This window comes from Acetobacter musti (assembly GCF_011516835.1).
GTDB lineage: Bacteria > Pseudomonadota > Alphaproteobacteria > Acetobacterales > Acetobacteraceae > Acetobacter > Acetobacter musti.
Map to the genome: position 1 here is coordinate 1 of NZ_WOTB01000018.1, position 57671 is coordinate 57671.

A 57671-nucleotide genomic window follows, 5' to 3' on the forward strand; every position below is an offset into this window, starting at 1 on the left:
CGCCTATCACTGTATCCTTCATCTGCCGTCCTTTCGCGCAGTCGTTTCTTCCAACGACCATTCTGGCACATTGCGATGCCGTGCGGGGAGGACGGCAACCACCCCATCTCAGAGCATTGTAAGCAGCTCGAAGTTTAGCCTCTTCTTCGTTGAAGCAACGCTCGAGGCGACTACGGAGAACGCAGCTCGTAAAGGCTTCAGGAATAAGATAGTACCACTCTTTAGACTCAACCTCGTACCACTGCCGGTTTATGGGATCTCTTCTTTCCAGTTTTCCACTTCCCTGCGCTATGCGCTGGTTTTCACGTGCCCAGAAAGAAATTGCCGCTGACGAGTAGTACCCTTTGACTGGGTCGAGTTCTTTTCCAGACGAAGACGCTTTCACAGCCTGAGAGATTTCATTCCATGCCTCCTCGGCACCAACATTGCCTTTTACAAGTGCTGGGTAGTGTTCATTCAGATTTTCTGGCCACACTGCCACCCAACGCTCGTCAGCAATATTCCACATCTCTATGTTGCCTGTTTCAGCATTAAGACGCGTATGACCTTTCAGCCATTCAATGCGTTCAATCGTAGAAAAGTAATCGGGATCGCTGATTTGTGTCATTTCAGTCTCCTTGTTGGTCTACGGTGACGCTAGCCGCGTGACATCGAGAAAATCCAGAAAAATTAAAGAACAAAATAAAAACCCATGCTTCTATGTCGACGGGATTTACAGTGAGAAATAGTCATGGAGCATTACGGATTACTATGGAGCGTTTCCGTATGTGATTTGAAGCCTTAAATCACTTTATCGTGATACCGTTTTGTGAAAGCCCAGCATTGCCGACCGCTCTCTGCCACGACTCTGGATAACGACTCTCACGCTCCAATTACCTGGTGAGCATCCGCGTACGTATGCTGCCATCGGATGACGAACGACATCTATGACAGGACTGGTGCCCCAATGATTCACGACATCATCTGCAGGCATTGGTTCTGGATGAAAGTGGGGCCGTTGTTCAATGGAGCCAAGAGCTTCGACGTGTCACCACGAGACTACGCGATCACGAGACTGGTCGGTTGACTGGAGTGGGCATGTTGGCGACCGCATATAATGCGACTGCGAGTATCGCATTACACGTCGTAGAGCAGAATCTCCATCTTCGTCACCATAGGTGTCACTTCCCTTGCGCTAGGGCCTGTTAGCACTTGATCCAGTCTGCGGCTGCAGCGATGTGTATGACGGCCAGGAACGACGCTGCGGTTTTCTCGTATCTGGTTGCGACAGCACGCCACTCCTTGAGACGGGCCCAGAGGTTCTCGACCAGGTGCCGACACCGATAGACCCATCTGGGGCAGGCAACCGGCGCATCGCGTCGTTTTGCGGGAATGGCCGGTCGGGCTCCCATGTCCCAGATACGTTCACGGAAGGCGTCCGAGGCATAGCCCTTGTCCGCCACCACCCACAAAGGAATGGCGGGAAGGCTATCGAGCATATCTGGAGCCAGCGGCAGTTCATGGGCCTGGCCGGGCGCTAGGGCAAAACCAACAGCCTTTCCATGCCCGTCTGCTATCACGCAGACTTTCGTGCCATAGCCGCCGCGAGAGCGGCCAAGTGCTTCACGATGGTCCCGCTCTTCAAAAGAGCCCCCTTTTTTGGGGCTCCCGCCGCCTTGTGGTGAGCTCTGATATTCGTGCCATCCAGAAAAGTCATGCCGAGTGCTACTCCCTGTTGTTCCTGAACCAGTGCGAGCAGGCGTTCCCACACACCCAGCTTCGCCCAGCGGATGAAAAGCTGGGCCGCTCGCCACCACGGCCCCAGTTCAGCGGGGATGCTCCGCCATTTCGCGCCATTCTCATGACGCCAGAAAATTGCTGCTATCGTACGCCGCAGATCATGGGGCGGCGTCTTGCCCCTTGGGCGAACCGCCTCAATCAGAGGTTCCCAGATCGCCCATGTCTCGTCCGTAAAGGTGCCTGTTCTGTCTCCTTCTTCCATCCCTACAATATGGGAAGAAATTCAAGATCTAACAGGCCCTAATGCTCCACTCGTGATTTTCTAGATCCTTATCTCGGAAGCTCTATGACCGTTCGAAACGGTCAATCTCGAAAGGCCTAATTTTGGCTCTGTCCAACTTTCCATGACACGCTGGATTTGCCACGCAAACGCTGGAGAGCATTCAGAAAAATAGCTGAGATATCAACGGATATAGGCTCGGGGTATATTACGGGGTATCATAAAGATAAATCTTTCAATAAATTATATTAAAACATAATAGTAGATGTATAATGTGGTTGACACCTTCTCCGCCAGCGGACAAAATCTAGACTACTGTATATACAGCGATTTTTTAATAAGAATCGCAGTCGCCTGCGGTCTTCTGCATAGATTTTAGTCACTGTCAATAGCCAGCAACAATAACAACAAAATTATCTTGTTTAGTAGGCATCTTCCCAAGTCACCTCGGTTGCCAGATATTCAAATATGACAGATTTTATACGAATTCTGTCGCCATCTTCTCTAACTGCGTAGCGATAAATCCCCGGCTGCACGACGACCCATATGCCGGCCATATCGTCTCCTCTGGTTAAACGTGTCATCATGCGACTCCCCACTTCTGGCCAAAGTGAAAAGGAAGAATGACCCTCCTCGGTCTCGAATTCCTTTTGTTGTTCGGATGACATCAGACTCAGAGGAACCGTCTGAATTTCTGCCGGCTCATGATTCAAAGTGTGGCCAGCTTCAAATAAGGCATGACCACGAGCGTTTTTGACGACAATCCTATTTACCCTCTCCCTGTCTGGCTCCCAAATCAGTTCCGTAATGCCGTCGTCTGTCACATGCTTAGTTTGAGATTGGTCAATCCTCGCACGAAGAGCAGGACTCCGTCCCATTGCTCGTGATGCGCTGGAATTGATCTGATTATCTGGATCGGTAGTCCCAGATAACACGCTGCTCAGAAATGCAACAGTATATTCCCCATCACGCGAAAACGAATTGTTGCAATCGAAGCATATTTCGATCACTGGAAAATCTTCAGGCAATGGATGACTTAAAAAACTTTTAGTAGGAATATGATCTCTTGTTGTTTTTAAATCAGCAAGATTTCGACCGCAGTGCATACACCATGGCAGCTTCAGACGTTCATCAATGAATTCTTCCACATACTTCATATCGTTAGCTGTCCTTAATTTTAGTTCTTATCGTGATCTGTCAGCACGCGATGCCATGTGTTGTCTGCGGTGCAAATCCAGAACGAATTTTTTGCCATATCGAAGTCGTTAGAACCCGGTCCAGTTGAACCGTTCGTGCAGTTGCTTCCTGATCCTGCGAAGCCTCCTGAACCGTCTTCGCTTCCTGCATCGTCTGTCAGACCATAATCAAACTTAACAGAACCCGTGATGATCTGATTTCCGCGAACAACGAAATTCCCGTCCTGATTGTTGCCACCTAATGCGCCCTGGGCGTTACGTCCGACTGTTAATGTATTCTGGACCCAGGCGTTCCCGCCTCCATTTCCCTGACTGACATCAAGATTCCCGGATTTTATATAGTCATTTCCCTGATTTAGATTCAGATCACCCTTGTCTATGGTCTGACTTCCGTCGGTCATCTCCACATCACTGTTTTCAGTGACTTTTCCATCGACATCTATGGTCACCGGGTCACAGCAAGACATGTCGATCTGCATCGGAAAGCGCTGATATGACGGCGTGCAGGGGAAAAACGGATCAGAGAGACATGTCGCCGTCGATGCTTTGGGCAACCTGTCGGCCCTAAATGTAACACCAGTTGCGGGACAGGTCTGCAGTACAGACACGGCTCTTCCTGTCGGGAACGACCAGGAAGTGACAGGCTGCTCCATTGAAGTCGCATTGGCTGATCAGGATTGCAGCAGGCAGAAAAGAAGATTTTCTGCTGTTTTTCCTTCGGTGGGTTGCTGAACGATCCCTTCTTTGACAACTCTTCTGAAAACTTAACTCACATTTATGGATGGTCTTCAGAAACAGTACGAAGACTGCATCTTCTTGCCTCCCCATGTCTCGCGCTGAAGAATGTCGCTCCCGGCTTCTGTCCATGACATGCGGCAGCGGGGCTTTTCCGACCGTTCACTCACTTGGCGGCCACATTACTCCTGTTTCGCCAGGTGAGACCGGACCGTCAGGATTTTTTCCATTACGATATAAAATGCACCGGATATGAAGAACACTAAAAGTGGCCTCAAAAAATATGCCGGTATCATATAATAAAGCAAAACGCCGACAGCGGTCGATACCAGCGCGCACATATTGAAACCATGACTGAACCAGTAAGGACCATTTCGATCGAAGAGATCATTCACATTGAGGCGCCCATGGCGAAGCCAGATCACATCGGCAATGATGATTCCGGTAATGGGCGCGAACATACTGCCTATGGCATCAACATATCCGACAAGATTATTGACTACGTCCTGAGACGCTGAGAGGGCTATACCAAGAAGACTGATGACAGCTGTCGCAGTTGTTCTTTTCACGGCAGGAAAAATATTCTCGAGGGAAAGGCCGCCCGTATAGATATTAAGTGAGTTTATCGAGATATTATCGAACAGCAATAAAATGAATATCAGTAAAAGAGACAGATGATCAGGGTAATATGTGCTGAGGATTGTAAATACGTTACCATTTGTACCGCCAACTGACGCTGCGGCATAAGCGCCAAATAGTGTGGCGATCCCCGTGCCACAGACTGATGCAAGACCGACCCCCCAGTAAGTAGTGCGTCTGTTCCTGGAGTAACGACAGAAATCGGCAGCATCGGTGATCATACTTAACCATGATGAGCACCCCGTATTAAACCAGATCGCGATAATGACCCACGACCATGCATGTGTTCCCTGATAGTGCCAGACTGCGAGGGGCCGAAACGATGGATCTGCATGATGCGTCAGAAGCACCATAAAATAGGTGATAATAAAGAGTTTGACTGGCAGGACCAGTCTGGACATCTTTTTGAGCCAGTCATAACCCAGCACTGCGAAAATGATCTGGAGAAATCCAAACAGAATTCCGATCAGAGGCAGAGACAGATCCAGACCGGTGACCTGAAAAAGCAATGCATGAACTGCGATTGTTCCGATAATCGTATTCAGGGCAAAGAAATAAACTGAGCAGACAGCACGGGCGGCTGAAGGAATCAGCTGCGCTCCCCTTATGCCGTACGACATCCGGGCCGCCACCTGTCCCGGAATGCCATAATCCACGCCAATCCGCGTAATCATCGTATAAGGAATCAGAGCGGACAGAGTACCAAGACCAACGGCAAGACAGGCCGCCTGAAAGGACAGCCCCATCGCAACGGCTGCCCCGCCATGCAGCATGACACTGGGATTGAGAAGAAAATTAACAAAAACGCAAAACTGATCAATAAATCCGACGTTTTTCTGGTCAGCCGGGATCGGTTCAATGCCGGCATGTTCGATATGGGCAGACGGCAGGTGATAGCCGTGCGCGTGAGAGGCCCGGGCATCATCGTGGAAAGAGTTATCTGCCGTGACCAGCGCATCATTCTCCATGACGCAGGTCCATCGTTCTTGCGCAGTAATGAAGCGCACCGTCCTGCACGATCAGGAAACGGGCCAGTTCATCGCCGTTATTTATGTGACCATGCAGACTGCCGGGGGGCGTAACAAGCGTTGCCCATGGCGACCACGGGACCGGCACACCATCAATTTCCGTGCTGCATTCATGACCTGCGATAACGAGCGTCACAGCTGTGGCATTGTGGCGATGAGAGCGCTGCCTTTCACCCGGAAAAAGTGTATTGAGCGAGAGGGTCAGCGCAGGCGTTACAGCATGGAGATGCTCTTCCGGGACTGAACTGAAAAGCAGAGCCCTGCCCGATGTTCCGGGCGATCGTGGAGCCGCCAGCACGATACTGAGTTCTTCCTCTGTTACGGTGGCGGGATAGAATACCGGCAGAAAACGCGGATCACGATGATTTTCCGAAACTGCCAGACAGCGGTTCAGGGGTGAACGGCTGACACACCACAAAACCATTTCACGATCGTAAGCCTCGAAGCCTGTAATATCGCAGGCGACGAGAATGTCCCCGGTTTTCAGGGTGAATTCCTCTCCCGTAGAAAGGGTTGATTTCCCGGCCCCTTTTATAACGTAGACGATATACTGGTCCGCATCGTCACAGGACAGGCTTTCATCCGTGAAAACCACCGCATAACGAGCGAGAATAAACGGAGAGGTCGCCGGAAAAGCACATCCGAGCGCGGCTGAACTGTCACAGTTGATGAAACGACTTGCTGTGCCGTCGGAGGACCGGGCGGAGAGAGCCTCATGCGCTTCTTTTGTGAAATCTGACGCGGGAACCGCCGGAAGTTCTGTGTCGAAGCCATTCCCGGAATTATAGAAGCGGGCGCGTGCTTCAGCGTGATTGCCAGGATTTGCTATTTTATGCACGGGCATCCGTTCCATGGAGATCGGCGGGGCGACAGGCAACGGAGCACTCCTTGTCTGATGGGACGGACGGGTCCGCCATCGTGAGAGAGGATCAGCTATATGAGTGTATTCACCTCATATAGATTTGCATACGAAATATTTTATGGCAACGTGGGGAACAGACAGGAGCCAGACGTTCTGCTCCCGGTACACCGACAATAATTTCCCGGATGCGCTCTCTGCGAATCATGTGAGACAGATCTGAGCATGTGCTCAGCTCAGCGGGGCAAATGACGCTGCTTCGATGAATCATGCAGATATCCGCAGCCAGAACTTTATAACGATATCAGAATACACTATGCACCGCCCACATTGTATGCAATGTTGATCATAATAAATACAATGATGAGGTTTGCTGCGTTATGGATCTGAAGCTAGCGGGTAAGTCAGCGTTGATTACCGGCGCCTCCAAAGGGATTGGCCTGTCGGTCGCACAGGTTCTCGCTGCCGAAGGATGCAGTCGCCTGCATCTGGCTGCACGGAATGAAGCCGCCATGATGAAAGCGAAACAGGAGCTGGAAGCCACCTGGGATGTCGATGTGCACGTGCATGCCATGGATCTCGGAACGCCTGGCAACATGGACGTTCTGGCGGAGGCGGCCGGACCGGTGGATATTCTTATCAATAACGCGGGTGATGTGCCGGCCGGTCCGATTGATACACTGACGGAAGCGGACTGGCGTCGTGGCTTCGATCTGAAAGTTTTCGGGTATATCATGCTGTCGCGGCTTTATTACGCCAGCATGAAGGCGGCGTCGGGCGGTGTCATTGTCAATATCATCGGCAATTCCGGAGAGAACTGGGACGCGGCCTATATCGCGGGGAGCACGGCTAATGCGTCGCTGATGGCGTTCACGAAGGCGCTTGGCGGTCGCAGTCTGAATGACGGTATCCGGGTGGTCGGAATCAATCCCGGTCCTGTTGACACCGACAGAATGCTGAAAATCATGCGTAGAAAGGCTGTTGATATTCTGGGGGACGAAAGCCGGTGGGAAGAACTTTATTCTCACTATCCCGCAGGCCGTGCGGCAACGCCTGAAGAAGTGGCCGATCTGACCGCATTCCTGGCGTCACCCCTCTCCGGATATACGACGGGCGCTGTTGTGACCCTGGATGGCGGTATCGCCGCCCGGGGATCGGTTATCTGAAGTCGGTGACATCGGGGCGCATGATGCGCCCATCCGGAGGATATTATGTCCATAGAGGACAGAAACCGTTATTTCGACGAACTGTTTTCCACGCCCGGTCTTTTATGGCTGGGCCAGAACACGAATCACATTCCTCCGCACCCGTCGGTCGTGGCGGCTATGAAAGCCTCGATCGACGCGGGAGAGTTTTCCGCTTATGCGCCGCCACTTGGATTTGAGGCTCTCCGGGCAGCTATTGTCGAAGATCTCGGTGTGCCTGGCGTATCGGCGCTGGTGACAGAGGGGGGCGTTTCAGCCCTGGCGATGGTCTGCAGAGCGCACTGCCGACCGGGCACCAATATGGTAACCACTGATCCGACCTGGAAATGGCCCTGCCTGTTTGCACAGCAGGCCGGCGCCGAGGTTCGCCAGATTCCGATTTATGACCCGGCCTGTCATTATAAACTGACGGCGGATCAGCTGGCCGGAACGGTCGATCAGAATACAGCCATGATTTACCTCGTGGACCCGAACAATCCTCTGGGTGTTACGTATACACGTGACGAGATCGCCGCCTTTATCACGATTGCCGAATCTGTCGGGGCCGTGTTCGTGCATGACTGCACTTATCGTGATTTTGCCATGTCACATACACCCGCTCTGACCGTTTCTGTGAAAAATGTCATCGTCACAAGCAGTTTCTCGAAATGGCTTGGACTTGCGGGATTACGTGTCGGCGCTCTTGTTGCTGAGCCACAACTGATGGCCGAATGCGCGACCTGTGCGCCCGGTGTTCTTGGAACGAGTGTCATCGCCCAGCGTGCGGCGCAGGCCGGACTGGCGGTCAAGCCGGACTGGATGAAAACCGTGCTGACGATCTGCCGCACCAACCAGGAGCATATCAGAACAGCCGTTGAACAGATTCCGGGCATGCATCTCCCGGTTTATCCCTCACACGGCAACTTTCTTGTAATCGAGACCATTGATGCCGGCGTCTCTCCGGAAGCTCTGGTGGAGTGCTACCGGCAGAAAGGCATTATGATCCGCCAGGGCACCTATCACAGCGCAGCGTTCGGGCACCGTTTTATCAAGGTCAGCATCTCCGTGCCTGAAGACCAGGTCATCCGTTTCTGCGATCTGCTTCCGGAAATGGTATGTCTCGCCAGAGAGATGGGGCCTGTATCGGCCGCGCAGTTCTGATCTTTTCTGATCACAGGAATTAACAGTGCCTTCGGACAATCTTTCCCCTGATACAACCGGCCTGAGGAACGCCCTGGCGGCAGGAGAGCTTTCTGTATCTGAGGTCATTGAGGCGGCACTGGCGCGGGCCGGAATTCAGGACCACAGCAATATTCTTGTTTCGGTTGATGCTGATTCAGCGCGACGGTCCGCCGCTCATGCGGACAACATAATACGCAGCCAGAAGAATAGTCTTCCTTTGCTGGGCGTCCCGTTTGTCGTCAAGGACAATATAGACTGCCTCGGCTGGAGCACAACCTGCTGCACCGACAGTATGCGTGGGTTCATGCCGACACGCACCGCCCCTGTTGTCCGGAAGCTTCTGGAAGCAGGTGCGATCCTGATCGGCAAGGCCGGTCTGCATGAGCTTGCTTCGGGGGTAACGTCTGTTTATCCGGACGCGCACGCCCGGAGTATTGTTAATCCCTGTGCCCCTTCCCTGATGGCGGGAGGCTCGTCATCGGGGACTGCTGCTGCGATCGCCGGCGGCATCGTTCCCTTTGGTCTGGGGACGGACACAGGTGGTTCATTGCGAATCCCTGCTGCCTGCTGCGGCGTCTATGGATTCAGGCCGAGCTGCCATGTTCCGTCAGGTTCGATCCGCTACAGCAGAGAGGGACTGTTTCCGGTCAGCCCCCGTCATGACACGCCGGGGCCAATGGCGCGGTCGGTCCGGGATCTGGTGCTGCTGGATCGTATTCTTGCCGGTCTGCCGGCTGAACCGCTGAAACCGGAGACCGGCTCTTTACGGATCGGACTGCCCGAACCGTTCTGGCGGGGTGTCGAACCGGAGATTGCCTGCGTCATTGAAAAGCTCATCACAGCACTGGAAGCACGGGGACACCGGTTCGTCCCTGTGCGTTTGCCGGAACTTTTCGCACTGAACAGGCGCGTGTCACCGGTGATCAATATTTATGATCCCGTATGGGCCATCAGGACGTATTTTGCGGAAAATGGCTGTGATGCTCCCTCGCTGGAGAAGCTTTACGATGAGATTGCCGATCCCTGCGCCAGAGCTCTTTTTGCCGATACGCTCATAAGCCATGCAGATGACCGTTACCGGGCGGCCCTGCAGGTCCATAGCCCGGCGATGACGCAGCTTTTTGCGGAGGAAATGGACGACGTGTGTGCGGACATCCTGCTCTATCCGACGATTGCGCTGAAACCCTGGGCTGTAAATGAATATATGCCGGATGAAACAGAGCTTGCCGGCGAGAAGCTGCGCCTGTTTGAGGCGTATATTCGCAACACTACACCGGTTAGTTCCGCAGGAATGCCGGCCGTGACGCTGCCACTCAGAACCGAAGACAATGTGCCGGTCGGTGTGGAACTCTGCGCCCGGATCGGTGATGACGCCCGGCTGCTTCAGATCGCACTGACTGTCGAGGCGGCGCTTCATCAGGGTTCCGCGAGCGGGCAGACCGAAAAAGACTGAACGACTGCTTCAAGAAGACTTATAGTGAAATATTATGATAAATTATAAAGAAATTTTATATTGGTCTTTTTCAGAAAGCTTCAGAAGACACCGCCTTTTTGAAAAAAGGCGGTGTCCAAAAACTTTTATTGTTTTTATTAGAGATTTATCGCTCAGTGGTTTTTGAGGCTGGCAGATGAGCAGGACGCACAAAACATAACATCATCAGTTTATTATGAACGATTTTATCCCTTTGAAGCTTTTGAAACCGTTTCTAAGCGATATCACCGGGGCTGTGGCAGGATAAACAATATCCATTGTGCGGGTGAATGGGAGATCATACCATCCGGCACCCGGCTGAAATACGTAAAACGACCAGATCATCTTCCTGACGATTACACTTTCTTTCAACAGTTGTGATGTTCGTGTCTATCTTCTTCAGTGTCCAGGTCAGTGAGTTTTAGCATAGCTTATTTCCGCCTCCGGTGTGTCAGTAATCTGGTCTTTGACAGATGCGTATCCCTGATCTGCCTGCCATATGATTCTCAAATAACCAGCGCACACTGACTGCGCCCGCGCAGAAGTCGATCGCTGACGCATTCTGTTGCTGATTACTCCGCGCGGGATATTGACGACAGCGTATGTCTCAGATGGTCAGTGCCCCTTATTGTGTATTATCATCCGTATTGTGTAACGATCATCCAGCCGGGGCCGCCATCGCCGCCATTCTGATAGGGCTGGCCCGGAGCAACACACGCCCCTGAGCCACCGGCTCCTGACGAACCGCCTTTTCCCGTCAGTCCGGAGCCGGACTCCCAGCCCCCGGCAAAACCAAGAGCACTGCCGCCCTTACCTCCGAAACCGAAAAAATAATTCGATGACATTCCTGTCGCGTGACCGCTGCTGCCACCTTCACCGTCCGAAATAATCGTTACGCCGACGCCTGCCTGGGTGACGATCTGCGCCGATCCGCCGTTCCCCGCGCCGGCGATGATTGCCGGACCACCAGCGAGAATCGATATTCCGCCTATTCCTCCACCCAGTGTCAGAAAGCTGCCAATGGATGAATTGCCACCGTTATTTCCGCTCATGGCACCGGAGGCGGCCTGACCACCCCGGCCACCACAGCCAAGCACAACCGGCAGAGATGTCCCGACTGTGGCCGGATAAACGATGATGCGCGCGTAAGCACCTGCGCCGCCACCGCCGCCGATGCCTGCAACAGTGGACCCTGCCGTTGCCGCCCCGCCGCCGCCGCCGCCGCCCGCGCAAAGCTCGATGACAGCGATCTTGCAGCGAGAGTCAAAGGTGATCGAGGTGCTTTTGCTGCCGCCGGTCGTCGCGGCCGGCCCTGAGTCACTGTACTGAGAGAGGAGGTTTCCCGCGGACCATCCGGTCACAAAAGCGGTTGTTGCAAGCCGCGTACTGCTGTCGGTGGACGGGGGCGTCGGAGCCTGCGGCGTTCCGGTAAAAACCGGTGATGCCAATGGTGCGAGAGCCGGAATCGGGGGATAGAAAAGGCTCTGGTTATTCAGAGAAATCATAGCCTGAGTGATCGCCGTCGCGCCGGCCGGAACGGTGATGCACCATAAGGGTACCGCACCGGAAGCAGGCGCGGTCGCTGAAATGGCCAGCGTAGCAACGGCGGCACGCAGTGTCGGCTGACTTGCTCCGTCATTCGACACACCCGACAATGTTCTGGTTGCATCCGTGGCGTCTGCGTAGCGGAGCAAGGCAGCACCGGTATCGCTGAGCGACAACGTGGCGGAAATATAAAGAACTCTGGCAGATGCCGAGGTCGCTATTGTGAAGGATGTAGCGGCGGCGGCATACTGGCGCATGACGGGAGCGGTGCTGGTTCCAAGCGTACCATAGGCGGTTGGATCAGTCTGAGCGGCGGCAACGATCTGGCCTGCGGCAACGCTCACCACCATGTCCTGGCCGGTACAGGTGGCTGCCAGTCCGCTCGCATATGGTCCTGTTGAGCCCATTGTCAGACTGAGAGTGTTGCCGATGGCCAGTTCCGTATTACGCTGTGCAATCAGCGTGTCCGTATCCGCAACGACTTGTCCTGGGTAGACGATAACCCGATCCATATCTGCCTCTTATGCCACGTTGCCTGGTTCATATGCAGGCAGAGACGAAAAGTATTTATCAATCGACGAAGCGGTAATTAATGTCTTTCCGCCAAGCTTTACGGCTGATATCTGTCCCTCAGACAGAAGCTTATAGCAATACGTTCGGCCAATACCGTAATTGTCACATACTGCTTTTACCGTCATATATCTGGCTGTACTCTTGTTTTTCGCTGCCATCAGTCAGTCCCCGGCTGGAACACCGTCACACATGACGGATCGAATGTGATTAAATATGTCCCCTTCCGGTATGTGCAGAAAAATTCCGCACGGATACATGAGACCGGATACGTGCCCGGAACCAGGAGTGGCAGCGGCGCATATAAGACACCGCAGGACAGTTCTCCTGGTCCCGTTTTTCGTTCAGGCCTGATGAGTTCTGATAACTGGCTGTTTATTATTCACGGACCCGACATAGACTGATGCCACGCGGGCATTCAGTTTCCTGAAAACCGGCCGGAATGTTCAGTATCGGGTCTTCAGCCTTACTATCCGCGCGCCCGACGGGCGAGATGCAAAAGAAGGGTGTTTGTATACCCGGCAAATAAAGGTGCGGTGGCTTTTCGGGGCTTTGCCCCGAACCCCACAAAGGGACGCGGTCCCTTTGATCCCGGTTTGTTAAGTGCGCAGCACATCTGCGCGTGACGACTTCTTCCGGGTGCAGGGCATAGCCCAGATCTGCACAATACATAAATGTCAAAAGCAGAGAATGCGACATCGTTCCGATATGGACAGGCCATAACAATCTTCTGGCAGGCAAGGCGATCCGCGCCGCCTATTCTGACAACGCTTGCGGTAACAACGGGATTACACAGACGGATGGCCGATATGCTTGCCCGAAGCCGTTACTTTCCGGAGCACGATCATGAAGTCCCTGTTTCACCGTGATATGACCCGCTGCAGATACAGCACCCGCATCGGATAAAATCCTGGCAGAATCAGACAATTTCGCAGCTGCGTCACACGATATGACCGCCGGCTGATCTCCCCCGCAGAATGCAGCCATTTCGGAATGATCGCCCTTTTGAAAAATCAGATTACGGCTGTTTACCTCTGCCATGAACATCCACGATTTTACCGTCTACCCACACGCGGGTGACAGAATGCAGACCTGCATGACAAACGATTTTCTGGACAGCATTCGCTGCGCAATCCGGCCCTTCCGGAAATGACATGCCGATATCCATCCGCAGTTCGAGAGCATCCAGTTTCATACCGGGACGCAGCAGGCCAGTCGGAACACCGAGAGCTTCCGCACCTCCGCGCGTTGCCAGCCAGAACGCTTCGGCGAAGTCTATCTCAAGCCCCGGAGAACCACGTTTTCCGGGGGCGGTGTCCGGATTGACGCCGCTTGTCAGCATCCGGGCCGCGATGACGGCCTGACGGGCATTTTCGAAGATCGATGGTGAATAACCGCCGGAGATATCCGTACCCAGGCCGCACGCCGTCCCCTCATCGATAAGGTGACGCACGGGAAGCACCGCACCGGCGAAAAATGCATTCGAAATCGGACAATGCGCAATGGCAGACTGGCGCTTTCGAATCCGCTCCCGGTCGTCGGCATTCGTAAAGCCGGCATGGGCCAGCACCGTATGCTGACGCAGCAGTCCGAATGTGTCGAGCGCCTCGACATCAGTGCATCCGAAACGGGTTCTGACGCATTCATGCTCCCAGTCACTCTCAGACGCATGGGTCTGAACACGCACCCCTGTCTCACGCGCGAGTTCACCCAGTCCCCGCAGCAGCGCATCGGAACAGGCCGGAATGAAGCGTGGCGTAATGACGGGCTGCACGAGACCGGTTTCATTTCCGGGCAATTTTCTCACGGCCTCGATAAATCGCCGTGTCGCGTCAATGGCTGCTTCGGGACTGGCATGCCGGTATGTTTCCGGACACAGCGCGGCATTGTCCATGGCGACAAGACCGACGAAACCGCGCTGGCCATATTTCAGGCAGGATCGTGCCAGTGCGAGGCTTGCATCTTCGTGAATGGTCGTGAAATAGAGCGCTGTCGTGGTGCCCTGAGCCAGCAGCGCCGGAACCAGGTCATCGTAAACTGCTTCAGCAAAAGCAATGTCTTCGTAACGTGCTTCCAGAGGAAACGTATATTCTCCAAGCCATCGCTCCAGCGGGAGATCGAGCGCGGTTCCGATCTGGGGCCATTGCGGCGCGTGAATATGGAGATCGACAAGACCGGGAATCAGGAGCGATCGTGCATCGAGTTTTCTGACATCGGGAGAGCGAAGAAGCATGTCGAACTGCGGCGTGCCCCTGCCGGCCCGTTCAATGATGGTCCCGCTCTGATCGATCAGCAGAGCGGCCTCTTCCAGATCCGTTTTACCCGGAGCCGGGGCATCCAGCATTCTGCCAGCAATAACTGCCCGGCTCATTTCATTTCTCCTGAACAGACCGAGATTACAGCATAGGTCACATCATTCTCCGGCGATTATATGGATGCAAAGCCGGATCAGGAGATCGGTCTCATTCTTTCCGATTTCTGCATTTTCCATGAATCCTGTTTCACTTCCACCGTCATTTCCAGCTGTCTTTCCGAATGGCAATCCGGCTTCTGTGCGCCAACGGTGTCGTCTATGACCCGGAGCGCTCAGGATGATTTGCCATAACCAATGATCGCCTTGATCTCGAGGAAATCGGCGAGGCCGAAATCGCTGCATTCCCGGCCATTTCCGGATTGTCCATACCCGCCGAACGGCGCTGCGACGGTCCATGCGGCGCCGTTGATGTTGACGTTTCCGGCGCGCAGTTTCCGGGCTATGGCACGGGCGTGTTCGAGGCTTCCGGACTGCACATAGGCCGCAAGGCCGTAAGGCGTGTCGTTTGCAAGCGTAACGGCGCGGGCTTCATCGTCGTAGGCGAGGATCGACAGCACCGGTCCGAAAATCTCCTCACGGGCAATGGTCATATCGGAGGTGACGTTTCCGAAAACGGTAGGCTTTACATAATATCCGGTCGTCAGCCCGTCTGGTTTTCCGGGACCGCCTGCGGCGAGCGTCGCGCCTTCAGCGATGCCTTTTTCGATCAGTTCCTGGATACGGCCATATTGTGTGGCGCTCACAACCGGACCGAGCTGTGTTGCCTCGTCTTCTGGTGGGCCGAGCCTGAAGACGTTTGCCGTCGCTGCGGCAATCGTCATTGCCTCAGCCATCCGGGCACGGGGGACGAGCATCCGGGTCGGGGCATCGCAGGACTGACCGGAATTGCTGAAGCAGCCTTTCACACCACGAGTGACAGCATCGGAGAAATCAGCATCGGCCAGGATAATGTTGGGTGATTTTCCGCCAAGTTCCTGAAGAACCCGCTTGATACTGTCCGCCGCCAGGCGTGCGACGGCGGCTCCGGCACGGGTCGAGCCTGTGATGGACACGACATCGACATCAGGGTGCCGTGCGATGGCTTCGCCAACTTCGGGGCCGTCGCCATTCACCATGTTGTAAACTCCGGGCGGCAGGCCGGCTTCATCCATGATCTCGCTGAAGATGAGCGCGCTGAGAGGCGCCACTTCGCTGGGTTTAAGCACCATGGTACAGCCGGCGGCGAGGGCTGGTGCCACCTTGCAGACAATCTGGTTCATCGGCCAGTTCCAGGGCGTGATCAGCCCTGCAACGCCGGCAGCCTCGCGGGTGATGAGGATATCTCCTCTGGATTCCTCAAACGGGAAACGTTTCAGGGCTGCGATCATTTCCTCAAAATGCGCCAGGCCGGCCCAGGTCTGACTGTCGCGCGCACGGACGATGGGCGATCCCATTTCACGGGAGATGGCCTGCGCCATGTCTTCCGACCGGCGACGATAAATGGTGAGGATTTTTTCCAGCACAGCCAGCCGCTGCTCACGCGACGTTGCTGACCAGACGGGAAAAGCCCCGCGCGCGGCGGCCACGGCGCGATCCATATCCCGCGCGGTTCCCATGGCGATTGTGGCGCATGGTTTTTCAGTAGCCGGATCGATGACGTCCAGAGTCCGCGAGCCGAGAGGCGCTGTCCAGCCGCCATTGATATAGAACTGCAATGCATGTGACATGAGAGGCATTTTTCCGCTCCGCTGATACGCCATCGACCGATGCTGTCTGGTTTGTGATAATCAGGCAAAACAGATGAGATGCAAACGATGACAGCTCTGATTGTCACTCAGGGAACCCTCTGGCTCGTTCTGGCGGCCGTCGCGGCAATCGTGCTGCTGCTGCTCCGGCGGCTGCGCGGGCTTTACCGGCGTGTCGCGCCTCTGGGGGCACTTGTTCCGACCGTACCGTCCGTTATGCGACTGCCGCGAACCGGTTTCGTGACGATCGCCGGAACCGACCTTACCGCAGGCGGTGAGCGTGACGACGGGCGACGTCAGCTTCTGCTGTTTGTCTCCGGATCATGTCCCGTTTCAAAAAAGATGGTTCCGGTTACGGTGAATTTCTGTGAACGGGAGAATCTCGATCTGATCTTTATGGGGGATGAGACCGTGGAAGAGCAGCGTGCGGCCGCACAGGCGCTGCGGATCGATGGCTCACGGTTTGTCAGCGATACAGAGACCGGGCGTCTTTTCGGCGTGGACCGGGTGCCGTTTGCCGTGCTGCTGGGACGTGACGGCGATGTGGAAGCGCGCGGGCTGGTGAACAGCCGCGAGCATCTGGAAAGTCTGCTGACAGCGACGGAAACCGGTTATGCATCCATCCAGTCTTTCCTTGCGGCTCATCCTCACGCGCTTCCCTCCTGAGACCGGGGAGCGTCGCGCGTTATTTTCCGGACCGGGGACAGAGCGCAAGGGCGCGCTGCAGAATCATGGCGCGTGTTTCCATGAAATTCGTCGTTTCGATCGGATTGGCCCGCAGGTTATGAACTTCCTCTGCGGAATATGGCTGCGTTCCGGCCGGGGTGCTCGTGCCCCCCATGCGGAACAGGACAAAATTCAGGACATCCGCAAGGTCCTGATCGCCGCGGATCAGTGACATGGACACGCCGGGAACGCGCCCCAGATAAGCGCGACCTTCCGCCGAGCAGGTGAAAACACCGACCCTGTCCCGCAGTTGCGGGACGAATGTGCGGGCGGCAATTCCCTCAATCCCATGGCAGCCGCCGCAATGTGTCAGGTAATTCGTCGTCGCCCGGTCGAATGTCGCGGCCGGAGAGTGCGAGGCTGTTCCGGTCATCACCAGAAATGCCGCTGACATGCTTTTCAGGACATGCCAGCGCAGTGAGGCGAAACGTCCTGTCCGGTTCTTACGGGACAGGGTGAGCCGCATTCAGGGCATTCCGCTCCGCCAGTATTTCGGCGTTTTTCTTTGGCGCCTTACGCGCCGCGGCGAGATCAGCCGCGTTGAAAACCGGGGCTGGCTTCGTGTCGCCGAGGGACGCGACATAGGTCAGGATCGCGGCGAGGTCATCGTCAGACTGCGCTTTCAGGGACGGCATGAAACCTGCGTAAGATGCCCCGCCAGCGGTTATGGGACCGTGCAGTCCGCTCAGAACCACATCCGTCAGATAGGTTTTTCCTTCAGCCGATGAGGCGATTTTGTCCACCCGGCCTTTCAGGGTCGGGAACTGCCCGGCCATGCCCGCGCCTTCCGCCTGATGACAGACCGAGCAGTTCGCTTTGTACAGAGCCAGTCCGTCGGCGGCCCTGGCGGCGGATATCGTATAAAACGGCGCAGTCCCGGCGAGAGCGGCAAGAAGGAAAGAAACTTTCCTGATCATGAGGCATTCCCAACAATTACAGATGTCGAACAGTTATAGATTAACGCACCGGTACCAAAGCACCAGATGATGTCATTATTGGCCTGGGGCCGGTAGCTCGGCTGATCTCCCTCGGTTCCGAGACAGGGGGGCTGGCTGCAGGCGTCCTGACCGCAGCAGTCGCGGTAGGCCACAAGGTAAGAACGACCATCGGCGGGATTGAAGCAGGTACCGATCCACGAGGTCGGAGAAGGGCTGGTTCCCGGCGGGCAGCTGTGCACACCGCCCCCGCAGGCGGCGCAGAGAAATCCGTCGATTGCGCAGTATCGCCAGTAATTACAGGTGGTCGGGTCCGTCGTCTGCGCGCTGGCGGCGAATGGTGTCGGTGCCTTTGGCCTGCCCTCTGGCTTTGCGGCCGGTGCGGCATCCGCGCGGGTGACCGGGAGCGTGGGGATCATGCTTCCGAGCGTGAGCCAGGCGCCTGCGCGGCCGGCGAAACTGCGCCGCGAGGAGTGACTTGCCATACGGCGTGTCAGCCGCTCGGTCAGACGGTCAATCAGACCAGGCGCCCGCTCTCCCGGATGGCCTGCCGCGCGCCGGTCTGCCGGTTCGGGCCTGTCAGACTGCGACATGAAGAGTCTCCTCCGTTCGGGCCGGTTCCGCGACATGCGGCAGAGTGGCAATCAGAGTTTCAATTTCCGCGCGCGTTCCGGCCACGTCCCGGGCAAGGATCGTGCCCTGCGGGTCCAGCACGACCAGTGTGGGGAGACGGTCTGGCTGCATCAGCAGGAGAAGCTCGACGCTGGTCACAAGCGGCACGCTCCCCGGATCGGTTCGCTGTGCCATGGCCATAAGCGCGGCGACGTCCCCCTCTCCCGCGAGCACGAGATCGGCGCCCCGTTCCGCTGCCAGAGTTCTGACGATCGGAAAGGCCCGCTTACAGACCGGACAATCGGCGGAAACAAACATCAGTACGGTGTACCGGCCCGAGACGCTGGCACCACCGACCAGGAACGAGGTTCCGTCCTGACGACGGGTGGTGAGACGCGGCAGGGCCTGCCCCGCTCTGAGCCCGGAAAGCACGGGCTGCACGCCTGCCGGCGCGAGCCGTTCGTGAAGCACGCCGATCTGGCGCGCAAGAACGAAAACAGCGGCGGCCAGGCCGAGTGCGCAGACCGTCAGCAGGATTGTTGAGACCGTCAGGGCTGTCAGCATCAGATGCGCGCCTGGGGTGCTGAAAGATGCCCCGCTGCCAGAATCAGAAAGAGCAGCGCGGCTCCGGAAAATACGCCTTCCACCCGGATCAGCGCTGACGATGCCTCTCCGCCCAGGCCCGTGAGGACCATCAGTATTGCCAGCACGATGTTACGTGAAACGGCATGCCAGGAGACGCGCGTGACGACACCCGGGATGCAGCCGCAGGCCAGATCGGTCCGGCCGCGAAGCACGTTGATCGCCATTGCGGCAGCAAAAAACAAAAGCAGGGCAGCGGAGGCGATGCCTGCGGCAAGCGGTGCGACGCCTGAGAGCAGCCAGCCACCGCAGAGAAGCTCCGTTCCGGTCAGCAGCCGGGCAGCGGGAAACGCGGCGTCGAGCGGCAGCAGGCGGTAGGCGGCGATATCCGAGGCTGACCGCTCAGTATCGGAGAGACGCGCGATGCCACTGCCGAAAAAGAGAGCGCCTGTGCCGCCCCGCAGTATTGTTCCGGTCATTTCGACACAGGAAGAGACAAGCGGGCTCATTCGCCGAGAGCCACCGTATAATACAGATCGTCGCCAAGGTGATGGATCTGGCGCAGGAGTTTTCCCGTGGTGGCGTTCCATACATAGAACGTACCATCTTTGTCGCCTGTGAACAGCAACGGGCTGGCGTCCTGCGTCACACCGACCATCATACTCGGCTGGCGCAGCGGAATACGGCGAATGAGTTTATGTGTGCTGACATCGAGCTCCCATACTTCCGTGCCGGCCTGTTTGTGGGTCCAGAACGTGCCCTGATGCATCAGGACAAAGAGATGGCCTGTTGCGTAATGCAGGGCGGACAGATGCCAGCCGCCCGGACGCCAGGCTTTTACGAACGGAGCATCGCCGGCGGGCGGCCGTTCCAGTCCGGCGGCTTCCTGGAGGGACCAGGCCGGTTCGATTTTTGTGCCGGCGGACAGGCTGGCCGGATAGACCAGCCCGGTATAGGAAATGAACCAGGTTTTCCCGTCCGGACGCCGTGTCGGACTATGCTCGAACACCGCATCTTTTTCCGGATCGAAAAATGGCGCGGTGTGGCTTACCGTCGCGTGGTCTCCGGCGAGCGAGACGTTGGCGAGGCTGCCATCTGCGCAGACTGACGTGAACCCGGAATTGCCCCAGGGATAAATCAGGGCGCAGCCGGGAATATCGACAGTCTGCGTGACCTTGTGGGCAGCAGTATCAACGACATAAACCGCGCTGGTCGGAACCATCGAGAAGACATAGACATGTTTCCCGTCATTGCTGACAGCGAGGTCGTTCTGCTTCGGTGTGACGAGAGCCCGGCCGGGCAGCACCTGATCATTCGTGATTGTCAGGGTCTGCGGATCATAGGCCGGCAGAAGATCAAGCCGGTCACCGCGATTGCCACGCGACCACACGGTTTCCGCAACGTAAAACGCCTTGCCACCGGGATCCTGCACGACATTGGCGTTATAGGCCGCCTGCACCATGCCAAGGAGCTTGCCGGCGTCGGCGTCCACGACATACACGCGGCCGTCTCTGGCATGCTGACCGGCTTCGTCATGGACCAGGACACGGTGGGGCGTGACCGGAGAAAGACGAACGATGTCGCTTTCTTCTTCCTGCAGCACCGGTTCTTCGGCAACCGCCCGCCCGGCAGCAATGCCACCCAGCAGTCCTGCTGCAAGCACCACTGTTACGAAGCGAAAACGGTGCGGACAGCTCATAGACCGTGCTCCTGGGCAGATTTACCAGAAGACCGCGCCGGCCTGTCGTATTCTGCGAAAATCACCGGCATCATCGAATCTCCTGACGTCACCTACTCTGGCCTGTTTTAAACCATCCCGCCAGCGTTATGACCATGAGCGCGGCGAGACCGGCAAGCAGTTCCTGGCGTGTGCCGGGCTGCAGGAGCATGGAGCCCAGAACACCCAGCAGAAGCATAAGTGCCAGCCAGCCCTGCCATGCGGCGGGACAGTTCAGTTTCAGACGGGTGCAGACAATCATGACATTATAGCAGATGATGAACGCCCCCGTCATAGACACAAGAAATGAAAAAACAACTCCGGGTGCCAGCACCGCGGAAGCTGACACGGCAAGGGTCGCCATGGCGCAGGCCAGAATGGCCCTGCGTGGCGGACTGGCCTCTGTCTTCCTGGATGCGAGCAGAGCAGGCGCATCGCCATGACGGGCCATGCCGGACAACACACGCGAAGCGGCGTAGATGCCGGAGTTCAGCGTTGAGAGAATGGCGGTGAGGATGACGATGGTCATGACTGCCGTCGCGCCGGGCACCCCGTAGCGGTTCAGAACAAACAGAAAAGGCGACTGGCCGGGCATAATCTCTGACCAGGGCACCAGACTGACGATCATCCCGACTGACATGACATAGAACACCAGAAGCCTGACCGCGACGGTCCGCATGATCCGGACGATATTGCCGTCAGGGTCCTCGGATTCGAGCGCGGCTATGGTGGCGATTTCAGTTCCGGTCATCGAGAAGACGACGGTCGGCACGGCTGCCAGAAACGCCAGGCCGCCATGTGGCGCGAGACCGCCATGACCGGTAAGATTCTCCGCGACCGGCACGCCGCCATGGATCAGCAATGCTGCGCAGATGATGATGAACACGATGACAGCGACGACCTTGACCATGGCGAACCAGGTTTCGAATTCGCCGTAGCTGCGAATCGACATGAGGTTGACGCCTGTCATGATTGCGAGAATCAGAAATTCGGTGACGGCGTAAGGCAGCGGGATATACGGCTGCAGCAGCGATGCGGACCCGATCACCTCGACGCCGAGCGTCGTGACCCAGACGACCCAGTAGATCCAGCCGGCGACAAAACCGGCAAGCGGACCGAGGCCGTTGCGGATCTGAAACACGAACGAACCGAGGCCGGGCGCTTTGCGGGCCAGATCCCGAAGCATCAGATTGACGAGCATGACGAGCACGCCGCCGAGCCCGTAGGACAGAACAACGACGGGTCCCGCGGTGAGGATGGCGCCGGACGAGCCGATAAACAGCCCTGCCCCCATGACGCCGCCCAGGGAAATCATGGTGATATGGCGCCGGGAGAGTCCGGCGCCGGCGACCGGTGAGAGAGGCTGGTTCCGCTCCGGAAGAGCGACAGACGCGCGCTTCACAGGGTGCCCGGTCCGGGCGTTGCGGAGACGAACGGAAACGTACGGCGCTCCAGAAGTTCGGTGACGGCGCGATGGGCCTGTTCGAAGGCGGCATCCGTGTGCGGACTCGCGCCGGCATCCGAACAGGCGATGGCTATCCTGCCGAAAGGCTGCCGGGCCGTCACGCAGGGACGGGCGGATGTTTCGGTGAACACCCAGTCAGGCGGATCGTACAGGCTGTTATAGGTATAGGCATAACCATGTGGCCAGCGATTCACGGTGATGGCGGCGATATCGGTTTTTTCGTCAAATCCGGCCGGACCCAGTATCCGCTGAAGCTGATTGCGGATTTCCCGTTCAAACTGCTCATACGTCGTGGCGAGCAGCAGACTTCGCCCGGCCCGATGCTGATCGCGTTTCGACAGACCGGGCATTCCGAATGTCTTTATCATGCGCACGACGATCGCGCGGTCCGGGTCCGTGGATGCATGCAGGCCACCGAGCGATGCCGTTTCCGCCAGATCGATTTCCTCAAAATACATTCCAGGACACGTAATTTCCGACACACCAAGTTTCCGGAAAGCCTTCCAGTTCCGCAGGACGACATTGGCGTAGACGATCGGTCCTTTTACACCGTAAGCCAGAGCTTCCTTCTGCGGAGCCGGCAGTTCGGGGATCACGTACGGGATCACCATATTCCAGCACGCCATCACCACCTGCCGTCCCCGCACGCGACGGAATTCTTTCGGTGATGCATCTCCGGCGGCGGACAGAAAAACGGAGACTGTCCCGGCAGTATCGGGTGTGCCGTCATGCGCGACATGCAGAGCCATTGTGCTCAGCCTGATCCGGACGTTCTGGCCGGGCAGGTCGAGAGCGTCATACCGGAATTCCGCAGTCCCCATTTCGTCCTGAGTCCGCGCTCTTGTCACACCGGGAATGAGATGCGCCACCAGAAGACGGGCCAATGTTGCGTTTCCGTCGGGAAAATGGACGGTTTCTTCTGATTGCTTTTGCCGGCCGTGCTGTCCGCCCTGGAGGTCGGAGAGCAGGCCGTCGGGAATTTCACCCAGACCAAGGCCCGAGAAGCCGGGATATCCCATCACCCAGGCAAAGAGTGCGGGCAGTGCGTCACCGCCGACACAGAACACGCCTGCCCCGGCTTTACTGAAAATATTTACGGCATCAGGATCGACGTTTGCGATACGCCGCAGATAATCAGGATACGAGGTTGTAGCGAGAATTTTCTTCTTCGCCGCACTGTCGTGGCCCGCCAGGTAGTCCGGCTGATGTTCCGCTGTGATACGGATCAGGTCCGCACGGGCTCTCGCGGTCAGGGGTGATGTGGAAAGCGAAGACCGGGAAATATAGCGCCACCCGTCCCCCGTGGCATCGGGCGCCTCACGCAGGAGACCATCCTGTCCCCATATCTCGTGGTTAAGAAACAGAGAGGATTTCAGACCCAGTTTTTCATAGAGACCTGAAAGCGGACTGTTTTCCCGTCGATATGCAGCGAGATCGACGCCGATATCGGCGAGAACCATCGCGGCCCACTGATTGTATCGCTGCGGAGATTCGATTTCGAGCGTGCCGCCGTTAAGAACCAGTTCCTGTCCGTCGACCTCGAAGGCGTTGCGTTTCGCATGGCCTCCGAAATCGTCGTGGTTCTCGACGATGAGAATTGTGCTGTCTGCGCCAGCGTATTTTCTGAAAAAATGTGCGGCGGCAAGGCCGCTCAGGCCACCGCCGACAACAACGAGATCATAGATCTCCCCTGTTTCCCCGATCCTGTGTGCAGGGATTGCCCCGTCCCGAAGCGCGTGAGCGGCTTCAAAGGAGCCCGGATGACTGCCACGCAGTCCCGTGCGCCATGGGGGTGGTACGTCATGTTCGTCGGCTGCCACGGCTCTGGCCGGCATGGATGAACAGCCCGCAACCGCAGATGAGACCAGAACACCGCTGACAAAATCACGACGGGATATTGCCGGCGCTGCCCCCGGAAGCTGATTCACCGTCTCCCGGCTCCGGCGATTCATCCGGGCCGGAACTCCATGCGACCGGTCATTTCAGTAAAAGAACTCCAGGGCGTCCCGGATCTGCGGCTGAGGGACTGAGGCCATTGCGCGGCACTCCCGGGGCTGCCGACAACCGGACGGGGCTTTTACCACCCCGGCGACCCTGATGCGGTCGGTCAGGAACGGATGCCCGGCTCGCTGCCCGAGCTGAGACCGGCGGATGCGGCGACTTCACACCACTACAGGCTCGTGTACGGAGGACGGCTGTTTTCATTGTGATAATGATATGAAGCCGGACACGACACAGCAACAGATTTGTTGAAAGAAGACGGGGCCGGGAATGCGGACGCACTGCGCGGAATGATGCCCGGTCAGATTTCGTCGCCGCGATATTTCTGTCTCCGCAGGCACTTCTGGGCAAGCGGTGTCATCCGATGTAAATTGCAGCAGGAAAGCCTGTGATGGAGAGCAGAATGGCTGACGGACGGCTTGTTATCGGAACCAGACGGTATTCTTCCTGGTCTCTGCGCGGCTGGCTGTGCGTCAGGCTGGCCGGGCTCGATGTTGTCGAAGAGGTCATCCCTCTGGCGCAGCCCGATACGGCGACGCGGATCGCCGCGCTCTCCCCCAGCGGAAAGGTACCCTTTCTTGAGCACTGGAATGTCCGGGTGTGGGACAGTCTCGCGATCGCGGAATACTGCGCCGAGATCGAGCCATCTCTCTGGCCTTCCGATCCTGTCGCACGGGGATTTGCGCGGTCGGTTTCAGCCGAGATGCATGCGGGTTTTCAGGGATTGCGGGCATCCATGCCAATGAATCTGGGACGGCATGACCGGCCGCTCGCGAACGGGGTGTCTGACGCCGCCGCAGCCGACATTGCCCGGATCGATGCACTCTGGACGGAGGCGCGCGACAGTTTCGGAGACCATGGCGCGTATCTGTTCGGTACGCAGTTCGGCAACGCAGACGCGATGTTCGCACCGGTTGTCACCCGCTTTCTGAGCTATGGCGTGGCGCTCTCACCCGTAGCCCGCCGTTACGCCGAGGCCGTACGCAGGCATCCGCTGGTCGCCGAATGGTATAACGAAGCGGCAGCGGAGCTGGAAACATGGCTCTCGGACCGCTATGAGTCGGTTGACTGACACCTCTTCAGGACCCGCTGTCACCATTCTGCCGCCCAGGGAGCGTTTTGCCGCCGGTGAGGCCGGCGCCATTGCCCTGCTGGTGCAGCGTCTGGCCACGACGGATGAGATTGTCATCGGCGCCCCGACGCACGCTCCGCCCTTTCCCGGCGTGTGCTTTCTGCCTGTGCGGGACGGAAGCTTTCTGACCGCCCGATGGTCACGGAACGCTTTCTGGCCGCCGTTCGGGCTGCGCTCCGGGCCACAACGCTACGCTGCGGCAATCGCCCGTATGCTCGGGAGCCTCGGTCCGTCAGTTGTGGAAATCCATAACAGGCCGGAACTGGCGTGGTCGCTCCGGACATGGTTTCCTCATATTCCGATGCGGCTTGTCCTGCACAATGATCCGCAAAATATGCGCTGCGCGAAAACCCCGTCTCAGCGGGACGCACTGGCACGCAGACTGGCGGTTGTCAGTGTCTCGGACTGGATACGCGACCGTTATTGCGAGGGAACGAATCTGAACCCAGCGCAATTGTGCGTTCTTCCGAACTGTCTCGATCTTTCCACCCTTCCCCCTGCCCGCTCCGTGGCGGAACGTGAGCAGACCATTCTCTTCGCGGGACGTGTTGTGGCTGATAAAGGGGCTGACGCCTTTGTGGCCGCGTGCGCTGAGGTGCTGTCCGAACTGCCGGGATGGCGGGCGGAGATGATCGGAGCGGACCGTTTCGGCCCCGGTTCACCGGATACCCCGTTTCTCTCGACTCTTCGCCCGCGTGCGTATGCCGCTGGCATCGCCATGACGGGGTATCTGCCCCATGAGGCGGTCATCGGCGCGATGAGCCGGGCGGCTGTTACGGTTGTACCCAGTCGCTGGCCCGAACCGTTTGGCCTGACGGCTCTGGAGGCCATGGCCTGCGGCTCAGCGCTGATCGCCTCACCCCGGGGTGCGCTTGCCGCGCTGGCCGGCGATGCGGCGCTCTTCGCGGACCCGGACCGGCCCGGTGATCTCGCCCGCGCGATCCGACGGATGGCGACCGATTTCCGTCTGCGCGAACGTCTGACCGGACTTGGCTACAGACGAGCCCGGACGTTTGACCTTCAGTCTGCGCGGGACAGACGAAAGAGCGCTCCGGCATTCTGACAGACGTCTGCTCCTGTCCGGATCACATCTTTATCAGCCAGCCCGGAATTCCTTTTATGAATGGCCGCAGGGCAGGACGGGAAACAATTTTCCCTACGCTGTGCATCAACAAACTGTCACCGAAAAGCAACAGGCGCAGCACACTGATGCGTAAACGTAATTTTCGTGTTGCGTAATGAGTGGCGCTTCTGTTCGTTAGCAGAATATCGTTTCTAAGACGCCATCCGGAGGCACCATCTTATCATGACGTCCCGTCGCAGACTTTTTACTGCAACAATCCTCGCAGTTCCGATGCTGGGTGCCTCTGTTGCAGGACAGGCCGCCTCGACAGAAAAACCGACCACCCATCATGGACGGACACATAAATCCACAACACCTGCCAAAACACCGGTCTCCCGTCAGGGCGCGGCGACAGCTAAACGGGCTGCCGTGCCGGCCCGGTCTCTGCCCCGTCCCTCGCAGTATGCCTCCGATGCGAATGAGGCCGTGATTGTCACGGGAACGCACAGTGCGAACCGGCGGGCCCGCCAGAGCATCAGCCCGGTAACGGTTGTCACGTCCGCGGTTCTGCAGCGTTCGGGAATGGTCAATCTCGCCGACGCCCTGACGCGCACTTATGCGTCGATCAACGTGGAAACCATGGGAGCCGACGCGGCGGCGCTTGTTTCATCGATTCATATGCGTGGTCTCACATCTAACCAGGTCCTCGTGCTGGTCGATGGTAAGCGCCGGCATACCACGGCCAACATTACGGCCGATGCCGGCCCGAACTTCGGCGCGACCGGCGTCGATCTGAACATGCTGCCGGCAAACATGATCGACCATATCGAGGTGCTGGAAGATGGCGCCGCTGCGATGTATGGCTCGGACGCGATTGCCGGTGTGGTTAATATTATCACCAAAAAGACCAATCATGGGCTGAATGTCAGCGCGCAGACCGGCGCGAACGCCTATAATGGCGATGGCTGGCAGTATCAGTTCAATGCTGATGGCGGCATGAAACTTGGTGATGACGGCTATCTGCATCTGTACGGTCAGATGTATCATACAGATCATTTCGTACCTAAGAATGTTCGCGATCACCGTCTGATCGGAAGCCAGCCTTCCTATGCGGATGCGGCAACATATACGAGTACAACAGCGAACATTCCAAGCACGTCGAACCATATCATGAGCACGCCGGAAGAGACGCGTGAGAATTTCGGTCTCGACTGGGGCAAGCCCCTGAATGACGACGTGATGTTTTACGGAAACATCACATATGCGCACCGTCATTCTGAAGCTTACGAGAACTATCGTGTTCCCAACGTAGGCGGAGGTGTCGCCGAATCTTACTGGCCGTGGGGTTTCTCTCCGCTTGAGACAATCGAGGAGAACGATTACGCCGCAACGGTCGGCGCCAAAGGCGACAACTTCATGGGCTTCGAGTGGGATGTATCGTCCACTTACGGCGCGGATTACGATAAGGTCGGCAACAAGAACACCATCAATACGGGTATGTTGCAGTCGACATGTTCGACGGATGCTTCCAGCTCTTATTATTCAGCTATCGGATGCGGCTGGAGCCCGACGCAGGCGCGGGCTGAAAGCTACAACATGGCGCAATGGACGAATAACGTCGATTTCCGCCGTCACTTCAATATCGGGCACGTCGTCCCTATGACACTGGCTTTCGGCGCGGAACAGCGCATGGAATCCTATCAGATCTGGGCCGGCAATCCGACGTCCTATACTCTCGGCGGCACGCAGGGTTATGCGGGCCTGGCGCCGCAGAATGCGGGCAAATGGTATCGTGACATCTGGGCCTGGTATATGGACGGTGATTTCCACTTCACCAAGAAGTGGGAAGTGGATTTCGCTGGTCGTTTCGAACATTACACGGATGTCGGTGACACCGAGAACGGCAAGGTTTCAACCCGCTACGATATTACAAAGCGCATCGCCCTTCGCGGCACGATCAGCACGGGCTTCCGTGCCCCAACCCTGGCTGAAGAGCATTTCAGCGCCATGAACGTTTCACCGACGGGTGCGTCCGGCATGCTGTCCGCAGCCTCTCAGGGCGGCCTTAAGCCGGAACGCTCCACCAGCGCTTCAGGTGGTATCGTCGTTGAACCGGTAAAGGATTTCCATGTTGAGGCTGATGTCTATCAGATCAACATCCGGGACCGCATCGTTCAGGGTGCGCAGATTCAGGGCACCGAGGCTATCGCCGCCATTGAAAACATGGGCTTCAGTCTTCCGGCCAACAGCTATACCGACAGCAACATTCAGGCCTATTCACTGACGAACGGCGCCAGCACGCGCACGCAGGGTGTGGATATCAAGGCTGACTACGCCTTCCATCTTCATCAGTACGGCAACCTGCTGCTGAGCATGCAGATCAGCCTTAACCGGACGCGTCTGCACCACAACGGTGTCGGTCCGAACGGTCCTCTGCTGAATGCGGAAAATATCGGCTACATCACGACAGCCTATCCACGCAGCAAGATCATTCTGAACGCGTATTACACCTACCGGAACTGGGATGTTAACATTCGTCAGACCCGTTACGGCCAGACCACGAACATGCTGCAGTATGAAGACTGGGCTCCGGCAGCCCTGCAGTACAACCTGAAACAGTTCTATCAGTTCAACAACACACCTCACTGGCTGACAGATATTGAGGTTGGCTATCGCTTCAACAAGATCTGGCATGTCGCTGTGGGTGTTAACAACGTCTTCAATGTGCGTCCGCGCCGCGTGAACGAAATTGCAAACTATCTTGGAGCCGAGATTTACGACGAGGCATCGTCCCAGATTCCGATGACGGGTGGCTATTACTACGGTCGTGTCAACGCATCGTTCTGACGAACCTTCCCGCGCAAGATCTCTTCATCTTCCGGAAAACGAAAAGCAGGCTTCGGCCTGCTTTTTTTTGCGGTGTTTATATATTTTGCGAACAGAGGACAAAGCAGGCCCTGCCCTCCCTGGAAAGGGTCGTCATGCGAGGGCGTACTGCGCACGACGCCCCTTCGTTCCTTTATATTTAACCAGCCGGGATCAAAGGGACTGCGTCCCTTTGTGGGGTTCGGGGCAAAGCTCTGAGTAGGCAGTTCATCTGTATTTGCAAACCTTACAAATCCTTTTTTGTTGCCTGACCTGTTATCCGAACTGTGCCGTTACGGATCTGATTTTCTCTCACATACCGCAGGCCGCTCCAGGAAGCCCCGGCAGATTGCCTTTATGCCGACATGCAGACCGGCTACAAAATTCTGTGACTGTCGCTTCTGATCCCCGAAAACGCGGCGTCTGCCCGTGAAGCTGCCCAGCAGGCGATCCGCTGCAAGTTGCTCTCCAGGCATGAGTGAGTCACAACTCGCGGCCCCAGTTGTGTCGGCCAGCGGAGATGGTTATGCGCAGGACAATTGCTGACGTGCAGAAAATGAAGCGCATGGGTGAGCGTATCTCCATGCTGACGGTCTACGACTGCGCCTCCGCTCTGATCGCTGAACGCGCCGGAGTTCCGATGCTGCTTGTCGGGGACTCTCTCGGCATGGTGATGCTTGGCTACGATACCACTCTGCCGGTGACGCTTGACGACATGGTGCGACATGCCGCCGCGGTAACGCGTGTAAGCCGCGAGGCTCTTGTGGTCGGCGACCTTCCGTTCATGACCTATGCGACGACGCAGGACGCCGTCATCTCCGCCCGGAGGATGATGCAGGAAGGCGGAGTTCAGGCACTGAAACTTGAGGGAGGGGCTGCGGTCCTGCCTCAGTTCCGCCGTCTGGTGGAACTCGGCATACCGGTGATGGGACATCTGGGACTGACTCCGCAATCCCAGCATCAGATCGGCCTGCGGGTGCAGGCGAAACGAGCCGCTGAAGCACGGCGTTTGCTGGAAGATGCGCTGGCTCTGGAGACTGCCGGAGCATTCGCACTGGTTCTGGAACTCGTTCCTGCGCCACTGGCGGAAGCGGTCTCAAAGCATGTCAGCATTCCGGTGATCGGGATCGGTGCTGGCGCGGGCTGCGATGGACAGGTGCAGGTCTGGCACGATCTGCTGGGTCTGTTCGAAGAAAAGACGCCGCGCCATGCCCGGCGCTATGCCAGTATCGGAACAGCTATGGAAAATGCGGTGCGGGCTTACGTCGCGGATGTACGGGCGGGATCGTTCCCCTCGGCAGCGCAGAGCACGGTTATGGATGAAGCTGAACTCGCCGCGGCGCTGGATGCTGTCAGCACGAAAGACCGGGGCTGAACATGCAGGTTCTCCCGACAATAGCTGAAATCCGGGAAGCGCGTAAAAGCCTGGATCAGCCTGGATTTGTGCCGACAATGGGATTTCTGCATGACGGACATCTCAGCCTCATCAGGCGTGCCATTGAGGAATGTGGCGACGTCGTGGTCAGCATTTTCGTCAATCCGACGCAGTTCGGTCCGGCCGAAGATTTCTCCCGTTATCCGCGCGATATGGAGCGGGACCTTGCTTTCCTGCGCGAGGCCGGCGTGGCGCTCGTTTTCACACCGAATCCTGACGAAATGTATCCGCCGGGGTTTGCTACAGCCATTGATGTCGGGCCTGTTGCCCAACCGTTGGAAGGCGCGGTACGACCGGGGCATTTTTCCGGGGTGGCGACAGTGGTATGTAAGCTGCTCAATATTGTGCAGCCGGCCCGGGCCTATTTCGGACAGAAGGATATCCAGCAATGCGCCGTGATCCGGCGACTGGTGGCGGATCTGAACATGCCCGTTGAGATCGTAGTTGGCGGCACTGTCCGAAACACTGAAGGGCTCGCGCTGTCGAGCCGTAATGCCTATCTGAGCGAGACGGAACAGGCTCAGGCGACGGTCCTTCACCGGGCATTGCAGGCGGCCCGGACTCAGGTCGAACTGGGTGAGCGGAACGCGCATGTTCTGAAAGCCGTGATCGGCGATATGCTGACGGGAGAGCCCGGCCTGTCGGTCGACTATATCAGCGTAGCGGACCCTGATGATCTGCGGGAGCTTGAGTGGATCAGGGACCGGGCTGTTGCGTCCCTGGCCGTGCGTGTCGGGAAGACGCGGCTTCTGGATAATGTGTTTCTGACGCCGGGATAATCGGGTCAGGCGCGACATGCGCCCGACACTCGAAAGCGTTCAGTCTTTCTTGTAGCCGAGAGACTGGTCATTACCAGTCGCCCCGTAATAGCGATAAGGCAGAAATTTTCCGGTCATGGTAAGTCTGACCCGGTCACCTTTCGGGTTCGGCTGACGTTCCAGTTCCATGTCGAAATCGATGGCGGACATGATGCCGTCGCCGAATTCCTCTTCAATCAGCGCTTTCCATGCGGGGCCATTGATCATGACCAGCTCATAGAATCTGTAGATCAGCGGATCTGTCGGCGGCATCGGACTGCCTCGCGCGGGCACTTCGTTCAGCAGGCGTTTTTCCTGCTCCGTGAGTCCCAGAAGAGCGGCTGCGCGCTCGCACTGAGGTTTCGTCAGCTTCATCTGACCAAGCAGGGCGCCGACAATCAGAATTTCTGACATCCCTCCGATTTCACCGGCGATATACCGCCAGCTCCAGCCGCGTTCGCGTTTGATATCTGCTATTTTTTCGGTGAGTTCGGCCCGTTTCACAATCATCTCTCCTGCTTCTGCCCGCGCCATGATAGCGCCACAGAAAGGCATCGCAGAACTTATTCGGGTCCTGGTTGCCGGTTTTTCCAGGGAAAGGTCCGATACGATTCTGCTTTGCCACCGGATGATCCGTAAAAAAAAGCTGAAATGGAAAAATCCCGCGTCCTCACAGCAGTAATTGTCTTACGTGAAAGGTGTCTGTCCGGTTCCGGGAACGATCCTGGCATTGAATCATCCGGATTGCATGACTCTGACCGGCGACCACTTCTCTGATCATGTGGCTTAGGATCGCTGCATTCTGCCGCCTATATTGATGATACTGATGCTGAACGTGAGTGCTTCACGAAAGCCGGGAGTGTTTTACTGACCATCCTCCGCCAGCAGCCCCTGCCGGATGAAGAACCGGGGACAAAACCCAAAAAAAACCACGTCTGTATTTGCAAAGCATACAAACGCCCGGATAATACAGCCAGAGGACAGGGTCCGCTTCCGGGATTATGGCCTCCTCCGGACAGCTTATGGCCGCAGATGCGTCACGCTTTCTCCGGACAGTCCGGTCCAGCGACGGATCTGCGGATTCCACATGACGCGAACACCGGCAGCACCGCCGTTGATACGACAGTCGGTGCAGACATAGTCAGACCAGTCGGCAGGTGTCGCCGGGAGCTCCATGAACCGGCGTGCGGTGATATGGGCTCCATGCGCGATTGCCATATTCGTCCAGGCGGTGGTGGCGAGCCTGTCATCGTTGCTGCTGACAGGCAATGGCGCAACGGAGCGGACCGGAGCGAGAAACCGGGTGCCGCTTCCGTCATGAACTTCCGTGGTGGCGCCGGAACAGGCAACAGCCAGTTTGCCCTGTTCGCCGGCAAGAGTGCAGTCACCCTGCTTTCTGCCCCTGAACACGATGCGAGGCGCCAGGTCTCCGTGATCAGAGCCCAGTGTGAGTGTGCCGCTGTCCTCCGGGCCAATTGAGACGCCAGGAAAACGGGCAACCGGCGCGGCGATGGAGGGTGCGCTCAGCGCCCCTGACGACTCCACCGTCAGACCGGCTTCCGGCACCTGGTCGCCTTTCGCCGGGCCACCTCCGATATGAAGTGACTGAAAAAAAGCCAGACCGTTCGCGTACAGCGCAAAATCCGTGAGATGCTGTGCCGCGGAGACACGGAGATCGGCGTCCCGTTCACCGGGGGTCAGTTGTCCGAGAATAATGTTGTGAACGGTTCCGTGACGAAAGACGAGACCGTCCGAAAGACCGTAATGGCCATTCAGACCACCCTGAAAATAATGGGCATACAGGCATTCGTGCTTACAATTATAAATTTCGTCATACCCTGCGACAGTATTGCCACCGTCGAAATCATCTCCGTCATAGGAGCGCATGTTAATGATCTGAGCTTCGCCTATGACTGAACTTCCGTTCGAACCATCATCGATCTGCAGCACATGATTCCATGCCCAGGTATGGCCGAAATTATTGGTGGAAGGCTGCTGCGCAAGAATAAACTGACCAACCGCGTCGTGAGATGCCGTGTGTGAGGCACCGTCTGCATCGATCCATTTCTGGTAACGGTCATTGTTGGTAATTCGGATTGATTCCGCATTTTTCTGGTAATCCTGCCGGCCGCCGGAGCTTTCGAAGTCACCGAAAATGACAGCCGCCTCCTCTCCTCGCGCCGCAGTGAACCGGTAGGACAGGCCGGCGCCCACACCTCCCATGATCTGACTCTGATCCGTCACATTCGGAAAACCGGATGAACCAGTGGTCTGCGTTGCGCCAAGCAGGAGAGTCGGCACCGCGCAGGCTGTCACAGTACCGGAAATGTAATAGCGGCCGGCCGGAACGATGACGGTTTCGTTATGCTCGCATGCGGTCTTATAGGCCGCCCGGAACGCATCCGTATCATCATCCGGCACGAAATCGACCAGAGCCGTCGGATGCAGGGGTCTGGTCAGTCCCTGACCAGCTGAGCTGGAAAAGGTGACATCCCGACCGGAAATCTCCGAGATCGTGCTGCCTGCGGGAATCCCGTCAGCCTGGATACGCATACCGGCTGCCAGGCCGTCCGGAGTCTGCACTGTCAGACGATGTGTCCCGGCCGGAGCCTCCGCGATGAGACTGCGAACGAAAGCGCTGCCTTTTGCGCCGAAATCCCGGACATCGACATATCCGGAGGTCGTATCGGAGGGAAAGTGATCTGTCGCCGCGACGGCAGCAGTCACGACAAATGCGAAGCGGACCGCGACGGCACAGAGAACTGAGTTTCGCAGCATGGCCTCTCCTCGTTCAGCACCATCCGTTCACCGATTCCGGCGCGCCGCGGCGTTTCGGAAGCGACTGAAAAGGAAGTCACTGAGATATCCGGATATTCGCAGCGATATTTGCTCCCGACAGCACCCGGGTCTGTCGGGATATCAGGCCGCCCCGGAACGGGGCCAGGCATGAGGCTGGCCGGAGAGTGTGTTTCAGAACCTTGAAAGCGGCATTTCGAGACGATGATCCGGTGTGTCACCGACTATTTTCAGCACGCCGAAATTCTCGGATGTCAGGGAGAATGAGACGGTCACTTTGTCGTCTTTCCCTACCCAGGTGTTATCCGTCGTGTGACTCAGCGCGAAATCGGCAGTACTGCTTTTCTGCAGGTTCTTCGGAAGATGCACGAGCAGCCGACTTGCCGGCCCGGCTGCCCGGTTGGCGGCGATCATAACCGGCGGCATGCCCATGGACATCCATTTACCGGCAATGGCCGGAGCCGGATAGATCGTCTCCTTGCCGGCAGCCGGACTGGCGGCGGGATCGGCCGCGTTCGCGGGCAGCGCGCTCAGGCTGGCAACCGTGAGGAACAGGGCTGCAGCGAGGGTCTTATTCATGAGGGACATCCTTTGCCTGACAACCGGAGAGGGATCGCCGGTCTGTAAAGGGCCGGCCCGGACCGCCCCAGCCTGGTTTCTGATGTGCCGGAGACAAACCGTATCGTCCAGTCCGCATTACGGAGTTCAGATCTGCACGATACTGCCGAAGTCGAATGACTGGCCGGCCGGGTTCTCGCCGATGCGGACACGGTCTGGCGTGAGCATACGGTGTGGGGGCACCGGAAGATTATATGGTGCCGGCACGCCGGCAAAAACACGCCCGGCGAGATCAAATTTTGACCCGTGACAGGGACAGGCATATCCGCGCTGCGCCGGATCGGCGCTTCCGGCACCGTAAGTCGGGACACAGCCGAGATGGGTGCAGACCCCGACCAGAAGCCCGTATTCGGGAACCAGAGACCGGTGCCAGTTCGCGGCATAGGGAGGCTGCTGAAGAATTTTTGACTCAGGGTCACGCAGTCTGCTGGTCAGCGCCGGAGATTTCAGGCGCTCCAGGGATTCCGATGTCCGCCGCGTGATGAAAACGGGACTGCCCCGCCAGACAACGACAATCTGCTGGCCTGGTGCGATGGGAGAAAGATCGACATCGACCGGGGCATGCGCGGCGGCGTTTTCGGGTGGAATCAGACTGTCCAGAAATGGCCAGGCAAGCGCACAGGCGCCGGCGGCCACCGTCGCACCGGTTACAAGAGTGAGAATATCCCGGCGAGGCGGGCTTGCCGGCCCGTCCTCGGAGGACGGATCTGTGGCGGACGGGAAACCGATCATGTCTGTTCTGCTAACGTTACAGGCCGTTGCCGCGCAAGGGCCAAAGCGCATTCAGGGAATCGGATGGAAGCTGCCGGGTGTACCCTGATCCGTATCGACATGCTGAGCGGGACGGTCGACTCTCAGGGTAAACAGCTTCGGCAGGGACATATCCGGATTGGGACATTTGCCGGAATGTTTCTCCATAACGTCGATCATGGTGGCTGTTGGCGGAGAATTGCCATTGACGACGAACAGAAGACATTCCGGCCGGTCGCCGGTCATCCCGTTGCGGGTAACCGTCAGTCTCAGATGCTGCACGAGCGCTGTGTCATCGAACCAGCTTACCGGTTTGAAAGTATACTGATCGACAAGCCGGTCCATCAGACCGGACTTCGCCAGAATGATCATGAGCACCGTGATCGGAAGAACGAGAATCAGCCGCCTCACAATGTGCTGGCGCAGGGTCCTGCCTTTAAACGGCCCGCTGGTGAAGCGCTGCGGTTCTTTGAGGTTTTTGGGTGTAACCGGAGCCGCCATCAGATTTTCTCCTTCCACGAGAAGCCATCATCCCGGAGCAGATCATCTGATGAAGAGGGACCGCAACTCCCGGCGGGATATGTCTCCATGGGCCGGATATTGTCTGCCCAGCCATCCAGAATGGGTTCGATCCAGCGCCATGACGCCTGCACCTCATCGCGGCGGATGAACAGAACCTGATCGCCCCGGACAACGGCCATCAGCAAATCCTCATAAGAGTCGGGATACCGCGTGCCGAATGCTTTCGCATAGGACACATCCAGAACCGCCTCATGCAGTCCGAAGCCCGCAGCGCGCGGGTCCTTGCTTGCCAGAGACAGCGATACGCCTTCATCGGGCTGTATACGGATCACCAGGCGGTCCGGTTTCGGCGGTTCGCTGAAGATTGCCCAAGGCTGCGGTCTGAATTCGATGACGACTTCGGACTCCTTGCGCGCCATCCGTTTACCGGTCCTCAGATAGAACGGCACGCCGGCCCATCGCGTTGTGCGGACTTCCGCACGAATGGCAAGAAATGTCTCCGTGTTGCTGGCAGCGACACCGAGATCGTCCAGGTATCCGTCGACCGGCTTCCCGCCGATCTCACCGGCCACGTACTGAGCGCGGACGGTATCGCGGGCGATGGTGTCCGGGTCCATTGGTTTCAGGGCACGCAGAATTTTGAGTTTCTCGTCGCGGAGATCGGTGGCGGACAGCGCGGTCGGCGGCTCCATGGCCACCAGGCTGAGGATCTGCAGAAGGTGGTTCTGCACCATATCCCGCAATGCGCCGGCCGTATCGTAGTAGGGGCCACGCTTGCCGACGCCGACCGTCTCGGCGGCTGTAATCTGGACCTGGGCGATGGAATCAGCGTTCCAGACTCTTTCAAGGATCGGGTTCGCGAATCTCAGCGCCAGAATATTCTGGACTGTCTGCTTGCCCAGATAGTGATCGATACGGAAAATCTGCTCTTCCCGGAAATGCCTTCCGACCCCGTCATTGATGGCCTTAGCCGAGGCAAGATCGGTGCCGATCGGCTTTTCCAGAACGATCCGGGTTGCTTCCGTGATCAGACCATGAGCGGCAATAGCGTCCGCCGTCAGCACATAAAGCTTCGGTGCCGTTGCAACATAGAAAACCCGGACGCGATCCGCATGCGTGGCGAGCAGTGCCTCAAGGAGGCTCCAGCCGGATGCGGCCCGGTCACTGGCATCCAGGGAGACATAATGAACAAGATCCAGAAACGCCGTTACACCGTCCCTGTCCTGTGAGGCGGAAAACGCGAACTCGACAAGCGCTTCTCTGGCGCGTTCACGATAGGTCTCAGTCGACAGCGCGGAACGGGCCACGCCAATGATTCGCGTGTCCAGGGCAATTTCTCCCAGACGAAAACGCTCATAAAACGCCGGAAGCAGCTTACGCATCGTGAGATCACCGGTCACGCCGATAATCACGTAGTCGAAGGACAGGGAGTGCGATTCGTCCGTTACCCTGCTGATCGCTGCGTGCGCAGTTGTGTCCTGACCGGCGTTTTCAGCCATCTGCGATTTCCCTTCCGGGTGAATTTTGCCATGGATCTGGCGTTGACTCACGAATGCGGCCTCACGCCTCGCATATCCGGGTCACGCGCGGCAAGAGGCGCGGTCGTGTTTATGCTTATCTGGAAAACGGAGCCGTCCACGGAGGGTTCCGTAACGCGGGCGCACCCGCATTCCCGAATTGACCGGCAGGGCCTCAGCGGGATAATGCCGCGCTTCGACCTGTCCCCGTCCGGGGATCATCTGAACGAGGAGAGCGCGGATTATGGATAGCGATGTGATGTCAAACGGCGATGATGCCGCGGTTGGTGGCATCGCGGCCGACCGGCTCCGCAGCATCATCGAGCGTGTCGAGCGTCTGGAAGAAGAGCGCAAGGCGCTGGCCGGCGACATCAAGGACATTTTCTCCGAAGCGAAATCAGCCGGTTTCGACGTGAAGGTGATCCGGCAGATCATTCGTATCCGCAAGCAGGAGCCGGCTGAGGTTGAGGAGCAGGAGACGCTGCTCGACATCTACCGTCGCGCGCTGGGTATGTAAGGGAGCATGTAAAGCTCCGTTACAGATGTTTCGTGTGATCCGTCATGGCGCATTTTCCGCAACTGCGCGATGATCGCGTTGTCTGGTATCCGGTCTTTTGCCGGATGCCGGAACGTCCTTACGGAGCGTTCGTCTGACAATGTCACCTGTAATTCCTGACTGGCTGCCCCTCTGGGGACAGATGCTGCTCCTCACGGTGCTGGCGGTCTCCGGTGTGGCATTTCTCCTGATGCCGTTTGCGGTGTTCGGGCTGAAAGGACGACTGTCCGAGATCGAACTTCAGCTTGCCGATGTCCGCGCCGATCTTCGGGTGATTGCCATGCGGCTGGGATCGGTGGCCCCGGAACCCGCAGGCCGGAACGCAGTGACGGCTGCCGTTTCCGTAACTCCGGAAGAATGGGTTCCTTCGGCAAAGCCGGAATCGATGGCTGCGGAACCGCAGTTCCGGCCGGTAGCGAAGCGGCAGACAGAAACACAGCAGAACCCGTCGCCTTCTGTTCCCCGGGCTGATGCGCCCGCCGCCGCGTCGCGTTCCGATGACCGGGATGAGGATGGATATTTTTTTCCGCCATCGGCAAAGACAGAGAAGCCGGAGACCGAAAAATCTCCGGGTATTTCGCCGGACCGGCCGGTTGCCGATCGGCACACAACGGAAAAAACCGGCTCCGGTGACGTTGCACGGTCTGGCGACGATCTGTCAGCACGCGTGACTTATGGATTCTCGACGGTACCCAGAGTGTCTGACGCCTACGAACCGGAGCAGAATATTCTGCCTGAACTTCGCGCTTCACGTCAGAACAGGGCCACGCGCGAAGAAAATACACGCCCGGACCATGATCAGCCGCAACAGGGTCGCCGTATGCCCTGGCACGAGCCGCCTGACGAAAATATCGGCAGACGTGGAACTGATGATGGCCGGCCATCAGGAGAGCGCACTGAACCTGTGCTGCGCTGGCCTTCCCGTCGTCCTGATTAAATCCGCGGGTCCCGACCGATAACCGGGCGGAGTGAATCCCGTACGATCACTGACTTCCGGCTGACCGAAGCCTTATGGCGCTTTGGTCGGCAGCGCGGTAACGGGCACAGCGGGCATTCGGAAGATGAATTTGATCACTCTGCCTTCTGTCTCGACCACAAGGCTGCCGCCATGCGCCTGCGCGACTTCGGACGCGATGAACAGGCCAAGTCCGAGACCCTGATTTTTGTCGGCGGACTGACCCCGGCTGAACGGGCTGAACATTCTGCGAATAATGTCGGACGAAACCGGTTCGCCCTCATTAATGACAGACAGTTCGAAGCCGGACGGGCGGCTTGCTGCCCGGAGGATGACGGGTGTGCCGGGTGTGCCGTAGGACACGGCATTCCGGAGAAGATTGGTGACGAGCTGCGCGAGCCTGCCCGGGTCGCATGAAACCGGTGTACTGCAATCGAACTCTGTCCTGATGACGGCGCCCGGAGCCGCTGTGCGGACCTCGTCGATAATCTGCGTCAGAACTTCGCCTGGATCCGTGCAGGTCTCACGTTCGAGCACAAGCCCGTCACCGAACCGGATTTCTGTGAAGTCCAGCGTGGTACGGATAAGACCGTCCATGCGGCTCAGAACGCGCCTGATCTGCGGAACGAGTTCGGCCAGCCGCTCGGGACGGCGTTCGAGCAGACGCAGACCGGACTCAATGGCAGTCAGCGGATTACGCAGTTCATGAATAAGCACCGCGATGAATTTTTCGCGCTGGGTTCCATGCTCCTGTTCCTGCTCAAGCGCGACTTCACTGCGGCGGAGCTGCCCGAGCGACTGCAGGTTAAAGCCGATCAGCTCCGCGAAAAGGCGGAAAATGTCACGCGTCTTCTCGGAACCGACATCGCAGAGATTTCGGCTGAAACCGCAGAGCGTGCCGAAAAACTGGCCGTCCGGCAGCAGGATGGGCACGGAGATGTAGCTTCTGATCCCGTATTCAGACAAAATTTTATGCTGATATCCACCGGTTTCCGGCTGCACATCGGCGATTACAACGGCGGTCTGCGCCGACCTCACATCCCGGCACAGCGTCTGCTCAACAGGCAGCAGATCCCCGGGCGCCAGCCCGAACTCCGCACGATCATCAACGGCACATGCGACCCAGCGTGTTGCGGTGACATGAGCAATCGCAGAGAAGGAGACGCCGGTCGTACGGCACACAGCATCCAGGACGGTGGCCACACCCGGAATCTCACGCACAGCGACTACTTCTGATGGAAGATCGATTTTAAAAGTCACGATATCGCAAGACGCTCCACAGAAATGCCTTTCATGTCGCGTGTCGCCATAACAGGCCGGGTCCGGCAAGTCGACTGCCACAGTTCCGCTGAAAATTCAGGAAAAATCTATACTCTCGCGCTTTTGTGCTCAGTTTTTACATTCGTCCGGGATATTTTTCACTGCCTGCACCAGAACAGCTCTCAGTTCGCTGACAGACTCCGCTGTCGCATCTTCCGGGTTACCCCCCGTCAGAGCATTTGCGAGAAGACGCATCTGACGCCGTGCGGCATAGAGCTGATCCAGAAGAGAAAGCACGACAGGGAGAGCGTCCTCATCGACACCAAGATCGTCCCGGAGTTCAAGGATCAGCTTCGCTCTGACTTCGTCCATTTCCTGAAACAGGTAATGTCCGGGTGCACCATCGGCGCGGAGCCAGTCCCGTTCCACCCAGGTCGCGATCTCCCCGGTGCTGATCCGTCCGAGGCGGACAGCAAGCGTCTCGATCGTGATCATTTGCTGTCTCCCTGCGATGCCTCCGCGAGATCAGGCGATGGCGCCTGGCTCTTCAGGAATTCCCTGAACTTATCGTCGGCTTTGCCGATATGCACCTCAAGGGTCACGTAAAGATTCCCGGCTTCCTGCTTACCGTGCGCCTTCACGCCCCGCCCGCGCAGACGCATGACGGTGCCGGTATCCGAACCGGCCGGGACATTCATCCTGACGGATCCTGACGGCGTTGGCACAGTGATCGGGCCGCCAAGAACGGCAGTGCGAACGTCGACGGGCAGACGTTCGCGCAGATCGCGTCCGTCACGGGTATAGCGGGTATCCGGTGTGATGCTGATCGTAATAAGGGCATCTCCGGCGGGTGCGCCCTTGCTACCTTCATCTCCTTTACCACGCAGCCGCAGCACCTGGCCGTCCTCAATTCCAGGTGGAATTTTGACGTCCAGCGTCGAGCCGTTCGGCAGGGAGACACGTGAGGTCGCTCCCAGAACGGAATCGATAAAGCTCACGGTCAGCGCATAGGAGCGATCCTGTCCGCGCTGCGGGCCGGACGGGCGCTGGCTGAAGCCGCTGCGACCGCCGAACATGCTGCCGAAAATGTCGCCAAGATCATCCTGGGAGAAGCCGCCGCCGCCTGCACCGCCGCCATAACGAAAACCCTGCGCGCCCTCGGCGAAATCACGGTAGCCACCATTGGCGCCATAACCAGGCGGAGCGCGTTCCTGTCCTGTGGCGTCGATTTCTCCGCGATCATACCGGCCACGCTGCGTCTCGTCCGAGAGCAGATCATTGGCACGGCTGATGGCTTTGAATTTTTCTTCCGCCTCCCTATCGCCCGGATTGAGATCCGGATGATATTTCTTGGCCAGCGCGCGGTAGGCCTTGCGGATTTCGTCCTGGGTCGCGGTTCGCGCGACACCCAGTGTCTGATATGGATCGCCTGCGCTCACTCACTCCCCTCCTTCTGGCGATGTTTTGATACCAAAACTCTCTGTGTCGAGCAAATCAATCAGCACGGCGACCGCCACATCCGCGGAGATCCCGTTCTTTTCGGCATCCGCCACCAGTGCATTCAGCCGCGGCTCCAGAAATTCCGCCGCCTTTCCGAGCGCCATAAATCTGCTCCAGTTCCTCTCTGCGGTCTGACCGCAAATATGTATCTACCGGCCACCCGAGGCTCCCTGCATGAGGCGAACCCTGAAGACCGCTGACCAGTCCCGCCGGGCGTCACAACTGCCTGACAGGTCTGGTTTACATTCCGTTTCTAAAAATAATGGGAACGCCACACCGCCTGGTCAATGGCAGGGGTGAAATGAAAGCCGCGCAGAGTTCCCCGATGAGAGGATCGGTCAGGTCGGAATTTCCCGGAGTTTTCAGTCTCCCGGCGAGGGAGGATGGAAAAGCCGGACGGGTCAGGGCAGAGAGAAACCGCCTCATGTTGCGAGAAGTGTATGATCCCGACTCTTATTGCCATTACCCTGCTTCTCGTCACCGGGCTCACGGGCGCTCTGGCGCGGCTTCTTCCTCTGACGATTCCCCTGCCTCTTCTGCAGATTACGGCGGGCACGCTGGCCAGTCTGGCCGGTTTCAGTCTGCCGCTGTCCTCCGAGCTGTTTCTGCTGCTGCTGATTCCGCCGCTGCTGTTTCTCGATGCCTACCGGATTCCGATGCGGGAAGCCGGTGAATTACGGGGCATCATTCTTTCCCTGGCGCTGGGTCTCGTGGTTTTCAGCGCTGTTGGCGGCGGGTATTTCATTCACTGGATCATGCCGGCGATCCCGGTTGCGGCGGCGATCGCGCTGGCATCGGCGCTCTCGCCGACCGACGCGGTCTCCGTCAGCAGCATGCTTTCGGGAGGCCGCACGCCGGCACGGGTCGTACAGATCCTCAGCGGAGAAGCGCTGCTCAACGATGCCTCCGGCCTGGTCTGCTTCAAATTCGCGGTGGCGGCAGCGACCACGGGCCTGTTTTCACTGAAGGCGGCCTCCAGCAATTTCGTTTATGTCTCCTTTGGTGGCGTTCTTCTCGGCGCGGCGATTGCGTGGCTGTTCTGCCGACTGGAAATCTGGCTGCTCCGGCGCGGTTACGATGACCCGCCGAGTCATATCCTGCTGTCGCTCATGCTGCCCTATGTCATCAGCCTCACGGCCGAGAGCATCAGCTGTTCCGGCATTCTTGCGGCTGTTGCCGGCGGAATCACCGTACGGCTGAGCGGAGTGATGAGCGACACCCAGATCGAGACCCGTGTGAAGGCGACCGTGCTGTGGGATATGATCGGGTCGACATTTAACGGGCTGGTCTTCGTGGTGCTGGGGCTTCAGCTGCCGCAGCTTGTCACGGAAGCCAGCCATGTTGTCCGTTCTCAGGGTCTTTCCCCCTGGGTGCTGCCACTGGCGGTCCTCGGGATTCAGTTTGCGCTGAGTATTCTGCGCGCTTTCTGGATCACACTGACCGGGGCGTTCCGGTGTCTGGCGGCCAGACTGCGGCACCGGCGGGAGGTCATGCCGTCATGGCGCGGCGTGCTGGTGCTGACCCTCGCCGGCACACGGGGCGCGGTGACGCTGGCGGCGATCATCTCCCTGCCCTCCGAGGCCGATCTGCCGGGACGGACGGTTCTGGTGGTGCTGGCGGCGGGAGTGATTGTCACTTCTCTTGTCAGCGCCGCTTTCGGACTGCCGCGCGTGCTGCATCTGCTGCCTCAGAACGAGGGGGAAACACCGGCTCAGCGGGAGCTGACGGAAACACGCATTGCGCTCACCCGGTCGGCGATCGCAGCGCTGCAGGCAGAGCAGACACGTAAAGCGCCGGGTGTTACGACGGGCACGGACGCCGTAGCGCTGCTGCTCAGCGAATATACCGACCGGCTGCGACGACTGGATACGCAGACGGCCGATCCCGACGGCAAGCGGGCCGCGAGCGTGCGGCAGAAGCGCGAGGAGATCGCGCTGCGGCTCCGTATTTTGCGGTTGCAGCGGCAGGTTCTCAGAAGTCTGCTTTCTGACCGGATCATCAACGATGTGACTGAGCGGGCAGTCAGCCGTCAGCTCGATCTGCAGGAGCAGGAACTGCAGATGGAGGCGGCGGATATGCCACGTCTGTCCGCGCTGCTGCCGGGCGATGCGAAGCCGGCCGCACCGGCGGCGCCGTCGGTACAGAGCCGGGCGGCGCTGGAGGTTGTCGCACGGCATCTTGAGGGAGATGACGGGCAGAACACGCCGTCCGGGGCGTCTCCGGGGACATGAGTCATTGCATCCGCGAGGATCAGGGCCGGCGGAGGCAGTGTGCTGCGGCCGGACGCATTTCCAGACTGCGCAGTGTTGCCTGTACGCGTGTGCCGCTGAAGGTCATCCCAATCTCATCCGAGACGCCGTTTGTGAACATCCGGGCAGCGAGTTCGAAATCCGGGGGTCTGTCGTCGGAGCCGGCGGCGTAGGTCGCCAGGTGGAAACGGGTCGCGGGGAGACCGGACAGAGGCGCGAAAGGCGGCAGAGTTCCCGGGACAGCCTGGCCGAGGAGTGTGGCGTAGCTGTCCTCCGCGCCATCGGGCGTTGTGCCGTCAAAGACCGGTCGGGACAGACCTGTCTCGCCTCTTCCCGCAGCTTCAAGTATCGCGATATTCTGGGCAACCGGGAAGAGTGTGCCGGCTTTGAGGGGCACGGTCTTCTTTTCGGGAAGAGTATAGGTTGCGGCGCCGCTGCCATCCGGCGCCAGTACGGCCTCCCCGCGAATGATGCTGTCTGTCTGGCCGTTGGTCACGGTGGTGGAGGCAAAGGTGAAATGATGACCATCCCTGCTTTCCAGGCTGCTGTCGTCGGCGACCGAATGAAGAACCTCGCCGGTACGCGGGAAGAGGTCGAGCTCCATATGCTGCTGGGTCGACCAGGCTGAACACACATCCGAGACGACGAAGGTCATGGTTCCCGAAGCCCCGATGAACGGGCCATCGGCGCTGGCGCGCACGAGGCTCAGGTCATAGATCGCACGATGCGGGGCGATTGTGACTGGGGGCTGTGCCGTCAGCGTGGACGGTGTCGCCGCGACAGCCTGAAGGGAGAGCAGCAGGGCAGAAAGCGCAGCAGGGCAGCACAGGGAACGCGTGAAACGGAGAAGTGCCGGCCGGGACGCTGTCATGGGCAGAGATGACGTTATCCTTCAGCCGGACGCAAGCCGGAATGGACGGGACAGGCGCGAAAGGACCGGGGGGCCGATGCGGCAGGATAGGTTTGCCAGAACCTGCACAATCGTATCGATACTTCGGCTGAACGAGGCGCAGGAGACCGGTCCTTTCGATAAAGAAAGCCTTAATCAGGCTTTCGGCTCGGTCTTTACGCCTGGTTTTGGTTTCGGCAGATCGAGCGCGATGGACAGTTCTTTCAGACGGGCAGGCTCAACAGGAGCCGGGGCGCCCATCATCAGGTCTTCACCCTGCTGGTTGAGCGGAAAAAGAATGACCTCGCGGATGTTAGGCTCGTCGGCGAGAAGCATGACGATGCGGTCCACACCCGGAGCGGAGCCACCATGCGGCGGGGCGCCGTAGCGGAAAGCATTGAGCATGCCGCCGAAGCGGGCTTCGACTTCGCTTTCCGGATAGCCGGCGATTTCGAAGGCGCGGATCATCACGTCTGGCAGATGGTTCCGGATGGCGCCGGAGGAAAGCTCGATACCATTGCAGACGATGTCGTACTGGTAGGCTTTGATCGTCAGCGGGTCCTGGGTATTGAGAGCTTCAAGACCACCCTGGGGCATGGAGAACGGATTGTGCGAGAAGTCGATCTGCTTCGTCTCTTCGTTCAGTTCGTACATCGGGAAATCCACGATCCAGCAGAAGCGGAATGAGTTCTGCTCGATCAGGTCCAGTTCGGTGCCGATGCGGGTGCGGACGAGACCGGAGAATTTAGCGACCTCATCGCCCTTCCCTGCCGCGAAGAACACGGCGTCGCCGGCTTTCAGACCGGTTTTCTGCCGGATGGTTTCAACGCGATCGGCTTCGAGATTTTTGGCGATCGGGCCTTTGCCGCCTTCTTCGCTGAAGATGATGTAACCAAGGCCACCGGCGCCGTTCTCGCGGGCCCAGGCGTTGAGCTTGTCGAAGAAGGCACGGGGACGATCGCCGGCTCCCGGCGCCGGAATGGCGCGGATTTCGCCACCGTCTGCGGCGATTTTAGCGAACAGACCAAAGCCGGATTCAGCGAAATCGTTGGTGACGTTCGTGATCTTCAGCGGGTTGCGCAGATCGGGCTTGTCGGAGCCGTAAATGGCCATGGCGTCGGCGTAGGGGATGCGCTCGAAAGGAGCGGCGCTGACGGTGCGGCCGCCGCCGAACTCACGGAACACGCCTTCCATGACGGGTTCGAGCGTGGCGAAGACTTCATCCTGGGTGGCGAAGGCCATCTCGAAATCGAGCTGGTAGAACTCGCCGGGGCTGCGGTCGGCGCGGGCGGCTTCGTCACGGAAGCAGGGGGCGATCTGGAAGTAGCGGTCGAAGCCGGCGACCATGGCGAGCTGTTTGAACTGCTGCGGAGCCTGCGGCAGGGCATAGAACTTGCCGGGGTGCATCCGGGCCGGGACAAGGAAGTCGCGCGCGCCTTCCGGTGAGGAGGCGGTGAGGATCGGGGTCTGGAACTCGGTGAAGCCCTGTTCGATCATCCGCTGGCGGAGGCTGGCGATGACCTGGGCGCGCAGCATCATGTTGCGGCGGACTTTTTCCCGGCGCAGGTCGATATAGCGGTATTTGAGGCGCAGATCCTCGGGATAGTTTTCGTTGCCGGCGACCTGAAGCGGCAGGACAGCGGCGGCGGACTGGACGGTGAAGTCCTGAGCGCGGACCTCGATATCGCCGGTTGGCAGGTTGGGGTTGCGGGTGGACTCTTCGCGGAGAACGACTTCGCCCGTGACGGTGACGACGCTCTCGACGCGGGTGTGTTCGGCGGTCTCCATGACGGCGGAACCTGCCGGGATGACGATCTGGGTGAGGCCGGTATTGTCGCGGAGATCGATGAACAGGAGGCCGCCGTGATCGCGTTTGCTGTGCACCCAGCCGGAGAGGCGCACGGTTTTTCCGGCATCTCCGGCGCGGAGGGCGGCGCAGCTGTGGGTGCGATACGGATGCATGGTCTGGTCCTGTCCGGTCAGTTGGTGTGGCCGCTGCGGGGTCCGCCGGGACGGGTTTTGCGCGGCACTTTAAAGTGGGGTCGGAGGAAGCCGGTCGGGGTCTGTTCTGTCAAGTCCGGAGGCGGTTTTGCCGGGGACCGGCGCTTCTTTTTGGGGAAAGTTTTCCAGATGGGTGGGGGTATTTTTTCCGGTGGATCACGGATTGTTTCCGCCGGGTGGGACGAGGGGTTTGGGTGGCGGGAAGCATGGGGTGCGGGTCTGGGCGGTGTGAGGGGCTGGGCGGAGTGGCATTGGCCGGGCTCCTGATGTCGGTGACTGGTCAGGAAGCCTGTCTCTGCGGGGGATGTGGGGTGGTTTATTCTGGCCGGGAGTGTTGACCTCTTGTGGAGACAGGTGGGGATTCCGGAAGGTTATGGAGGTTTCCGGTTCGGGACCGGAATGGTTTTCGGGTGCGGCTGGCAGGGGGCCAGTCTGACCTCGGCATCTGCGTGAATGAAGTTACTTTTTTCTGTCGGGAGAGCACTGAAGGCTGACGGATGATGGAAAATTTTGTTTTCCTGGCAAAAGACGCTCCGGAACTGGCCAGACCGGGGCAGTTCGCTGAACATTTCTTTCTTTTCGACCCGCCGGCATCACTCATCAGGACACGACAGTTCGCGGAACTGACGGCCAGGGACATTGTTGTCCGGCATGGTGAATGCTCTCTTCTGGCCAGAGCTTTCCGGGACGAAGCTGTTCCGCAGGACCCGTATGGTGAGCCTGCCAGTGTTATGCCTGAGCGCATCCGCGCAGGGCTTGTCGCTGCATCGAAGCCGAAGCGAGGGCGCAGGGTATGACTGACGAACTGAATCTGCCTGCTGACAGATGTCTCGTCATGGGTGGCGATCTGACGAACTGCCTGTGGACCAGCAAGGGCGGTCTGGTTTTTCCTGAGACTCTGCCCATTACCGGGGCGTTGCTGGCGCGGCTTCGGGAATGGGAGATATGGGCCGCCGATTTCGAGGATTTTTTAACGAAAGAGCGGCGGGCGCCGTTTGACCTGGAGGGGTTCACGACTGCGGGGCTGGAAATCGCGCGGGCACTGAAGGCGGAACGTCCTGACCGGAACATCATCTGTTGCGATGAGACTATGTGGCAGTCACAGGACGAGCCGGGGCTTACGGGTGATGACTGTCGGTACGAGATCTGATCCGTCTCTGATTGACTGCCCCTGAATGCCTGTCCCTGATTACCTGCGCCGGTTCAGGCATGCATCCGGGCGGGTGACGGCCATCCGGCATCGCTGCTACGATGAGCGTTTGTGATCTCATCTGGCAGGGTTGTTTTTCATGGCTGACGGTTCCGATATCGCGGCGTCCCGCATCCGGCTTGTTCTCTCCGCGCTTCAGGAGCGCATGGGGGCGCAGGTCAGCACGGTCGGGTCCGTGCGGGAGGAGCATAGTCATGGCGAGGCGCTGGATGCGTCGCGGATGCCCGAAGCGGTGGTGTTCGCGGAGAGCACGGAGGATGTCTCGGCGGTTCTGACGCTGTGCCATGAGCATCGGGTGCCGGTGGTGGCGTTTGGCGCGGGCACGTCGGTTGAGGGGCATGTGACACCGCCGGAGCATGCGATCAGTCTGGATCTGTCGCGGATGACGGCGATCGTGCAGTTCAATCCTGAGGATCTGGACTGCCGGGTGCAGGCGGGGCTGACGCGGCAGGGGCTGAACGCGCAGATCCGGGATTCCGGTCTGTTCTTTCCGGTTGATCCGGGGGGTGAGGCGACGCTGGGCGGAATGTGCGCGACGCGGGCTTCCGGCACGGCGGCGGTGCGGTATGGGACGATCAAAGAGAATGTTCTCGGTCTGACGGTGGTGCTGGCGACGGGCGAGGTGATCCGCACGGGGGGACGGGTCCGGAAGTCCTCGACGGGGTATGATCTGACGTCGCTGTTTATCGGGTCCGAGGGGACACTCGGGGTGATTACCGAGGTTCAGCTGCGGCTTTACGGGCTGCCGGAAAGTGTGGCGGCGGCTGTGTGTCAGTTTGAGACGGTGGATGCGGCGGTCCGGACGGCGGTCGAGGTGATCCAGTATGGCATCCCGGTGGCGCGTGTGGAGCTGGCGGATGAGATGCAGATGGAGGCGTGCATTCGCTATTCGCATCTGGATGAGCTTCGGGCGTTGCCGACGCTGTTCTTTGAGTTCGCGGGCGGCCCGGGAGCGGTTCGGGAGCAGGTTGAGGCGACGGAGGCGATCGCGGCTGAGAATGGCGGCCTGGGCTTTGCCTGGGCGGACACGCCGGAGGAGCGGTCGCGGCTGTGGAAGGCGCGGCACGATGCGTACTGGGCGGCGCGGGCGCTGGAGCCCGGCGCACTGGTGATTTCGACGGACTGCATTGTGCCGATTTCGAAACTGGCCGGGCTGATCGAAGGGGTTCGCGAGGATATTGCGGCGTCGGGGATGCGGGCGGCGATGGTGGGGCATGTGGGGGACGGGAATTTCCACACGCTGATCCTGGCGGAAGACAGCGCCGAAGGGCGGCGTCGGATTCTGGATCTGGACCGGAAGATTGTCGGTCGAGCGCTGGCGATGGGGGGCTCGTGCTCGGGTGAGCATGGGGTTGGTCTGGGCAAGCAGGAGTTTCTGGAGACGGAGCATGGCGCGGGGGCGCTCGGGGTGATGCGGGCGCTGAGGCAGACGATGGACCCGCGGGGGATTCTCAATCCCGGAAAGCTGCTGCCGGAGGGGGAGGTTTATCGGGGGTAGGCCGGTTCCTGTCTGGCCGGGTGCGCTGGTGCTGAGTTGCCGGAGAAGGCAGCAACCCACGCCGGTCGGGTTCAGGGGGAAGAGGACTGCGCGGAGTGTGTTCCGCTGGTGTTACGATAAAGCGTTTCAATCAGGTCGAGCTGACTGTCCCGATATCCTGAGAGAAGAGAAGGGTTTTCCAAAATCGACAGGATCGGGGCTCCGCTTTCTGATGCCTGTGGCCAGTCGGGGGAGCCCGGCGCGTTCGGAGAGCCTGTTTTTGCGAACCGCACCCATGCGTCCATCATCATGGCCGAGATTTTGCGATCGGCGTCGGTCGCCGCCGGCAGATGGGTGTAGCCGGGGTTCTCGAGTGTGCCGAAGACGTAGCGCAGTTCATCGGAATGCCTTGGTGCGCGTCCGCCCATTGTACGGGTGAAAAGGTAACGATAAGCGGGCTGCCCGGCCCGGATCACCTCTGTCACTGTATGACGCGCGCCTTCATTGAACAGGCTGTCCGCGACGATGAAGGTGCCCTGACGGGCAATCTCCTGTTTGTCGGTCGCTGGATAAAGCATGCCGGCACGGTCGGCGAGAGGACCGAAGAGAGCGTCGCGCTTTTTCGCATATTCATCTGGCGAGAGCGTTTTCCACGCCGCCGCGAACATGTTGCCCTCGTCACTGTTATTGCCGATGATGAGCGGCACCGGGCTGGCGAGATGCGCGTCGGGCTGATCGGGCAGAAGCCAGTTGTCGATGACTGGCCACGGAAAGGTCGGGGGAGCAAAAGCGGCTACTCCGGGACTCAGGCGGCCGTTGTCGCTTAGTAACTGCGCAACTGGCAGATGACGCAGCGTGCTGAGAGGGCCGAGCCGCGCGCCGGTGGCCTCGGCTTCTGCCAGTGTGGGGAGCGGAAATCCGACATCGGGGCTTTCCGCGATGGCCCTTACGAAAAGCCCCTGCGCCAGGGGCGACGCCATGAGCACGATCACGCTGTTGCCGCCCGCGGACTCGCCGAAGATCGTGACCTGTGCGGGGTCGCCGCCGAATGCAGTGATGTTGTCTTTCACCCAGTGCAGGGCCGCGATCTGATCGAGGATGCCGTAATTGCCCGAGACATGACGGGGCGAGGCGGCAGTCAGTTCGGGATGGGCGAGAAATCCGAAAATCCCGAGACGGTAATTGAATGAAACGACGACGACACCTTTCTTCGCCAGCCGTGCGCCGTCATAAAGCGGATCGGAACTGGACCCGCCCAGATAGGCGCCTCCGTGAATAAAAACCATAACGGGCAGGCGTGTGCCGGGCGCGTGGTGCGGAACCCATACATTCAGGAAAAGACAGTTTTCCGATTGTGGCTGTGTGAGTGGCTTGTCACCGAACGGGACCTGAGGGCAGATGGCGCCGGATTTTGTTGCGTCAAATGTGCCTTTCCACGCTGTGGCCGGTTCTGGCGGAGCCCAGCGAAGCGGACCGACGGGCGGCGCTGCGTAGGGGATGCCACGATAGACGTCCGTACCTTCCTCTGTTGTTCCCAGCACGGGACCGGACAGTGTCGGGACGGTGCCGGCATGGGCCGGGGCTGTGAACCATGTCAGCATCAGAGCCATAGCCGGGATCAGGCAGCGTCGCATTTCGGTTTCCCATCGGGTTTGCACGACTGCAAACCGTTACGGTTCCGTTCTATCAGAACGACATGTCTCCGTTAAGACAGGGTGCGCCGGCGCTTCTTCCGGGCGTTGGTCTGGCTTTTTCATGGGCAGAAAACAAAAACGGGATGCCCTCTCCAATGCCCTGCTACTTAACAGAGCGGGATCAAAGGGACTGTGTCCCTTTGTGGGGCGCGGGGCAAAGCCCCGGAAACGGAGAAATCATAAAATTTCTTGATTTCTAAAAACGATTTTTAAACAGAAGAGTTATCGTCGTTATTTCAGGCCCCTCACCTCCCGTATCCGGGCAGCGTCAGTCCCTTCCAGATCGCAAGGCCGCGCAGGGCCGCACCGAGGATGAAGCCTGCGGCGATGGCCGGGGTGGCGGAGACGCCGCAGGCGATGAGGGTGACGAAGGTTCCGGCGGCGAGGGCGGCGGCGGTGACGTAGAGTTCCGGGCGGATGATGATGCTGGGGACGCCGGCGAGGACGTCGCGGAAGATGCCGCCCATGCAGGCGGTGACGACGCCCATGATGGCGGCGGGGAGCCAGGGGATGCCGTGGGCTTCGGCTTTGGCGGCGCCGTAGACGGCGTAAGCGGCGAGGCCGATGCCGTCGAACCAGTCGATGGTGCGGTCGGACCAGAATTTATGCGGGGTGAACCAGACCAGCAGGGCCATGATGAGGCAGACGGCGACGGAGGTGGAGTTGTGCATCCAGAACACGGGGGCGCCGATCAGCAGATCGCGCACGGTTCCGCCGCCGACGCCGGTGATGGCGGCGAAGAAGCAGAAGGTGACGAGGTTCTGCCGGGCTCTGGCGGCGACGAGGGCGCCGGAGATGGCGAACACGGCGGTTCCGGCGATATCGAGGTCTGTCAGCTGGATGGGCAGGTGGAGCATCGGGGGTTATCTGGCTTGCGGGCGGAGGACGGACGGGAGGCGGCCCCGCGCCCGGCGGGGGGTGCGGGGCCGCCTCGCTCTTTTTGAGCGGGATCAGAAAAACGATGCTGCCGTCTTCAGAAATCGCATGAGATGCGGCCGCCGATGAAGCGTGGCGTGCCGGGAATGTACATATAGACGGTGGTGGCCTGGCCGCCGCTTTCGAAATAGTGGCGGTTGAGGATGTTCTGCGCGTAGATCGTGGCCTGCCAGTGGCTGGAGGCGGGGCGGAAGCTGACATGCGCGCCGAGGAGGAAATAGGGCGGGAGGCGGTAGAAGCCGGTGCCGCCGGGGGTCATGGCCTGACTGCCGCGATAGAGCCAGTCGGGTCCGAAATCGAGGCTGTAGCGCTGAGCGACGGGCTGGCGCCATTCGGCTGAGCCGTTGAGGGTCAGTTTGGGCTGTCCCATATCGACGCCGCTGAAATTGTCGTTGATGGCTTTCCAGACGCCGTGAGCGGCGTAGTAGGCATTGGTCGCAGCGCGGTTGACGGTGGGGAAGTTCTGGAAGGTGCCGCGCTGCCAGCCGAGATTCTGGGTGACGAAGAGGCGTTCGACGGGGCGGACTTCGATGGTGCCCTCGAAGCCCCAGCTTTCGGATTTGGGGGCGTTGGTGATTTCGCTGACCGGGCCGTACCCGGCGATGAGGTCGGTGCCGAGGATCTGCTGATTGTGATAATCGTTGTAGAAGGCGGCGCCGTTGATGCGGAGACTGTTGGGGATCGGGTCGGATTTGAAGCCGAGTTCGTAGGTCAGGACGGTTTCGGGCCGGAACGGATCGAGCTGGCCCTGGACCTGGGTCGTGTTGGCGCTGAAGCCGCCGGCTTTGAAGCCTTTGCTCATCTTGTAATAGAGCATGGCGTTTTTCGTCATCTGCCAGGAGATGCCGGCCTGATCGGCGAACTGGTTTGCGGCGGTGCTTTCGCCGTGGAAGTTCAGGGTTGAGCCGCCGTAGATGACGGATCGCAGGCCGGTGATGTTACGGTCGTCGAGCTGGTGGAGCAGGCCGGCCCAGATGGTGATGTTATGGGGCAGGCGGTAGCTGATGTTTCCGAACTCCGATGTGCTTTCCTGATTGAGTCCGAAGGTGGACGAGGCGAGATAGCCTCGGGCGGGGAGGTAATCGGTGTAGTCGAAATAGAAATTCTGGTTCATGCGGCTGCGCTCGTAGATCGCGCCGACGGTCCATTGCAGGCGGTCTGACGGGTGTGAGGAGGACAGGCGCAGTTCCTGGGTGAAGACGTTGCTGACGATGGTGCGGTATGCGTCGGCCTGGGCGAGGGCGGTGGCGTCCTGATCGGTGTATTCGGCGCGGCGGCCGACATTGTAGGCGCTGATGGAGGTGAGGGTCGCGGGGCCGAAATCGTGGCTGAAATGGATGTCCGCGCCCCAGAACTGGTTGTGTTCGCCCGGTTTGAGGCTGGCGCTGCGGCCGATGAGTTTCGCGAATTGCGGCCGGAGATCCCATTCGGCCTGCTGCGGGGCGAGGTCCGGCAGGGCCTGGGTGCCGATCAGACGGTGGATGGGAACGGCGGCGACGACCTGGCTGTCATCCTGGGTAAAGTGACCGGACAGAGTGAGGGTGGTGCGGTCGTCGGGTTTGTATTGCAGCTTGCCGCGGAGCGCCCACAGGTCGGCGTCGCCGAGATGGGCGCCGTTGAGCGGGTCGGTCTGCCAGCCGCCGCCGTGCTGGGTCTGTCCGGCGAGGCGGAAGGTCAGGCCCTGGGCGAGAGGGCCGGAGACATAGGCTTCAGAGCGGCTGCGGGCGTAGGAGGCGATGTCCTGTTTTGCGCCGAAATGCCAGTCTTCGGTGGGATCGGCGGTGCGGAGGAGGACTTCGCCGCCGGTATCGGAGAGGCCGTGTGTCGTGCCGACGGGGCCGGGGGTGACGGTGGCGCCGGCGAGGTCGAACATCATGCCGTCGGCCATGGCGGAATAGATGAAGGGCACGTCATCGAAATAGGTGAGGACGGGGTTCATGTTGTTCTGGGTGAAGTCGTTGAAGCCGACGCCGCGCAGGTAGAAATTATTCGAGGCTGTGCCGTTGATGCTCTGGATGGTGAGGTTCGGGGCGATGCGTTCGAGGCCGCGCAGGGTGACGACGCCGCGCTCGGTGAGACGTTCGGCGGTGACGCGGGTTGAGGCGTCGGGGGTGTGCTGGGCTTCGGCGTAGGAGAAATCGCGGCGGCGGGCGGTGACCTCGACGGATTCAGGCGCGGCGGCTGTGGTGGCGCGCGCGTGTTTTCGCGGCGGCACGGGCGGGGCCGTCCGGGGCCGGTGCGTATGCGTGTCCCTGGCTGTGGCGGCGACCGGAGCGGCCACTGGGGCGGTCACAGGCGCGGCCACGGGCGCGGCGTGCGCACCGGCTCCTGGTGCGGCGATCAGCGCGCCGAGCAGGATCGGGAGGCAGGCGGCTGCCCGGAGACGCATGGTCGGGTGACGCATGACCCGGGGATGCGGGACCGGCAGATGCGGGGCCGGGTGACGCGTGGCGGGGGCGGACACCTCCCCCTGCCCTGCCCGGCCGGTGACAGGATGATGGATGAGGATTATGACGAGGCCGTTCGGATTCACGGGCGGAGTGCGCTCCTGACGAATATGGTTTGCTGATATGCGCTCAGCCCATACACGGAATTGAGAGGGTGGTCACCGCAAACTGTTCGCCGGGTCGGTTTTTCGGGCTGACGGGGCGGCCGGGGGCTGTCCGGGCTGCTTTTGCGCTGGCTTTCAGCCGGCACGGTGCTATCGTCCGCGGGCCGGAGCGGCGTGGTTGACGCTTTCTTCGGAGGCGGTATCGGGCGGCGGCATCTGGTGCGGCTGTTCTGCGGGGCCCTCCCTGATCTGGTTTCTGTATGGTCCGGGCATCCGGCTTCGGTCCGGGAGCGGCCTGTGCTGGTGTGGGCTGGCGGGGCGCCCTGGTCCGGCGTGGTTATTTCTGCCTGTGCCGGATGGGGGCGGCAGGCGGCCGGATCTCCCGTCGAGGCAGAGACCGTGCAGGGCCGGTTGTGTGGCGGTGTCGGAATGGTCACATCCGGGGAGGCTGATGTCCCGGAAAGACCGCTGATGTCGCGGACTTCAAGGTTTCCTTAACGAGTTATACAGAACATGGATGGCCGGCGGAGCGCTGACCGGCGGCCACGATTAAACAGAAACCGGGTATTTTCGGAAGGTTTGGATGGATCATCCGTCTGTCTCGCCAGAGAGCGGGATGCGTCAGCGCAGCAGGGAAGAGTGGAGTGCCGTCATCCGCAGCGCCGGTCGCGGCGTGCGTCTCGACGTGTCGCGGTTTGTCGCCCGTCATGCCGGTGAGTGCGCGCGCGCCTTTTATGACACGCTGCTGAGTAATCCCGAGGCGGCGATTTTCCTCTCCTCCGCGATCGTTCATGAGCGGCTGCATGGCGCGCTGACGGACTGGCTGCTTCGCCTGTTTCCGGAAGAGGCGCCCGATGTCGACGGGCTGATGGCCCTTCAGGAACGGGTCGGTCAGGCGCATGCGCGCATGCGCATTCCCATGAATCTGATTCTGCAGGGGATGCGGGCGCTGAGACATGAGCTGCGTGTCCGCGCGTTTGCGTCCGACAGACCGCGCGACGAACTGCTGGCGATGCTGTCTTACGTGATGACGATGACCGACATCGCCGTGGAAGTGATGGCTCAGGAATTCGCGAACGATATCAGGAAAGAGATTGAGACCGACGAAGCCTGCAGACTTGTCACGCTCGGGCAGGATATCGCTGTCGAGAAGGAAGCGCAGCGCGCGGCGCTTCTCGACTGGGGGCACAGAATTCTGCTGGCCATCTGCTGCTCCACCCCTCCTCCGCTGCCTCTTCTGGAGAAATCTGTTTTCGGGCTCTGGCTGAATCACAAAGCCAGCCTTCTGTTCCCCGGACTTCCCGGATTGCAGACCGTCAGGGAGATCGTCGACAGGATCGATCATGAAATCCTGCCGGCGCTGATGAGCGAAACGCCCGTTCTTCCGGCGAAGATTCATGAGCTTCAGGAACTGACTGGGGAAATCCGCTTTCTCATGGACGATATGTTCGCGGAGAGCGCCTTGCTCGAAGGGGGACGGGACCCGCTTACGGGGGCTCTGAGCCGTCGTTTCCTGCCGACGATTCTGTCGCGTGAGATTACGCTGGCGTTGCGGCGTGAGTCTCCTTTCTGTCTGCTGCTGCTGGATGTCGATCATTTCAAGACGGTCAATGACAGGTTCGGGCATACGCATGGAGACGCTGTGCTGCGAAAAGTCTCGGAAATCATTTCCGCGCAGTGCAGGCCCAGCGATTTCGTGTTCCGGTATGGGGGCGAGGAGTTCCTGATCGCGCTTCCGGAGACGTCCGGCGCGGATGGTCTGGAGGTCGCCGAACGAATCCGCCGTGCTGTCTGCTCGGAGCTGCGATCTGCGGATACGACGGTTACGGCGTCGACCGGCGTGGCGCAGTTCGATGGTCATCCGGACTATGAGCATCTGATCCGCGAGGCGGATTCAGCGCTGTATGAAGCGAAAGCGAAGGGACGGAACTGCTGCGTTCTGCATGACCGCGAGAAGAGTGTGGTCTTCGCGAAGAGCGGCTGATTTACGTTGCGGCCCGTGACGGGGCCAGGCCGTTACGGGACTCAACTGATGGGGCGGTGGTTTCTCGGGGACTGTTCAAAAACCTGTCTGTGAAACCTTCGGTTAATGATAAAGAGTTTCTGGGTGCCGCCTTTTTTCAAAAAAGCGGTGTCTTCTGAAGCTTTTTGAAAAAAGCTTCACCAAAAACTTTTGTTTTTCAAAAACTTATCTCTAAGTCCCTCTCTCCCGGCTGAAGTGAACAGGGGGCGGGACTCGAAAAATCATAACATTATCAGTGTGCTATGAGAGTTTTGTGTATTTGAGGCTTTTGAAACAGTTTCTCAGTCCATTTTCAGGGCGGCAAGGAAGGCGCTCTGGGGGATTTCGACTTTACCGAACTGCCTCATGCGCTTTTTGCCTTCTTTCTGCTTGTCGAGCAGCTTGCGCTTAC

50 protein-coding genes and 1 pseudogene (1 of these 51 running past the window's edge) are annotated in these 57671 nt (G+C 59.0%); 17 read left to right on the forward strand and 34 right to left on the reverse strand.

Features of this window, described 5'->3' with window-relative positions:
* The 6 genes and pseudogenes from GOB93_RS13175 to GOB93_RS13200 all read right to left on the reverse strand — a co-directional run.
* A pseudogene (locus GOB93_RS13175) lies at positions 1-607 on the reverse strand (hypothetical protein); the annotation flags it as partial.
* A 577-nt stretch (positions 608-1184) separates the two neighbouring features.
* Positions 1185-1981, reverse strand: a protein-coding gene (locus tag GOB93_RS13180; RefSeq protein ID WP_198912025.1) for an IS5 family transposase whose coding sequence is annotated in 2 segments (ribosomal slippage) — positions 1185-1642 and positions 1642-1981 — 798 coding nt in all. Because the reading frame shifts where the segments join, the coding sequence is not laid out codon by codon here.
* 440 nt (positions 1982-2421) lie between these two features.
* Positions 2422-3156 carry an FYVE zinc finger domain-containing protein gene (locus GOB93_RS13185; RefSeq protein WP_173583972.1) on the reverse strand — a complete coding sequence of 245 codons (735 nt, stop codon included), beginning with the start codon at positions 3154-3156 and terminating at the stop codon, positions 2422-2424.
* Positions 3157-3176: 20 nt separating this feature from the next.
* Positions 3177-3803: a hypothetical protein gene (locus tag GOB93_RS13190; RefSeq protein WP_173583973.1), complete on the reverse strand. Its 627-nt coding sequence runs from the start codon at positions 3801-3803 to the stop codon at positions 3177-3179.
* A 309-nt stretch (positions 3804-4112) separates the two neighbouring features.
* The gene (locus tag GOB93_RS13195) at positions 4113-5537 is read right to left on the reverse strand and encodes a purine-cytosine permease family protein (protein WP_173583974.1); all 1425 of its coding nucleotides are present in this window, start codon (positions 5535-5537) and stop codon (positions 4113-4115) included.
* On the reverse strand, positions 5527-6474 hold the full coding sequence (locus tag GOB93_RS13200; protein ID WP_173583975.1) for a cupin domain-containing protein: 948 nt from the start codon (positions 6472-6474) through the stop codon (positions 5527-5529). The genes GOB93_RS13195 and GOB93_RS13200 overlap by 11 nt, the downstream gene beginning before the upstream one ends.
* 362 nt (positions 6475-6836) lie before the next feature.
* Here GOB93_RS13200 and GOB93_RS13205 point away from each other — a divergent pair, with 362 nt between their 5' ends.
* Genes GOB93_RS13205 through GOB93_RS13215 form a run of 3 tightly spaced genes read left to right on the forward strand, consistent with a single transcriptional unit; the run spans position 6837 to position 10275 of the window.
* Positions 6837-7622 (forward strand): SDR family oxidoreductase, encoded by a 786-nt coding sequence (locus GOB93_RS13205; protein WP_173583976.1) that lies wholly within the window; start codon positions 6837-6839, stop codon positions 7620-7622.
* A 45-nt stretch (positions 7623-7667) separates the two neighbouring features.
* Positions 7668-8801, forward strand: a complete 1134-nt coding sequence (locus GOB93_RS13210) for a pyridoxal phosphate-dependent aminotransferase (RefSeq protein WP_173583977.1) — start codon at positions 7668-7670, stop codon at positions 8799-8801.
* A 25-nt stretch (positions 8802-8826) separates the two neighbouring features.
* Positions 8827-10275: an amidase family protein gene (locus GOB93_RS13215; protein WP_173583978.1), complete on the forward strand. Its 1449-nt coding sequence runs from the start codon at positions 8827-8829 to the stop codon at positions 10273-10275.
* A 656-nt stretch (positions 10276-10931) separates the two neighbouring features.
* Here the strand turns inward: GOB93_RS13215 and GOB93_RS13220 are convergent.
* From GOB93_RS13220 to GOB93_RS13235, 4 genes are all read right to left on the reverse strand, one after another.
* Positions 10932-12350 carry a glycine-rich domain-containing protein gene (locus GOB93_RS13220; RefSeq protein WP_173583979.1) on the reverse strand — a complete coding sequence of 473 codons (1419 nt, stop codon included), beginning with the start codon at positions 12348-12350 and terminating at the stop codon, positions 10932-10934.
* Between the two features lie 9 nt (positions 12351-12359).
* Complete coding sequence (locus GOB93_RS13225) at positions 12360-12569, reverse strand: helix-turn-helix domain-containing protein (protein ID WP_338422376.1); 210 nt, start codon at positions 12567-12569, stop codon at positions 12360-12362.
* A gap of 857 nt (positions 12570-13426) precedes the next feature.
* Positions 13427-14779, reverse strand: coding sequence for an amidohydrolase family protein (locus GOB93_RS13230; RefSeq protein ID WP_173583980.1), 1353 nt, complete (start codon positions 14777-14779; stop codon positions 13427-13429).
* A gap of 215 nt (positions 14780-14994) precedes the next feature.
* On the reverse strand, positions 14995-16428 hold the full coding sequence (locus tag GOB93_RS13235; protein WP_173584043.1) for an aldehyde dehydrogenase family protein: 1434 nt from the start codon (positions 16426-16428) through the stop codon (positions 14995-14997).
* Between the two features lie 87 nt (positions 16429-16515).
* On the opposite strand from GOB93_RS13235, the gene GOB93_RS13240 reads away from it, so the two are divergent.
* Positions 16516-17112 (forward strand): thioredoxin domain-containing protein, encoded by a 597-nt coding sequence (locus GOB93_RS13240; protein ID WP_173583981.1) that lies wholly within the window; start codon positions 16516-16518, stop codon positions 17110-17112.
* 19 nt (positions 17113-17131) lie between these two features.
* Here GOB93_RS13240 and GOB93_RS21590 read toward each other — a convergent pair whose 3' ends face one another.
* The 8 genes from GOB93_RS21590 to GOB93_RS13280 all read right to left on the reverse strand — a co-directional run bounded on the left by GOB93_RS21590 (position 17132) and on the right by GOB93_RS13280 (position 24435).
* Entirely contained in the window at positions 17132-17638 is a 507-nt protein-coding gene (locus tag GOB93_RS21590) for a c-type cytochrome (protein ID WP_242010772.1), read from the reverse strand.
* Positions 17616-18089, reverse strand: a complete 474-nt coding sequence (locus tag GOB93_RS13250) for a c-type cytochrome (protein WP_173583982.1) — start codon at positions 18087-18089, stop codon at positions 17616-17618. The genes GOB93_RS21590 and GOB93_RS13250 overlap by 23 nt, the downstream gene beginning before the upstream one ends.
* Positions 18086-18592, reverse strand: a complete 507-nt coding sequence (locus GOB93_RS13255; RefSeq protein ID WP_242010775.1) for a methylamine dehydrogenase light chain — start codon at positions 18590-18592, stop codon at positions 18086-18088. Before GOB93_RS13255 ends, GOB93_RS13250 begins: the two co-directional genes overlap by 4 nt.
* A 94-nt stretch (positions 18593-18686) precedes the next feature.
* Positions 18687-19283, reverse strand: a complete 597-nt coding sequence (locus GOB93_RS13260; protein ID WP_173583984.1) for a thioredoxin domain-containing protein — start codon at positions 19281-19283, stop codon at positions 18687-18689.
* On the reverse strand, positions 19283-19810 hold the full coding sequence (locus GOB93_RS13265) for a MauE/DoxX family redox-associated membrane protein (RefSeq protein WP_173583985.1): 528 nt from the start codon (positions 19808-19810) through the stop codon (positions 19283-19285). Before GOB93_RS13265 ends, GOB93_RS13260 begins: the two co-directional genes overlap by 1 nt.
* Positions 19807-21000 (reverse strand): amine dehydrogenase large subunit, encoded by a 1194-nt coding sequence (locus GOB93_RS13270; RefSeq protein ID WP_173583986.1) that lies wholly within the window; start codon positions 20998-21000, stop codon positions 19807-19809. Before GOB93_RS13270 ends, GOB93_RS13265 begins: the two co-directional genes overlap by 4 nt.
* A gap of 88 nt (positions 21001-21088) precedes the next feature.
* Positions 21089-22420, reverse strand: a complete 1332-nt coding sequence (locus GOB93_RS13275) for an amino acid permease (protein WP_338422377.1) — start codon at positions 22418-22420, stop codon at positions 21089-21091.
* Positions 22417-24435, reverse strand: a complete 2019-nt coding sequence (locus GOB93_RS13280; RefSeq protein ID WP_173583987.1) for an NAD(P)-binding protein — start codon at positions 24433-24435, stop codon at positions 22417-22419. Before GOB93_RS13280 ends, GOB93_RS13275 begins: the two co-directional genes overlap by 4 nt.
* A gap of 452 nt (positions 24436-24887) precedes the next feature.
* On the opposite strand from GOB93_RS13280, the gene GOB93_RS13285 reads away from it, so the two are divergent.
* From GOB93_RS13285 to panC, 5 genes are all read left to right on the forward strand, one after another.
* Positions 24888-25556, forward strand: coding sequence for a glutathione S-transferase family protein (locus tag GOB93_RS13285; protein WP_173584046.1), 669 nt, complete (start codon positions 24888-24890; stop codon positions 25554-25556).
* Positions 25540-26679 carry a glycosyltransferase family 4 protein gene (locus tag GOB93_RS13290; protein WP_173583988.1) on the forward strand — a complete coding sequence of 380 codons (1140 nt, stop codon included), beginning with the start codon at positions 25540-25542 and terminating at the stop codon, positions 26677-26679. Before GOB93_RS13285 ends, GOB93_RS13290 begins: the two co-directional genes overlap by 17 nt.
* 243 nt (positions 26680-26922) lie before the next feature.
* Positions 26923-29526 carry a TonB-dependent receptor plug domain-containing protein gene (locus GOB93_RS13295; protein WP_173583989.1) on the forward strand — a complete coding sequence of 868 codons (2604 nt, stop codon included), beginning with the start codon at positions 26923-26925 and terminating at the stop codon, positions 29524-29526.
* Between the two features lie 544 nt (positions 29527-30070).
* On the forward strand, positions 30071-30919 hold the full coding sequence (gene panB / locus GOB93_RS13300; protein ID WP_173583990.1) for a 3-methyl-2-oxobutanoate hydroxymethyltransferase: 849 nt from the start codon (positions 30071-30073) through the stop codon (positions 30917-30919).
* Between the two features lie 2 nt (positions 30920-30921).
* Positions 30922-31758 carry a pantoate--beta-alanine ligase gene (gene panC, locus GOB93_RS13305; RefSeq protein ID WP_173583991.1) on the forward strand — a complete coding sequence of 279 codons (837 nt, stop codon included), beginning with the start codon at positions 30922-30924 and terminating at the stop codon, positions 31756-31758.
* A gap of 39 nt (positions 31759-31797) precedes the next feature.
* Here panC and cynS read toward each other — a convergent pair whose 3' ends face one another.
* The 6 genes from cynS to zwf form a co-directional block, all read right to left on the reverse strand.
* The gene (cynS, locus tag GOB93_RS13310; protein WP_194300064.1) at positions 31798-32286 is read right to left on the reverse strand and encodes a cyanase; all 489 of its coding nucleotides are present in this window, start codon (positions 32284-32286) and stop codon (positions 31798-31800) included.
* A gap of 510 nt (positions 32287-32796) precedes the next feature.
* Positions 32797-34554: a hypothetical protein gene (locus tag GOB93_RS13315; protein WP_173583993.1), complete on the reverse strand. Its 1758-nt coding sequence runs from the start codon at positions 34552-34554 to the stop codon at positions 32797-32799.
* Between the two features lie 192 nt (positions 34555-34746).
* Positions 34747-35151 (reverse strand): hypothetical protein, encoded by a 405-nt coding sequence (locus tag GOB93_RS13320; protein WP_173583994.1) that lies wholly within the window; start codon positions 35149-35151, stop codon positions 34747-34749.
* Between the two features lie 126 nt (positions 35152-35277).
* Complete coding sequence (gene petA, locus GOB93_RS13325; RefSeq protein ID WP_173583995.1) at positions 35278-35922, reverse strand: ubiquinol-cytochrome c reductase iron-sulfur subunit; 645 nt, start codon at positions 35920-35922, stop codon at positions 35278-35280.
* Between the two features lie 51 nt (positions 35923-35973).
* Positions 35974-36441, reverse strand: a complete 468-nt coding sequence (locus GOB93_RS13330; RefSeq protein ID WP_173583996.1) for a hypothetical protein — start codon at positions 36439-36441, stop codon at positions 35974-35976.
* Positions 36441-37961 (reverse strand): glucose-6-phosphate dehydrogenase, encoded by a 1521-nt coding sequence (gene zwf / locus GOB93_RS13335; RefSeq protein WP_173583997.1) that lies wholly within the window; start codon positions 37959-37961, stop codon positions 36441-36443. Before zwf ends, GOB93_RS13330 begins: the two co-directional genes overlap by 1 nt.
* A gap of 262 nt (positions 37962-38223) precedes the next feature.
* Between zwf and GOB93_RS13340 the strand changes: the two genes are divergently transcribed.
* Both GOB93_RS13340 and GOB93_RS13345 read left to right on the forward strand, forming a co-directional pair.
* The gene (locus GOB93_RS13340; protein ID WP_173577137.1) at positions 38224-38496 is read left to right on the forward strand and encodes a DUF2312 domain-containing protein; all 273 of its coding nucleotides are present in this window, start codon (positions 38224-38226) and stop codon (positions 38494-38496) included.
* A 139-nt stretch (positions 38497-38635) separates the two neighbouring features.
* Positions 38636-39472, forward strand: coding sequence for a hypothetical protein (locus GOB93_RS13345; RefSeq protein WP_173583998.1), 837 nt, complete (start codon positions 38636-38638; stop codon positions 39470-39472).
* A gap of 72 nt (positions 39473-39544) precedes the next feature.
* Here GOB93_RS13345 and GOB93_RS13350 read toward each other — a convergent pair whose 3' ends face one another.
* The 4 genes from GOB93_RS13350 to GOB93_RS13365 all read right to left on the reverse strand — a co-directional run bounded on the left by GOB93_RS13350 (position 39545) and on the right by GOB93_RS13365 (position 42354).
* Positions 39545-40750, reverse strand: a complete 1206-nt coding sequence (locus tag GOB93_RS13350) for an ATP-binding protein (RefSeq protein WP_173583999.1) — start codon at positions 40748-40750, stop codon at positions 39545-39547.
* A gap of 129 nt (positions 40751-40879) precedes the next feature.
* Entirely contained in the window at positions 40880-41245 is a 366-nt protein-coding gene (locus tag GOB93_RS13355; RefSeq protein WP_173584000.1) for a chaperone modulator CbpM, read from the reverse strand.
* Positions 41242-42189: a DnaJ C-terminal domain-containing protein gene (locus GOB93_RS13360; protein ID WP_173584001.1), complete on the reverse strand. Its 948-nt coding sequence runs from the start codon at positions 42187-42189 to the stop codon at positions 41242-41244. The genes GOB93_RS13355 and GOB93_RS13360 overlap by 4 nt, the downstream gene beginning before the upstream one ends.
* Complete coding sequence (locus GOB93_RS13365) at positions 42190-42354, reverse strand: hypothetical protein (RefSeq protein ID WP_173584002.1); 165 nt, start codon at positions 42352-42354, stop codon at positions 42190-42192.
* Between the two features lie 336 nt (positions 42355-42690).
* Here GOB93_RS13365 and GOB93_RS13370 point away from each other — a divergent pair, with 336 nt between their 5' ends.
* Positions 42691-44481, forward strand: a complete 1791-nt coding sequence (locus GOB93_RS13370; protein ID WP_173584003.1) for a Na+/H+ antiporter — start codon at positions 42691-42693, stop codon at positions 44479-44481.
* A 19-nt stretch (positions 44482-44500) separates the two neighbouring features.
* Here GOB93_RS13370 and GOB93_RS13375 read toward each other — a convergent pair whose 3' ends face one another.
* Both GOB93_RS13375 and aspS read right to left on the reverse strand, forming a co-directional pair.
* Positions 44501-45370 (reverse strand): EipB family protein, encoded by an 870-nt coding sequence (locus GOB93_RS13375; RefSeq protein ID WP_173584004.1) that lies wholly within the window; start codon positions 45368-45370, stop codon positions 44501-44503.
* Positions 45371-45544: 174 nt separating this feature from the next.
* The gene (gene aspS, locus GOB93_RS13380; RefSeq protein WP_173584005.1) at positions 45545-47350 is read right to left on the reverse strand and encodes an aspartate--tRNA ligase; all 1806 of its coding nucleotides are present in this window, start codon (positions 47348-47350) and stop codon (positions 45545-45547) included.
* A 536-nt stretch (positions 47351-47886) separates the two neighbouring features.
* Between aspS and GOB93_RS13385 the strand changes: the two genes are divergently transcribed.
* The 3 genes from GOB93_RS13385 to GOB93_RS13395 all read left to right on the forward strand — a co-directional run bounded on the left by GOB93_RS13385 (position 47887) and on the right by GOB93_RS13395 (position 50097).
* The gene (locus GOB93_RS13385; RefSeq protein WP_173584006.1) at positions 47887-48186 is read left to right on the forward strand and encodes a hypothetical protein; all 300 of its coding nucleotides are present in this window, start codon (positions 47887-47889) and stop codon (positions 48184-48186) included.
* On the forward strand, positions 48183-48539 hold the full coding sequence (locus GOB93_RS13390) for a hypothetical protein (RefSeq protein WP_173584007.1): 357 nt from the start codon (positions 48183-48185) through the stop codon (positions 48537-48539). Before GOB93_RS13385 ends, GOB93_RS13390 begins: the two co-directional genes overlap by 4 nt.
* A 139-nt stretch (positions 48540-48678) precedes the next feature.
* On the forward strand, positions 48679-50097 hold the full coding sequence (locus GOB93_RS13395; RefSeq protein WP_173584008.1) for an FAD-binding oxidoreductase: 1419 nt from the start codon (positions 48679-48681) through the stop codon (positions 50095-50097).
* A gap of 71 nt (positions 50098-50168) precedes the next feature.
* Here the strand turns inward: GOB93_RS13395 and GOB93_RS13400 are convergent, their stop codons facing one another.
* The 3 genes from GOB93_RS13400 to GOB93_RS13410 all read right to left on the reverse strand — a co-directional run bounded on the left by GOB93_RS13400 (position 50169) and on the right by GOB93_RS13410 (position 55110).
* Positions 50169-51710, reverse strand: coding sequence for a carboxylesterase/lipase family protein (locus GOB93_RS13400; protein ID WP_173584009.1), 1542 nt, complete (start codon positions 51708-51710; stop codon positions 50169-50171).
* Between the two features lie 305 nt (positions 51711-52015).
* Positions 52016-52627, reverse strand: a complete 612-nt coding sequence (locus tag GOB93_RS13405) for a trimeric intracellular cation channel family protein (protein WP_173584010.1) — start codon at positions 52625-52627, stop codon at positions 52016-52018.
* Between the two features lie 116 nt (positions 52628-52743).
* Positions 52744-55110 carry a TonB-dependent receptor gene (locus GOB93_RS13410; RefSeq protein WP_242010777.1) on the reverse strand — a complete coding sequence of 789 codons (2367 nt, stop codon included), beginning with the start codon at positions 55108-55110 and terminating at the stop codon, positions 52744-52746.
* A gap of 321 nt (positions 55111-55431) precedes the next feature.
* Here GOB93_RS13410 and GOB93_RS13415 point away from each other — a divergent pair, with 321 nt between their 5' ends.
* Both GOB93_RS13415 and GOB93_RS13420 read left to right on the forward strand, forming a co-directional pair.
* On the forward strand, positions 55432-55755 hold the full coding sequence (locus GOB93_RS13415; RefSeq protein ID WP_173584011.1) for a hypothetical protein: 324 nt from the start codon (positions 55432-55434) through the stop codon (positions 55753-55755).
* A gap of 85 nt (positions 55756-55840) precedes the next feature.
* Positions 55841-57241 (forward strand): GGDEF domain-containing protein, encoded by a 1401-nt coding sequence (locus GOB93_RS13420; RefSeq protein ID WP_173584012.1) that lies wholly within the window; start codon positions 55841-55843, stop codon positions 57239-57241.
* Positions 57242-57561: 320 nt separating this feature from the next.
* Here GOB93_RS13420 and lepA read toward each other — a convergent pair whose 3' ends face one another.
* On the reverse strand, positions 57562-57671 hold the 3' end of the coding sequence (gene lepA, locus GOB93_RS13425; RefSeq protein ID WP_173584013.1) for a translation elongation factor 4. It continues 1693 nt past the right edge of the window; only the last 110 of its 1803 coding nucleotides appear in the window; its start codon lies off the right edge, out of view; its stop codon occupies positions 57562-57564.

Excerpts from the sequence above, each read along its gene's own strand:
- GOB93_RS13185 (WP_173583972.1), bottom strand. The coding sequence starts at position 3,156 with ATGAAGTATGTGGAAGAATTCATTGATGAACGTCTGAAGCTGCCATGG.
- GOB93_RS13195 (WP_173583974.1), bottom strand. The coding sequence starts at position 5,537 with ATGGAGAATGATGCGCTGGTCACGGCAGATAACTCTTTCCACGATGAT.
- GOB93_RS13205 (WP_173583976.1), top strand. The coding sequence starts at position 6,837 with ATGGATCTGAAGCTAGCGGGTAAGTCAGCGTTGATTACCGGCGCCTCC.
- GOB93_RS13210 (WP_173583977.1), top strand. The coding sequence starts at position 7,668 with ATGTCCATAGAGGACAGAAACCGTTATTTCGACGAACTGTTTTCCACG.
- GOB93_RS13220 (WP_173583979.1), bottom strand. The coding sequence starts at position 12,350 with ATGGATCGGGTTATCGTCTACCCAGGACAAGTCGTTGCGGATACGGAC.
- GOB93_RS13225 (WP_338422376.1), bottom strand. The coding sequence starts at position 12,569 with ATGGCAGCGAAAAACAAGAGTACAGCCAGATATATGACGGTAAAAGCA.
- GOB93_RS13230 (WP_173583980.1), bottom strand. The coding sequence starts at position 14,779 with ATGAGCCGGGCAGTTATTGCTGGCAGAATGCTGGATGCCCCGGCTCCG.
- GOB93_RS13235 (WP_173584043.1), bottom strand. The coding sequence starts at position 16,428 with ATGTCACATGCATTGCAGTTCTATATCAATGGCGGCTGGACAGCGCCT.
- GOB93_RS13240 (WP_173583981.1), top strand. The coding sequence starts at position 16,516 with ATGACAGCTCTGATTGTCACTCAGGGAACCCTCTGGCTCGTTCTGGCG.
- GOB93_RS21590 (WP_242010772.1), bottom strand. The coding sequence starts at position 17,638 with ATGCGGCTCACCCTGTCCCGTAAGAACCGGACAGGACGTTTCGCCTCA.
- GOB93_RS13250 (WP_173583982.1), bottom strand. The coding sequence starts at position 18,089 with ATGATCAGGAAAGTTTCTTTCCTTCTTGCCGCTCTCGCCGGGACTGCG.
- GOB93_RS13255 (WP_242010775.1), bottom strand. The coding sequence starts at position 18,592 with ATGGCAAGTCACTCCTCGCGGCGCAGTTTCGCCGGCCGCGCAGGCGCC.
- GOB93_RS13260 (WP_173583984.1), bottom strand. The coding sequence starts at position 19,283 with ATGCTGACAGCCCTGACGGTCTCAACAATCCTGCTGACGGTCTGCGCA.
- GOB93_RS13265 (WP_173583985.1), bottom strand. The coding sequence starts at position 19,810 with ATGAGCCCGCTTGTCTCTTCCTGTGTCGAAATGACCGGAACAATACTG.
- GOB93_RS13270 (WP_173583986.1), bottom strand. The coding sequence starts at position 21,000 with ATGAGCTGTCCGCACCGTTTTCGCTTCGTAACAGTGGTGCTTGCAGCA.
- GOB93_RS13280 (WP_173583987.1), bottom strand. The coding sequence starts at position 24,435 with ATGAATCGCCGGAGCCGGGAGACGGTGAATCAGCTTCCGGGGGCAGCG.
- GOB93_RS13285 (WP_173584046.1), top strand. The coding sequence starts at position 24,888 with ATGGCTGACGGACGGCTTGTTATCGGAACCAGACGGTATTCTTCCTGG.
- GOB93_RS13290 (WP_173583988.1), top strand. The coding sequence starts at position 25,540 with ATGAGTCGGTTGACTGACACCTCTTCAGGACCCGCTGTCACCATTCTG.
- GOB93_RS13295 (WP_173583989.1), top strand. The coding sequence starts at position 26,923 with ATGACGTCCCGTCGCAGACTTTTTACTGCAACAATCCTCGCAGTTCCG.
- panB (WP_173583990.1), top strand. The coding sequence starts at position 30,071 with ATGCGCAGGACAATTGCTGACGTGCAGAAAATGAAGCGCATGGGTGAG.
- panC (WP_173583991.1), top strand. The coding sequence starts at position 30,922 with ATGCAGGTTCTCCCGACAATAGCTGAAATCCGGGAAGCGCGTAAAAGC.
- cynS (WP_194300064.1), bottom strand. The coding sequence starts at position 32,286 with ATGATTGTGAAACGGGCCGAACTCACCGAAAAAATAGCAGATATCAAA.
- GOB93_RS13315 (WP_173583993.1), bottom strand. The coding sequence starts at position 34,554 with ATGCTGCGAAACTCAGTTCTCTGTGCCGTCGCGGTCCGCTTCGCATTT.
- GOB93_RS13320 (WP_173583994.1), bottom strand. The coding sequence starts at position 35,151 with ATGAATAAGACCCTCGCTGCAGCCCTGTTCCTCACGGTTGCCAGCCTG.
- petA (WP_173583995.1), bottom strand. The coding sequence starts at position 35,922 with ATGATCGGTTTCCCGTCCGCCACAGATCCGTCCTCCGAGGACGGGCCG.
- GOB93_RS13330 (WP_173583996.1), bottom strand. The coding sequence starts at position 36,441 with ATGGCGGCTCCGGTTACACCCAAAAACCTCAAAGAACCGCAGCGCTTC.
- zwf (WP_173583997.1), bottom strand. The coding sequence starts at position 37,961 with ATGGCTGAAAACGCCGGTCAGGACACAACTGCGCACGCAGCGATCAGC.
- GOB93_RS13340 (WP_173577137.1), top strand. The coding sequence starts at position 38,224 with ATGGATAGCGATGTGATGTCAAACGGCGATGATGCCGCGGTTGGTGGC.
- GOB93_RS13345 (WP_173583998.1), top strand. The coding sequence starts at position 38,636 with ATGTCACCTGTAATTCCTGACTGGCTGCCCCTCTGGGGACAGATGCTG.
- GOB93_RS13355 (WP_173584000.1), bottom strand. The coding sequence starts at position 41,245 with ATGATCACGATCGAGACGCTTGCTGTCCGCCTCGGACGGATCAGCACC.
- GOB93_RS13365 (WP_173584002.1), bottom strand. The coding sequence starts at position 42,354 with ATGGCGCTCGGAAAGGCGGCGGAATTTCTGGAGCCGCGGCTGAATGCA.
- GOB93_RS13370 (WP_173584003.1), top strand. The coding sequence starts at position 42,691 with ATGATCCCGACTCTTATTGCCATTACCCTGCTTCTCGTCACCGGGCTC.
- GOB93_RS13375 (WP_173584004.1), bottom strand. The coding sequence starts at position 45,370 with ATGACAGCGTCCCGGCCGGCACTTCTCCGTTTCACGCGTTCCCTGTGC.
- aspS (WP_173584005.1), bottom strand. The coding sequence starts at position 47,350 with ATGCATCCGTATCGCACCCACAGCTGCGCCGCCCTCCGCGCCGGAGAT.
- GOB93_RS13385 (WP_173584006.1), top strand. The coding sequence starts at position 47,887 with ATGATGGAAAATTTTGTTTTCCTGGCAAAAGACGCTCCGGAACTGGCC.
- GOB93_RS13390 (WP_173584007.1), top strand. The coding sequence starts at position 48,183 with ATGACTGACGAACTGAATCTGCCTGCTGACAGATGTCTCGTCATGGGT.
- GOB93_RS13395 (WP_173584008.1), top strand. The coding sequence starts at position 48,679 with ATGGCTGACGGTTCCGATATCGCGGCGTCCCGCATCCGGCTTGTTCTC.
- GOB93_RS13400 (WP_173584009.1), bottom strand. The coding sequence starts at position 51,710 with ATGCGACGCTGCCTGATCCCGGCTATGGCTCTGATGCTGACATGGTTC.
- GOB93_RS13405 (WP_173584010.1), bottom strand. The coding sequence starts at position 52,627 with ATGCTCCACCTGCCCATCCAGCTGACAGACCTCGATATCGCCGGAACC.
- GOB93_RS13410 (WP_242010777.1), bottom strand. The coding sequence starts at position 55,110 with ATGCGTCACCCGACCATGCGTCTCCGGGCAGCCGCCTGCCTCCCGATC.
- GOB93_RS13420 (WP_173584012.1), top strand. The coding sequence starts at position 55,841 with ATGGATCATCCGTCTGTCTCGCCAGAGAGCGGGATGCGTCAGCGCAGC.